The organism is Limnohabitans planktonicus II-D5, from assembly GCF_001270065.2.
GTDB classification, from domain to species: domain Bacteria; phylum Pseudomonadota; class Gammaproteobacteria; order Burkholderiales; family Burkholderiaceae_C; genus Limnohabitans_A; species Limnohabitans_A planktonicus.
In genome coordinates, this window is record NZ_LFYT02000001.1 from 1 (window position 1) to 57,671 (window position 57,671).

General features: G+C 59.0%; 51 protein-coding genes (1 of these 51 running past the window's edge). 31 read left to right on the forward strand and 20 right to left on the reverse strand.

Annotation, left to right across the window (positions count from 1 at the left end; all coding sequences use genetic code 11):
* Window positions 1-5,172: VCBS domain-containing protein (locus H663_RS00720; RefSeq protein WP_133239928.1), on the reverse strand; the 5,172-nt coding region annotated here is incomplete at its 3' end.
* A 690-nt stretch (window positions 5,173-5,862) separates the two neighbouring features.
* On the opposite strand from H663_RS00720, the gene H663_RS01110 reads away from it, so the two are divergent.
* Genes H663_RS01110 through H663_RS41210 form a run of 3 tightly spaced genes read left to right on the forward strand, consistent with a single transcriptional unit; the run spans window position 5,863 to window position 8,361 of the window.
* A complete protein-coding gene (locus H663_RS01110) occupies window positions 5,863-6,138 on the forward strand; it encodes a hypothetical protein (protein ID WP_165803831.1) in 276 nt (91 codons plus the stop codon).
* Window positions 6,122-7,705: a sensor histidine kinase gene (locus tag H663_RS01115; RefSeq protein WP_053169779.1), complete on the forward strand. Its 1,584-nt coding sequence runs from the start codon at window positions 6,122-6,124 to the stop codon at window positions 7,703-7,705. The genes H663_RS01110 and H663_RS01115 overlap by 17 nt, the downstream gene beginning before the upstream one ends.
* Entirely contained in the window at window positions 7,702-8,361 is a 660-nt protein-coding gene (locus H663_RS41210) for a response regulator transcription factor (RefSeq protein WP_053169780.1), read from the forward strand. Before H663_RS01115 ends, H663_RS41210 begins: the two co-directional genes overlap by 4 nt.
* Window positions 8,362-8,424: 63 nt before the next feature.
* Here the strand turns inward: H663_RS41210 and H663_RS02670 are convergent, their stop codons facing one another.
* Window positions 8,425-8,808 carry a cupin domain-containing protein gene (locus H663_RS02670; protein WP_053169782.1) on the reverse strand — a complete coding sequence of 128 codons (384 nt, stop codon included), beginning with the start codon at window positions 8,806-8,808 and terminating at the stop codon, window positions 8,425-8,427.
* Window positions 8,809-8,934: 126 nt separating this feature from the next.
* Between H663_RS02670 and H663_RS02985 the strand changes: the two genes are divergently transcribed.
* Window positions 8,935-9,927 (forward strand): 2-hydroxyacid dehydrogenase, encoded by a 993-nt coding sequence (locus tag H663_RS02985; RefSeq protein ID WP_053169785.1) that lies wholly within the window; start codon window positions 8,935-8,937, stop codon window positions 9,925-9,927.
* A gap of 261 nt (window positions 9,928-10,188) precedes the next feature.
* Here H663_RS02985 and gntR read toward each other — a convergent pair whose 3' ends face one another.
* Window positions 10,189-11,244 carry an HTH-type transcriptional regulator GntR gene (gene gntR / locus H663_RS03015; protein WP_053169787.1) on the reverse strand — a complete coding sequence of 352 codons (1,056 nt, stop codon included), beginning with the start codon at window positions 11,242-11,244 and terminating at the stop codon, window positions 10,189-10,191.
* Between the two features lie 189 nt (window positions 11,245-11,433).
* Between gntR and H663_RS03060 the strand changes: the two genes are divergently transcribed.
* The 10 genes from H663_RS03060 to gndA all read left to right on the forward strand — a co-directional run bounded on the left by H663_RS03060 (window position 11,434) and on the right by gndA (window position 20,392).
* Window positions 11,434-12,393 carry a 2-hydroxyacid dehydrogenase gene (locus tag H663_RS03060; RefSeq protein WP_053169790.1) on the forward strand — a complete coding sequence of 320 codons (960 nt, stop codon included), beginning with the start codon at window positions 11,434-11,436 and terminating at the stop codon, window positions 12,391-12,393.
* 16 nt (window positions 12,394-12,409) lie between these two features.
* On the forward strand, window positions 12,410-12,934 hold the full coding sequence (locus H663_RS03070) for a gluconokinase (RefSeq protein ID WP_053169792.1): 525 nt from the start codon (window positions 12,410-12,412) through the stop codon (window positions 12,932-12,934).
* A gap of 19 nt (window positions 12,935-12,953) precedes the next feature.
* Complete coding sequence (locus H663_RS03075) at window positions 12,954-13,292, forward strand: hypothetical protein (RefSeq protein ID WP_053169794.1); 339 nt, start codon at window positions 12,954-12,956, stop codon at window positions 13,290-13,292.
* Window positions 13,293-13,331: 39 nt separating this feature from the next.
* Entirely contained in the window at window positions 13,332-14,306 is a 975-nt protein-coding gene (locus H663_RS03180; protein WP_053169796.1) for a TRAP transporter substrate-binding protein, read from the forward strand.
* A gap of 53 nt (window positions 14,307-14,359) precedes the next feature.
* On the forward strand, window positions 14,360-14,899 hold the full coding sequence (locus H663_RS04145) for a TRAP transporter small permease (protein ID WP_053169798.1): 540 nt from the start codon (window positions 14,360-14,362) through the stop codon (window positions 14,897-14,899).
* A complete protein-coding gene (locus tag H663_RS05015) occupies window positions 14,896-16,179 on the forward strand; it encodes a TRAP transporter large permease (RefSeq protein WP_053169800.1) in 1,284 nt (427 codons plus the stop codon). Before H663_RS04145 ends, H663_RS05015 begins: the two co-directional genes overlap by 4 nt.
* Window positions 16,161-16,943, forward strand: coding sequence for a glucose 1-dehydrogenase (locus tag H663_RS05025; protein WP_053169802.1), 783 nt, complete (start codon window positions 16,161-16,163; stop codon window positions 16,941-16,943). The genes H663_RS05015 and H663_RS05025 overlap by 19 nt, the downstream gene beginning before the upstream one ends.
* Before the next feature lie 201 nt (window positions 16,944-17,144).
* The gene (locus H663_RS05290; RefSeq protein WP_053169804.1) at window positions 17,145-18,188 is read left to right on the forward strand and encodes an L-idonate 5-dehydrogenase; all 1,044 of its coding nucleotides are present in this window, start codon (window positions 17,145-17,147) and stop codon (window positions 18,186-18,188) included.
* Between the two features lie 35 nt (window positions 18,189-18,223).
* Complete coding sequence (locus H663_RS05460; protein ID WP_053169805.1) at window positions 18,224-18,973, forward strand: SDR family oxidoreductase; 750 nt, start codon at window positions 18,224-18,226, stop codon at window positions 18,971-18,973.
* A gap of 9 nt (window positions 18,974-18,982) precedes the next feature.
* The gene (gndA, locus tag H663_RS05465) at window positions 18,983-20,392 is read left to right on the forward strand and encodes an NADP-dependent phosphogluconate dehydrogenase (protein ID WP_053169807.1); all 1,410 of its coding nucleotides are present in this window, start codon (window positions 18,983-18,985) and stop codon (window positions 20,390-20,392) included.
* A 291-nt stretch (window positions 20,393-20,683) separates the two neighbouring features.
* Here gndA and ltrA read toward each other — a convergent pair whose 3' ends face one another.
* From ltrA to H663_RS07215, 6 genes are all read right to left on the reverse strand, one after another.
* Window positions 20,684-22,012, reverse strand: a complete 1,329-nt coding sequence (gene ltrA / locus H663_RS05470; RefSeq protein WP_205872654.1) for a group II intron reverse transcriptase/maturase — start codon at window positions 22,010-22,012, stop codon at window positions 20,684-20,686.
* A gap of 1,057 nt (window positions 22,013-23,069) precedes the next feature.
* A complete protein-coding gene (locus tag H663_RS06350; protein ID WP_053171445.1) occupies window positions 23,070-24,263 on the reverse strand; it encodes a mandelate racemase/muconate lactonizing enzyme family protein in 1,194 nt (397 codons plus the stop codon).
* Between the two features lie 87 nt (window positions 24,264-24,350).
* Window positions 24,351-25,358 carry a TRAP transporter substrate-binding protein gene (locus tag H663_RS06590; protein WP_053169809.1) on the reverse strand — a complete coding sequence of 336 codons (1,008 nt, stop codon included), beginning with the start codon at window positions 25,356-25,358 and terminating at the stop codon, window positions 24,351-24,353.
* A gap of 38 nt (window positions 25,359-25,396) precedes the next feature.
* Window positions 25,397-26,695 carry a TRAP transporter large permease subunit gene (locus H663_RS07155; protein WP_053169811.1) on the reverse strand — a complete coding sequence of 433 codons (1,299 nt, stop codon included), beginning with the start codon at window positions 26,693-26,695 and terminating at the stop codon, window positions 25,397-25,399.
* Window positions 26,692-27,273 (reverse strand): TRAP transporter small permease, encoded by a 582-nt coding sequence (locus H663_RS07200; RefSeq protein ID WP_053169814.1) that lies wholly within the window; start codon window positions 27,271-27,273, stop codon window positions 26,692-26,694. The genes H663_RS07155 and H663_RS07200 overlap by 4 nt, the downstream gene beginning before the upstream one ends.
* On the reverse strand, window positions 27,257-28,078 hold the full coding sequence (locus H663_RS07215; RefSeq protein WP_053169816.1) for a FadR/GntR family transcriptional regulator: 822 nt from the start codon (window positions 28,076-28,078) through the stop codon (window positions 27,257-27,259). The genes H663_RS07200 and H663_RS07215 overlap by 17 nt, the downstream gene beginning before the upstream one ends.
* Before the next feature lie 195 nt (window positions 28,079-28,273).
* Here H663_RS07215 and H663_RS07790 point away from each other — a divergent pair, with 195 nt between their 5' ends.
* A complete protein-coding gene (locus tag H663_RS07790; RefSeq protein WP_053169818.1) occupies window positions 28,274-30,022 on the forward strand; it encodes an IlvD/Edd family dehydratase in 1,749 nt (582 codons plus the stop codon).
* A gap of 129 nt (window positions 30,023-30,151) precedes the next feature.
* Window positions 30,152-31,156 carry a D-erythronate dehydrogenase gene (denD, locus tag H663_RS08290; protein ID WP_053171449.1) on the forward strand — a complete coding sequence of 335 codons (1,005 nt, stop codon included), beginning with the start codon at window positions 30,152-30,154 and terminating at the stop codon, window positions 31,154-31,156.
* 58 nt (window positions 31,157-31,214) lie between these two features.
* Here denD and H663_RS08750 read toward each other — a convergent pair whose 3' ends face one another.
* Window positions 31,215-31,601, reverse strand: coding sequence for a RidA family protein (locus H663_RS08750; protein ID WP_053169820.1), 387 nt, complete (start codon window positions 31,599-31,601; stop codon window positions 31,215-31,217).
* Between the two features lie 139 nt (window positions 31,602-31,740).
* Between H663_RS08750 and H663_RS09045 the strand changes: the two genes are divergently transcribed.
* The 11 genes from H663_RS09045 (at window position 31,741) to H663_RS13990 (ending at window position 43,351) form a co-directional block, all read left to right on the forward strand.
* Window positions 31,741-33,276 (forward strand): ABC transporter substrate-binding protein, encoded by a 1,536-nt coding sequence (locus H663_RS09045; RefSeq protein ID WP_053169822.1) that lies wholly within the window; start codon window positions 31,741-31,743, stop codon window positions 33,274-33,276.
* A gap of 25 nt (window positions 33,277-33,301) precedes the next feature.
* A complete protein-coding gene (locus H663_RS09745) occupies window positions 33,302-34,261 on the forward strand; it encodes an ABC transporter permease (RefSeq protein WP_053169824.1) in 960 nt (319 codons plus the stop codon).
* Window positions 34,254-35,096 (forward strand): ABC transporter permease, encoded by an 843-nt coding sequence (locus H663_RS10120; RefSeq protein ID WP_053169826.1) that lies wholly within the window; start codon window positions 34,254-34,256, stop codon window positions 35,094-35,096. The genes H663_RS09745 and H663_RS10120 overlap by 8 nt, the downstream gene beginning before the upstream one ends.
* The gene (locus H663_RS10325) at window positions 35,093-36,106 is read left to right on the forward strand and encodes an ABC transporter ATP-binding protein (protein ID WP_053169827.1); all 1,014 of its coding nucleotides are present in this window, start codon (window positions 35,093-35,095) and stop codon (window positions 36,104-36,106) included. The genes H663_RS10120 and H663_RS10325 overlap by 4 nt, the downstream gene beginning before the upstream one ends.
* The gene (locus H663_RS11035; RefSeq protein ID WP_053169828.1) at window positions 36,103-37,056 is read left to right on the forward strand and encodes an ABC transporter ATP-binding protein; all 954 of its coding nucleotides are present in this window, start codon (window positions 36,103-36,105) and stop codon (window positions 37,054-37,056) included. Before H663_RS10325 ends, H663_RS11035 begins: the two co-directional genes overlap by 4 nt.
* A 3-nt stretch (window positions 37,057-37,059) precedes the next feature.
* Window positions 37,060-38,325 (forward strand): type III PLP-dependent enzyme domain-containing protein, encoded by a 1,266-nt coding sequence (locus H663_RS11390; protein WP_053169830.1) that lies wholly within the window; start codon window positions 37,060-37,062, stop codon window positions 38,323-38,325.
* A gap of 12 nt (window positions 38,326-38,337) precedes the next feature.
* The gene (locus H663_RS11730) at window positions 38,338-39,252 is read left to right on the forward strand and encodes a MurR/RpiR family transcriptional regulator (RefSeq protein ID WP_053169832.1); all 915 of its coding nucleotides are present in this window, start codon (window positions 38,338-38,340) and stop codon (window positions 39,250-39,252) included.
* Window positions 39,249-40,688: an N-acyl-D-amino-acid deacylase family protein gene (locus H663_RS12240; RefSeq protein WP_053169834.1), complete on the forward strand. Its 1,440-nt coding sequence runs from the start codon at window positions 39,249-39,251 to the stop codon at window positions 40,686-40,688. Before H663_RS11730 ends, H663_RS12240 begins: the two co-directional genes overlap by 4 nt.
* A 77-nt stretch (window positions 40,689-40,765) precedes the next feature.
* Entirely contained in the window at window positions 40,766-41,737 is a 972-nt protein-coding gene (locus tag H663_RS12260; RefSeq protein WP_053169836.1) for a sugar kinase, read from the forward strand.
* A complete protein-coding gene (locus H663_RS13675) occupies window positions 41,734-42,633 on the forward strand; it encodes a 2-dehydro-3-deoxygalactonokinase (protein WP_053169837.1) in 900 nt (299 codons plus the stop codon). The genes H663_RS12260 and H663_RS13675 overlap by 4 nt, the downstream gene beginning before the upstream one ends.
* Before the next feature lie 52 nt (window positions 42,634-42,685).
* A complete protein-coding gene (locus tag H663_RS13990) occupies window positions 42,686-43,351 on the forward strand; it encodes a 2-dehydro-3-deoxy-6-phosphogalactonate aldolase (RefSeq protein ID WP_053169840.1) in 666 nt (221 codons plus the stop codon).
* A gap of 677 nt (window positions 43,352-44,028) precedes the next feature.
* Here the strand turns inward: H663_RS13990 and H663_RS14015 are convergent.
* From H663_RS14015 to H663_RS15565, 8 genes are all read right to left on the reverse strand, one after another.
* Window positions 44,029-45,069, reverse strand: coding sequence for an extracellular catalytic domain type 1 short-chain-length polyhydroxyalkanoate depolymerase (locus H663_RS14015; RefSeq protein ID WP_053169842.1), 1,041 nt, complete (start codon window positions 45,067-45,069; stop codon window positions 44,029-44,031).
* 102 nt (window positions 45,070-45,171) lie between these two features.
* On the reverse strand, window positions 45,172-47,541 hold the full coding sequence (locus tag H663_RS14175) for a catalase (protein ID WP_240620273.1): 2,370 nt from the start codon (window positions 47,539-47,541) through the stop codon (window positions 45,172-45,174).
* A 363-nt stretch (window positions 47,542-47,904) separates the two neighbouring features.
* A complete protein-coding gene (locus H663_RS14825; protein WP_240620274.1) occupies window positions 47,905-48,882 on the reverse strand; it encodes a hypothetical protein in 978 nt (325 codons plus the stop codon).
* A gap of 188 nt (window positions 48,883-49,070) precedes the next feature.
* Complete coding sequence (locus H663_RS15355) at window positions 49,071-49,448, reverse strand: PRC-barrel domain-containing protein (protein ID WP_053169847.1); 378 nt, start codon at window positions 49,446-49,448, stop codon at window positions 49,071-49,073.
* Window positions 49,449-49,901: 453 nt separating this feature from the next.
* Entirely contained in the window at window positions 49,902-50,747 is an 846-nt protein-coding gene (locus H663_RS15360) for a pirin family protein (protein ID WP_205872655.1), read from the reverse strand.
* Window positions 50,748-50,837: 90 nt separating this feature from the next.
* Window positions 50,838-51,662: a tRNA-uridine aminocarboxypropyltransferase gene (locus H663_RS15365; protein WP_053169851.1), complete on the reverse strand. Its 825-nt coding sequence runs from the start codon at window positions 51,660-51,662 to the stop codon at window positions 50,838-50,840.
* A 15-nt stretch (window positions 51,663-51,677) separates the two neighbouring features.
* The gene (locus H663_RS15560; RefSeq protein WP_053169853.1) at window positions 51,678-52,556 is read right to left on the reverse strand and encodes a PA4780 family RIO1-like protein kinase; all 879 of its coding nucleotides are present in this window, start codon (window positions 52,554-52,556) and stop codon (window positions 51,678-51,680) included.
* Window positions 52,553-52,930: a VOC family protein gene (locus H663_RS15565; RefSeq protein ID WP_053169854.1), complete on the reverse strand. Its 378-nt coding sequence runs from the start codon at window positions 52,928-52,930 to the stop codon at window positions 52,553-52,555. Before H663_RS15565 ends, H663_RS15560 begins: the two co-directional genes overlap by 4 nt.
* A 202-nt stretch (window positions 52,931-53,132) precedes the next feature.
* Here H663_RS15565 and H663_RS15770 point away from each other — a divergent pair, with 202 nt between their 5' ends.
* Genes H663_RS15770 through H663_RS17355 form a run of 4 tightly spaced genes read left to right on the forward strand, consistent with a single transcriptional unit; the run spans window position 53,133 to window position 55,603 of the window.
* Window positions 53,133-53,927 (forward strand): SDR family NAD(P)-dependent oxidoreductase, encoded by a 795-nt coding sequence (locus tag H663_RS15770; protein WP_053169856.1) that lies wholly within the window; start codon window positions 53,133-53,135, stop codon window positions 53,925-53,927.
* A gap of 14 nt (window positions 53,928-53,941) precedes the next feature.
* On the forward strand, window positions 53,942-54,502 hold the full coding sequence (locus tag H663_RS15970; protein WP_053169858.1) for a PaaI family thioesterase: 561 nt from the start codon (window positions 53,942-53,944) through the stop codon (window positions 54,500-54,502).
* Window positions 54,499-54,909 carry a lactoylglutathione lyase gene (gene gloA / locus H663_RS16940; protein WP_053169860.1) on the forward strand — a complete coding sequence of 137 codons (411 nt, stop codon included), beginning with the start codon at window positions 54,499-54,501 and terminating at the stop codon, window positions 54,907-54,909. Before H663_RS15970 ends, gloA begins: the two co-directional genes overlap by 4 nt.
* Before the next feature lie 16 nt (window positions 54,910-54,925).
* Window positions 54,926-55,603: an SDR family oxidoreductase gene (locus H663_RS17355; RefSeq protein ID WP_053169862.1), complete on the forward strand. Its 678-nt coding sequence runs from the start codon at window positions 54,926-54,928 to the stop codon at window positions 55,601-55,603.
* A gap of 520 nt (window positions 55,604-56,123) precedes the next feature.
* On the opposite strand, the gene eda is transcribed toward H663_RS17355, so the two are convergent.
* The gene (eda, locus tag H663_RS18175; protein WP_053169864.1) at window positions 56,124-56,759 is read right to left on the reverse strand and encodes a bifunctional 4-hydroxy-2-oxoglutarate aldolase/2-dehydro-3-deoxy-phosphogluconate aldolase; all 636 of its coding nucleotides are present in this window, start codon (window positions 56,757-56,759) and stop codon (window positions 56,124-56,126) included.
* Window positions 56,750-57,671: the 3' portion of a phosphogluconate dehydratase gene (edd, locus tag H663_RS18845; protein WP_053169866.1), read on the reverse strand. The gene runs 920 nt beyond the window's last position; the window shows 922 of its 1,842 coding nt (coding positions 921-1,842); the start codon falls outside the window, past its right edge — the gene reads right to left on this strand; it ends in the stop codon at window positions 56,750-56,752. Before edd ends, eda begins: the two co-directional genes overlap by 10 nt.

Genomic DNA, 57,671 nt, shown 5'->3' on the forward strand with positions numbered 1-57,671 from the left:
GTCGCTCACCGAGTCGCTTGCATTCAGGCTGTTCAATGCGGTGTTGGCTACGTAAGTCCAGTTGCCTTGTGCGTCGATGCTGAACTTGCCATGCGTTCCGGCGACATCAGTCTGGGCCTTGAAAGTCTCGGCACTGTCTACGTCAGTGACCGTCAACTTGCCGTTTGTGCTCAGGGCTGCGTTGGTTTCGTCCAATGTCACTTCAGCGCTGCTGAGCACAGCCGCGTCGTTGGTGCCAGTGATCGTTACTTTGACGCTGGTCTTTGTGCCGTCAGCAGATTCCACGGGGAACGTGTCGCTCACCGAGTCGCCTGCATTCAGGCTGTTCAATGCGGTGTTGGCTACGTAGGTCCAGTTGCCTTGTGCGTCGATGCTGAACTTGCCATGCGTTCCAACCACATCGGTCTGCGCTTGGAAGGTCTGTGCGCTGTCCACGTCGCTGATCGTCAGCTGTCCGCTGGTGCTCAGGACTGCGTTGGTCTCGTCCAGAGTCACTTCAGCGCTGCTGAGTACAGCCGCGTCGTTGGTGCCAGTGATCGTGACTTTGACGCTGGTCTTTGTGCCGTCAGCAGATTCCACGGGGAACGTGTCGCTCACCGAGTCGCCTGCATTCAGGCTGTTCAATGCGGTGTTGGCTCCGTAGGTCCAGTTGCCTTGTGCGTCGATGCTGAACTTGCCATGCGTTCCAACCACATCGGTCTGCGCTTGGAAGGTCTGTGCGCTGTCCACGTCGCTGATCGTCAGCTGTCCGCTGGTGCTCAGGACTGCGTTGGTCTCGTCCAGAGTCACTTCAGCGCTGCTGAGTACAGCCGCGTCGTTGGTGCCAGTGATCGTGACTTTGACGCTGGTCTTTGTGCCGTCAGCAGATTCCACGGGGAACGTGTCGCTCACCGAGTCGCTTGCATTCAGGCTGTTCAATGCGGTGTTGGCTACGTAAGTCCAGTTGCCTTGTGCGTCGATGCTGAACTTGCCATGCGTTCCGGCGACATCAGTCTGGGCCTTGAAAGTCTCGGCACTGTCCAGGTCAGTGACCGTCAACTTGCCGTTTGTGCTCAGGACTGCGTTGGTCTCGTCCAATGTCACTTCAGCGCTGCTGAGTACAGCCGCGTCGTTGGTGCCAGTGATCGTGACTTTGACGCTGGTCTTTGTGCCATCAGCAGATTCCACGGTAAACGTGTCGCTCACCGAGTCGCTTGCATTCAGGCTGTTCAATGCGGTGTTGGCTACGTAAGTCCAGTTGCCTTGTGCGTCGATGCTGAACTTGCCATGCGTTCCGGCGACATCAGTCTGGGCTTTGAAAGTCTCGGCACTGTCTACGTCAGTGACCGTCAACTTGCCGTTTGTGCTCAGGGCTGCGTTGGTTTCGTCCAATGTCACTTCAGCGCTGCTGAGCACAGCCGCGTCGTTGGTGCCAGTGATCGTTACTTTGACGCTGGTCTTTGTGCCGTCAGCAGATTCCACGGGGAACGTGTCGCTCACCGAGTCGCTTGCATTCAGGCTGTTCAATGCGGTGTTGGCTACGTAAGTCCAGTTGCCTTGTGCGTCGATGCTGAACTTGCCATGCGTTCCGGCGACATCAGTCTGGGCCTTGAAAGTCTCGGCACTGTCTACGTCAGTGACCGTCAACTTGCCGTTTGTGCTCAGGGCTGCGTTGGTTTCGTCCAGTGTCAATTCAGCGCTGCTGAGTACAGCCGCGTCGTTGGTGCCTTTGATCGTGACTTTGACGCTGGTCTGTGTGCCGTCAGCAGATGCCACGGTGAACGTGTCACTCACCGAGTCACCCACGTTCAGGCTGTTCAGGGCCGTGTTGGCTATGTAGCTCCAGTTGCCTTGCGCGTCGATGCTGAACTTGCCATGCGTGCCTGCCACATTGGTCTGCACTTGGAAGGTCTCGCCGCTGTCCACGTCAGTGAGCGTCAACTTGCCGCTGGTGCTGAGGGCTTCGTTGGTTTCGTCCAGGGACTCCACAGCGCTGCTGAGCACTGCGGCGTCGTTCGTGCCGTTGATCGTGACTTTGACGCTGGTCTGTGTGCCGTCTGCCGAGGCCACGGTGAACGTGTCACTCACCGAGTCACCCACGTTCAGGCTGCCGAGGGCCGTGTTGGCGGTGTAACTCCAGTTGCCTTGTGCGTCGATGCTGAACTTGCCGTACGTGCCAGCTGCGTTGGTCTGCACCACGAAGGTCTCGCCGCTGTCCACATCGCTGATGGTCAGCGTGCCGTTTGTGCTCAGGGCTTCGTTGTTTTCTTCAAGCGCCACCAGTGCGCTGCTGAGCACTGCGGCGTCATTCGTGCCGTTGATCGTGACTTTGACGCTGGTCTGTGTGCCGTCTGCCGAGGCCACGGTGAACGTGTCACTCACCGAGTCACCCACGTTCAGGCTGTTCAGGGCCGTGTTGGCTATGTAGCTCCAGTTGCCCTGCGCGTCGATGCTGAACTTGCCATGCGTGCCTGCCACATTGGTCTGCACTTGGAAGGTCTCGCCGCTGTCAATGTCGGTGACCGTCACCTTGCCGCTGGTGCTGAGGGCTTCGTGGGTTTCGTCCAGCGTCACTGCAGCGCTGCTGAGGACTGCGGAATCGTTCGTGCCGTTGATCGTGACTTTGACGCTGGTCTGCGTGCCGTCTGCCGAGGCCACGGTGAACGTGTCGCTCACCGAATCACCCACGTTCAGGCTGTTCAGAGCCGTGTTGGCCGAGTAGCTCCAGTTGCCTTGCGCGTCGATGCTGAACTTACCATGCGTGCCTGCCACATTGGTCTGCACTTGGAAGGTCTGTGCACTGTCTACGTCAGTGACCGTCAACTTGCCGCTGGTGCTGAGCGCTTCGTTGGTTTCGTCCAACGTCACTGTAGCGCTACTGAGCACGGCTGCGTCGTTGACAGCAGTGATGCTCAATTGTTGACTGGCGGAGGTCACCGCCACGCCGTCACTGACGCCATAGCTCAGGACAACAGCGCCGTTGTAGTTGGCGGGAGCCGTCAGGGTGTACGTGCCATCATTGTTGGCAACAACTTGAATCACAAGACCAGCATCGCCTTTGGCCGTCAGGTTGACGATGCTGAGATTTTGGTTTTCTGCGTCTGAATAGCCCTTGAGCAAATCCGAAGCTTTGATGATCGTGGAGCGGTCTTCGACGCCATCCACCAGGACCGCCTTGGCACCTGTCAAAGCGGGAGCAAAGTTGCCTGCGCTGTATTCAAATTTGATTTGGGATGGTGCCGACTCGTTGCCCGCTCTGTCGATTTGGCGCAGTGTCAGAACAAATGCACCCTGCGGCACTGCAACAGGCGTTGAGGGGCCAGAAATCTGGGCACTCCATGTTTTCCCGTTGTCAAGGCTGTACTGCCAAACAGCACCTGCTTCGAGACCCGTGACCGTGATCATCACATTGGGTTTTCCTGCGCCTCCAACGGGGTCCGTATGGGGTGCAATCTGCGCGCCAATGGCACTGACTGTGCTGTCGTAGGTGATGGCCGCAACACCAGAGGCCACGGGTTTTTGAGTCTGAGAATCCGTGACAGTGACCGTGATGGTGGCTGAACCATCTTGCGTGAAGGTCGGTAGTTTGATGTCGACGTAGCCACGGGCTACGTCTTCGGGCGTCACGATGACCGTAGTGGGTGCCCGACCTTCTTGCGTCAGTTGGATCGTATCGCCAACTTTGACCGTGTTGGCCAGTGGCTTCAAATCAATCCGAACAGAGGGATCGGCCACATGGGTGAGCAAGGCCGAGCCATTGAGACTGGTGTCGCTGAAAGGCGCAAGTTTGAAGTCGACAACTTTATTGCCTTGCGAAACAAACTTCAGCAGCGCCGTCAGACTCTTGAGTGCCTCTGCGGACATGGTGCCGCCCAGACTCAAGATGTTCGACAGATCATCTTGGACGAGCTTTTGGAATTCGTAAATGCCTTCCAAAGAGTCAGCGCTGAAGGTGTTGCCTTCAGCGATCAGGCTGACTGCATCGCCCGACAAGCCTGTCACCGAAGAGATGATGGACACATCATTGAGTGCAAAGGGCTTTTGCGCTCCGCTTGCAACGTTGGCGATTTGCTGGGTCAATCCGCCAATGATCTTGCTCATGGCGTCCTGGAGCGACAAACCAGGGTCTGAAGCACGCATGGCAGACGATGCCGTGATCAGCAAATTGGCCACTTGCGCAGCTTTGATTTGCAAAGCCAAAGCCAGGCTTTTTTGCTCAGCAGTGCCCGACATGGCAGCAGCAATTGGATCGAGCGTCAGCAAGTCTTGGCTGTCTGGAATGCCCAGGGCCGTGCGCACGGCCTGCATGGCCTTGGCCGCAGACATGCCGGGATTGGCTTCAATGAAACTCTGGACCAGTGTGGTCAGCGGATTGATGACGGTGGCACCCGATGGGGCACTCAATTCGATATCAAAATCACGATTGGTAGATATGTCCTTACCACCCGATGCCACCACTTTGCTGGCTCGTTTGAGCAATTCGTCGTCAAATGTGTAGCGCCCCAAAGGATCAGTTTCTGTCCATGCGATGACATTGCCATTGGCATCAAGGAGTTTGACCGTTGCTCCAGCAATGTAGCCGTCGGCCACGATGCCGTTGGCATACAAAACAGCTTTGGCCACTATGGCTGCGGGGCCACCACCCGCAAACAAGGAGTTGAACAAAAGGCCGCCACCCATGACCGCGAAAGGCGAAAAACCTGTTTCGCCAATCTTGAGGTCAGTCCATTCAAAGCCTTTGGCAGCACCTTCTGAACCTGCGTTGGCCTGCAGGGTGCTTTGTGAAGCAGAAAGAGACTGCGAGGACTCAAGCTCTTGCTCAAGTGCCAGACGCTGCTCCGGGTCAATGCCCCGGGCTTGTGCGGTGATGGCCAGCTCTTCATTGATCAGGTCTCGCAGCAGCGCAGCAGCTTGCGCCGGGTCGAGTTCTTCTTGGCCTTCTTGTGCAATGGTTTGCGTGGCGTCAAACTGCTCCAGTTCTGCATCGACGTCCACCAATGAAGCATCCGTGGCTTCTGCCTCGCGATTCGCAGTCTGCGCCTTGACATGCTCCGCAAACACATACAAGAGTGCTACTTGCAGGCTGGCGCGTGTGACATCTGACTTGGCGGCACCCAATAGCGCTCTGGCTCTCTGCATCAGAGAGCGCAGTGTTTTGACTTGCAAAACAGATGAGCGTTGAGGTGTGGTCAAGGTGCCTGATTCCGTGGTTGATATGATGACTTTTGATGAAATTGCTGAATTTGGACGAATATTAGCATGACTTTACGAAGTTCAGTAGTTTCCGCAGAATTTATTTTAAATTGATAAAAGTAGTGAAAATATTCCAAAAAGTTAGAACTAAATGAATCAATTTAATTTGACTGACTGAAGAAAACAACCAGACTTCAGCTTGATATCATTGCTAAAATCAAAAAACGACAAAGATTTCTATCAAATCAACAAATAGCTATTTGCACCCAATATACTGACAACATGGCACTACGACCCTTTGATTTTTTGGCAATGACAGCCTTTATGCTGACAAGCGGGGGGGTCATCTCGACTGCATGGGCGGCCAGCTCCGAAGCTCTACCTCCTTTGAAATCTCAGGCTTCGTCGTTGGTGGGTGCGAACAACGAAGACAGCGCTCGATTCAGTCAGCACGTTCAGGCTGCATCGCAGGCGACGCAAGAGCTTCAAAACGGCTTCAACAAATTACAGCGTCTGTGCACCTATGGCACTGCACAGCCCCCTCCTGCGTCCAAACAGGCATCCGAAGAGCTGAGGCAACCATTGGCCAAAGCAAAATCCGAACTGACTGACGTGCAAGCGCTTCTTCTAACGACAGCGAAAAATTTTTCTCAATACTCTCGTATCAGCAAGAACGGTTACTGCCAATACATGCCTCAATTGGGGCCCCTGGCTGCCCTGTGCGAGGGCTACCGCTTTGACAGTCTGAAATTCAATCTGGCTTCACGCGATATGCAACGCTTGACGGCCGATGCCCACCAGCGACTTCACTTGTATGAGCAGTTCGCCAAGCTGGAAGACCAAGGCTGCGCGCGCCAGGGCTTCACTTCGAAGTTGTGGGAGACCGAATCCACCTTCCTGTGGCCCACCGTGATGAAGTCTCCCGCCGTGTTCAAGTCCACGCTGAGCCATGTTCCCGCCCATTGAACATTTGGCTGGGCACAATTTGTGGAACAGCATTCGCCATGCAGCGAACAACTGGATGGCACGTTCCGGTGGTCTTTGGCTGGCCATTTTGAGTTTGATCATGCTGATCACCACGCCTTGGTGGGTCGAAAAAGCCATCACCAACGCGATGCAAAGCAAAACCCATCAAAGTGCTTTGCAATATGCGCAGCAGTTGTCAGCGCGACTTGACGCCGCACAAACCCACTACGACAGAGCCGTGTCGGCAACGGACAGTCCGCGAGACGATTTTGAGCCCATCGCTCGCCAATGGCTCAAGAATTCATCCCATGTTCTGCGTGTGCAACTGCTTGATGCCAATGGGCATGTGCTCAAGTCGTTCACGCGACAAGAGGGGGACGCCCATGATCCAACCACATTCAAACCGCTCAATCGCATCTCACTGGCTCACGCCCTGGAGCTGCAAACCCCCACTTACAGCGCCCTGTACAAGCAGCACGACCAACAGGTGGTTGATTTGTTCATACCGCATGACGGGCCATCGCCAGTGGCTTATGTGTTGACCCTCGATACACAGCCTTGGACACAGGTGACCGGCGAAAACAAGGAAACATTGCTGACCGTCGAAGTGGTGCCCTATCAGACCCAAAACTTCTTGGATGTTTCCCGCTACATCCTGAATTTTCCGGAATGGGAAGGTCTGTGGTCTTTGCAATTTCAATCCGCCGATCCGATGCTGGGCATACTGTCAGCCCTGCGCCCGGCTTTTTTTGTTGTCACGTTGATGGTTATTGTGTTGTTTTTTTTGCACTGGCGGGATTTCCAGCTTCGACAAAAGACAGAAGCCCAATTACAAAAACAATCGCGCTTGTTGGACCAACAAAGTCGCCTGAGCATGCTGGGTGAAATGTCGGCCAGCCTGGCCCACGAAATCAACCAACCCCTCACATCGATTGCCAATTACGCCGTCGCGGGTCAGTTGCAGCTGCAGCGCCATGACGCGCAAAGCCCCGTGCTGCCCTTGCTGCAAAAAATCCAGGAACAAAGCCAGCGCGCAGCGCAAGTCCTGGTGGCCGTGCGTGGCATGACACAACCGGGCCCCATGGATGTCGCTGAAGTAAATTTACAAGCCCTGTTTTTTCGGATGGAGCCACACTTGCTATGGCTGTGCTCACAGCACCAGGTGGCACTGCACATTCAGTGTGATGCGCAATGGCGAACACTGCTTAACCCGATTTTGTTTGAGCAAGTCATCTTGAATCTGGTGAAAAACAGCATTCAGGCACTCGACAGCATCACACACAGCAGCAAGCGCATTCGCATCCAGGTCACAGGTGACCAGGAGATGTTGCACATTCAAGTTGCGGACAATGGCCCGGGCATTCAGCCCGAAAATGTGCCTCGGATTTTTGACTCCTTTTTTACCACCAAAGCCCAGGGGCTGGGCATTGGGCTCAAGCTATGCCGCTCGGTCATCGAACGGCTGAATGGTCGGCTGACCCTGAAAAACAACAGCCCCAGAGGCGTTGGCTTCATGATCAGTTTGCCATTGCTCAGCGACACCACCCAACAGGCGCAACCCACATGAAGGCTCATATTTTTGTCATTGAAGACGATGCCGAATTGGCCCAAAGTCTGAAGGTGCTGCTGACCTCGGCAGGCGCAGAAAGTGTGCGTTGCTTCGAGTCACCCACGCAATTCATCAAAATCTATCCAGACCTCTCCTCTACGTTTCAGGAACAGGGATGCGTGCTGATGGACATACGCATGCCAGACATGACGGGCTCCGAGCTTTTTGCGCTCATGCAAAGTCAAAATTTTCCATGGCCCGTGATCTTCATGACAGGCCATGGAGACTTGTCGATGGCCGTGACTTTGATGAAGGCCGGGGCATTTGACTATGTGACCAAGCCATTTGATCCCATGCGACTGCTTGAAAAAGTGCAAGCTGCCATGCAACTGTCCAATTCGAGGGTTGCTGACCAGGTGTTCAAGCGCGAGCACCTGGCCAGGCTCCTGTCATTGACACATCACGAGAGCCAGGTGTTTGCCCGCATCCTGAACAACCAGACCAATCGCGAAATTGCCGAAGTGATGGAAAACAGCGTGCGCACGATCGAAACCCATCGCGCCAACATTTTGAAAAAAATGGGCAAATCCTCCGCCCTGGAACTGGCCCAAATCCAGGAACGCTTCAAGCTGCTGGGTGGAATGACACCATTCCCCATGACGCAGCCTCATTGAGACCTGACTGACGCATCTGCACCAATAAGCGCTGCAGTGCCGACCTGAAAACGTCTACGTCATTCAGTCGCGAACAAACAAGGTCACCAGTGGGTCGGGGCCGAGCTGACGGCTCCAGTGGCCGTGAATGGCCGGATCAAACGTGGCACCTTCGGGCAAAGTGTCACTCGAATAGAAAAATTCCCCCGGGCCAAAGATGCGTGAACTGCCGTCTTGCAACAAGATTTCCATCTGCCCGCTGAGCACAAACAGCCATTGCGTAGCACCGGTGCAATGAAAGCTGCTTTGAAAACCCACAGGACTTTGACGCAATTGGTAGCCACCGCTGGGCAACAAAGGCGACAACTGGCTTTGGGGCGTGCCTTCGGTCAACTCGACCGTTTCATCGCGAAACCGCGCACGTCCGTCGGTGTCGGTGAACAAAATGACTTTTTTCAGGGTGCTCATGGCAAGGATTTCAAGAAAGCTGCAAAGCCCGATTGTCGCCGAGTCAACAGCCGCGCAAGGCGCTTCTGGCATAGTGGTCTTCGACTCAGATATGGCCATGCACCCTTCCAACCCACACGAGGCAATATGAGCATCCCGTCTTTGAAAATCGTCTTTCACGGCCAGAATGCGGCCAATTTTCGTCACGACTTTGAGACCCTGATTGACCCCGCACACCAGTTGCTGGACCTGAGCGACGCACTCGATCAGGCCGGTGAACGCGAGCATTACGAAAGCGCCGATGTGGTGATCGGCATCCAACTCAACGACAGCATGCCCAGACCGCTGAAGGCCCGCTTGTTTCATGCCCCTGCGGCAGGCACCGATGCTGTCAACATCGCCTTCCTACCCCCCGCATGCACGTTGGCCAATTGCTTTGGCCACGAAAACGCGATCGCCGAATACGTGATCGCCGCACTGCTGATGCGCCATGTGCCCCTGGCACGCGCCGATCAGGATTTGCGTGAGCAACGCTGGACCTATTGGGCCGGTCGCCCATCGGCTTTGCGCACCGAACTGGGCACGCAAACTTTGGGCCTGTTGGGATTTGGCCACATTGCACAGACCTTGGCACAACGCGCCAAAGCCATGGGCATGCAGGTGCTTGTGGCCAACCGCAGCCCCATCAGCCATCCGGTGGTGGACCGCAGCTGGACCCTGGACGCCCTGCAGGACTTCATGGGCAGTTGCGATGCCGTGGTGGTGTGTCTGCCCTTGACCGACAACACGCAAGGTCTGGTCGATGCGCCCGCAATAGCAGCCATGCGGCCGGATGCGATGCTGCTGAATGTGGGCCGGGGTGCGGTGATCGATGAAAAGGCCTTGTACCAAGCCCTCAAAAACCATCAGATTGGCGGCGCGGTGATCGACACCTGGTACCAGTACCCCACCCCCACGCAACCCGAGTGCGCGCCATCGCAGTTTGATTTCGCATCGCTGGACAACGTGCTGATGACGCCCCACATGTCAGGCTGGACCACCGGCACAGTGCGCCGCCGTCAAGAGACATTGGCCGACAACATTCGACGCTTGAGCCAGGGCGAAGCATTGATCAACGTGGTGCGCGGGCCGCTGACCTGACCCCCTGGTAAGAGTGGCGCCCTCGCCGCGATTGAGCGTCCGCAGCCCCCCATCGCTCCGAGGGCGGGGCTCCCACAAGTTATGGATTCGGCCCCATGAAATTTTCAATGATCAAAGAAGTTGTAGGTCGGCGCTCGAAGACCCCGACATGGGCCTGTGGCAAAACCCATCATGTCGGCCCCTGCGATTGGCGACCTGCGAGATGACATTTCTCACATATTTCAAACTTCAACGTGCCGGATCAATAAGCAAAAACCCGTTTCAACTGCTCTGGCGCTGCACGATCTCAAAGCCCAAATCCAACTGCGGCACGGGTGGTGTTTCGCCTCGCATCAGGCTCAGCAGCATCTGCGCTGCAGCCTCGCCAATGCGCGCACGTGGCGTTCGCACAGTGGTCAAGGGGGGCAGCATCTGATCGCTGCCAGTGAGGTCATTGAAGCCCGCAATCGCCACCTGCGCGGGCACCGAAACGCCCAGGCGCAAAGCGGCCATCAGGGCACCTTGCGCCAAGTCATCGTTGCAAAAAAAGACCGCATCCACCGCCGGGCGCTGCTGCATGATTTGCTCGAACAAGATGCCACCCAAGGCCAAGGACGATGGCGCGGGGTTCAAAAACTCGAGCGTGGGCTCGTAAACGCCCGCCTCTTGCAAGGCGCTGCGCCAACCGAACAGGCGCTGCATCACGCGTGGGTCCAATTGCGCCGCGGCAAATGCGATGCGCTTGCGGCCTTGCGCCAGCAGGTGGCGCGTCATGGCTGCGCCTGCATCGGTCTGACGAAAGCCCACGCAATATGGCGCGTCTTCGCGCTGTGCCGCAGGCAGGTCCATCAGGTGCACACAGGGCACCTGGCTGCTGTGCATGAGTTTGCGGGTGGCCGGGTTGTGGTCCAGGCCTGTCACCAAAAGACCTGCCGGGCGATGCAGCAGTTGCTCGCGCAGCAGTTGCTCTTCTTCACTGGAGTCGTAATGGGTCACGCCCATCAGCGTCTGGTAGCCCCCTGCCCGCAGGGTTTTTTGGGCCGAGTCCAGCAAATCCACAAACAAAGCATTGGACAGGAGCGGGATCAGGATGGCCACATGGTTGCTGCGCTGCGAAGCCAGCGCCCGGGCCGCCGGGTCGGGCACGTAACCGAGTTTGTCGGACACCGCCTGCACCCGCTCGATCAGAGCTGGGTCAACCGCCCTTTCACCACGCAAGGCCCGTGAGACGGTGCTGGGACTGACGCCAGCGGCGCGGGCCACATCGCTGAGCGTGATGCGGCCAGTGGATCGGTGGCTTTTCAAGGCTGTTTTGGCGGGAATGGGGGCGTTGGGCAAGGGTTAATCCGGAGAAGAATTCGAGTTGGACATCTATAGGATAGCGCTATCCCAAAGTTTTTCACAAAGATTTTGAAGATGCGTGGAAAACCCTGATCCGCAAGCGAAATAATCATATTTTCGTTCTAAAATTTTTTTACCTCTTCGGACAGCGCTGTCCGATACTGATTTCTGACTGGAATAATTGACGTGTCCAAACCCGATGTTCTGGCTGTAGCCAAACTCCACCCCTTCTATCAACAAGCGCTGGAATCGGTCTACACCGTGCACGACCGCACCCACATCACCGACCCCACCGCCTTCGCAGCCTTGGCCCCGCGCATCGTGGGCGTGGCAGGGACTGGCGAAGCCAGCGTGCCCCGCAGCCTGCTGGCGCAAGTGACGAACGCCAAAGTGGTGTCGGTATTTGGCGTGGGCTACGACGGCGTGGATGTGGCGGCTGCCATCGAACACGGCATCCCCGTCACCCACACCCCCGATGTGTTGACCGACGACGTGGCCGATCTGGCCATGGGCTTGGTGCTGTCGGTAGGCCGCACCATCCCCCAGGCCGATCAGTTTGTGCGGGCAGGCCAGTGGCCCAGCGGCCCCATGGCTTTGGGCCGCAAGGTCTCGGGGGCCCGCTTGGGTATTGTGGGTTTGGGGCGCATTGGCAAGGCCATTGCCCAACGCGCCAAGGGTTTTGGCATGTCGATTGCCTACACCGCCCGCACCGAAAAGGCCGATTCCGGTTTCAAATTTTTCCCCTCTGCTGCCGAGCTGGCCGCGAACGTGGATTTTCTGGTGGTCATCACGCCAGGGGGCGCAGGCACCAAGCACCTGATCAACGCTGAAGTGCTCAAGGCCCTGGGCCCACGCGGCTTTTTGATCAACGTGGCGCGTGGCAGCGTGGTCGATGAAGAGGCGCTGATCGCGGCCCTGCAAAACGGCACCATCGCAGGCGCGGGTCTGGATGTGTTTGCCAACGAGCCCCATGTGCCCGAGGTGCTCTGGACCATGAACAAGGTGGTGATCACACCCCACATGGCCAGCGCCACCACCGAAACGCGCCAAGCCATGGCCGATCTGGCTTTTGCCAACATGCAGGCCGGTATTTCAGGCCAGCCCTTGCGCACGCCCGTGCCCGAGTGCATGAGCATGGTGAAGTGAGCGGCGGCATCCCAACATGAGCAACATGCCATTTCGCCTGATCGTCATGGGGGTGTCCGGTTGCGGCAAGTCGACCATGGCCGCCGCCCTGGGCGAGCGCCTGGGTCTCGACATGGTGGACGGTGATGACCTGCACCTGCCTGAAAGCGTGGCCAAAATGCGTGCGGGCATTGCCCTGCAAGACGACGACCGCTGGCCCTGGCTGGACCGCATAGGCGCTTACCTGTCCCAGCCCGCTGCCCAAGGCCGCGTTGTGGCCTGCTCGGCGCTCAAGCGCGTGTACCGCGACCGCATCCGCGAACAAGCAGGCGATGTGTGTTTTGTATTTCTGGATGGCGAATTCGATTTGATCCAACAACGGATGCAGCAGCGTGTTGGCCATTACATGCAGCCCGGCTTGCTGGACAGCCAGTTCCGGACCCTGGAAAAACCCCAGGCCGATGAGGTCGATGTCATCCGCCTGCCCATCACCGAGTCGGTGCAGGACATGGTCCAGCAAGCGCTTCAGGCTTTGCAGGCTCGCCTGCACCCTGCCCTCTGAGTTGTAAGAAAGCCCCCTCATGTTCATCCGCTGCGCATTTTTCCAAGGCCAAGTCAAACCCGGCATGGAGGACGCCTTCAACCGCTACATCCGCGAAAATCTGGTGCCCCTGTGGACCCGTTTTCCGGGCGCGCAAGAAGTGCGTGTGTTGCGCCAGGTCGAAAGCGACGTGAATGACCCGCACTTTGGCATGGTGCTGTCGGTGCGCTACCCCAGCCGCGAGGCGATCGAGATCGCCCTGGCCTCAGAGGTGCGCATGAAGAGCAAAGAAGTGTCCAAGGACATGATCGCCATGTTCGATGGCACCGTGTTTCACACCGTTTTCAGCGCAGATGAATACGCGCTGCCCACCGATTGAGTTTCGCGACAGTCCTTTACTTCAACCCGGAGACAAACCATGAAACTTTCCCGCATCCTGCTCGCCTGCCTGGTCGCCGCCGTCGGCTCCAGCGCTTACGCTGCCAAGTTCAACCTCAAAATGGGCCACGCGGTCAACGCCACCGACGGCCAGCACGCCGCCGCCCTCAAATTGGCCGAGCTGGTCAAGCAACGCACCAACGGTGATGTCGAGATCACCGTGTTCCCGGCCAACCAGCTGGGCAACGACGCGGCCATGATCAACGGCACACGCGGCGGCACGATCGACATCGTCTCCAGCGGTGCCTCCAACTTCAACGGCATCGTGCCCAACACCGCCGCGATGGAACTGCCCTTTGTGTTCCGCAGCGCGCAACACGCCTACAACGTGCTCGACGGTGCGGTGGGCACGGGCGTGCTCAACGAATTGTCCCCGCACGGCTTGAAGGGCCTGGCCTATTGGGAAAACGGCTGGCGCGCTTTCACCAACAACAAACGTCCCGTGAACAAGCCCGATGACCTCAAGGGCTTGAAGATCCGCTCCACACCCAACCCGTACCACATCCAGGCCTTCCGCCTGCTGGGCATGAACCCTTCGCCCATGCCGATTGCCGAGCTGTACACCGCCCTGGAAACCGGCACCTTTGACGCCCAAGAGCATCCGATCAACGTGACCTGGTCGTCCAAGTTCTACGAAGTGCAAAAGCACCTGACGGTGAGCAACCACGTGTACTCACCCCTGGTCGTGGCCATGAACAAGGCCAAGTTCGACAGCCTGCCCGCCAATTACCAAAAAGTGATGGTGGATTCGGCACGGGAAGCCGCCAGCTTCCAACGCAGCCTGAACGCGTCCAACGCGGGCAAAGTGGTGGCCGACTTGAAGAAGTCGGGCATGCAGGTGATCGAGAACGTCGACATGGCCCCCTTCCAGAAGATCGTGTCGGCCGAGATTGCCAAGACTTTTGGTGAGAAAAACGGCCCAGCTTTGCTCAAGGCCATCGAAGACACCAAGTGATGATTTGACCGATAACACGCCCCCTCTTTGGAGGGGGCTTTTTTGATGGCACCATGAAAAAAATCAACGACCTTTTCTTCAAGCTGGCAGAGCTCACGCTGGTCATCATGTTGTCGGCCATGGTCATCATGGTGTTTGGCAACGTGGTGCTGCGCTACGGCTTCAACGACGGCATCATCAGCTCGGAAGAGTTGTCACGGTTTTTGTTCATCTGGATCACTTTTTTGGGCGCCATTGTCACCATGCGCGAAAACGGCCACTTGGGTCTGGACTCCATCGTGCGCAAGCTCAGCCTTCGCGGCAAAAAAATCGCCTTCGCTGTTTCCAATGTGCTGATGCTGGGCTGCTGCGCCCTCATGTTTTACGGCACCTTGAAGCAACACGGCATCAACGCCAGCACGCGCTCGGCCGTGACCGAAATCCCCATGAGCTGGGTGTACGGCGTGGGCTACATCACCAGCGTGGCCATGGGGCTGATGATTCTGGGCAAGCTGGTGCAGCTGGCCAAAGGCAACTTTGAGGAAACCGATTTGATCCAGGTGCAAGACTCCGAAGAGGTCGCGATCGCCCACACCCAAGGGGCCACCAAATGACCGTCATTGTGTTCATTGTGTCGCTGCTGGCTGCCATGGCGCTGGGCATGCCACTGGCGTTTTCGCTGCTGGTCTCGGGTGTGGCCTTGATGCTGCACCTGGACAACTTCGACACCCAGATCGTGTCGCAGAACCTGATCAACGGCGCTGACAACTTTCCGCTGATGGCCGTGCCCTTTTTCATGTTGGCCGGTGAGCTGATGAACGCGGGCGGCATGAGCCGACGCATCGTTAACTCGGCCATGGTGTGGGTCGGGCACTTTCGTGGCGGCCTGGGTTATGTGGCGGTGTTCGCGGCCATCGTCATGGCCAGCTTGTCGGGCTCGGCCGTGGCCGACACGGCAGCGCTGGCCGCCGTCTTGCTGCCCATGATGCGCAAAGCCGGTTACCGCATGGACCGCTCGGCGGGCCTGATTGCCGCGGGCGGCATCATCGCGCCAGTGATCCCCCCGTCGATTGGCTTCATTTTGTTTGGCGTGATCGGCGGCGTGTCGATTTCCAAGCTTTTCATGGCGGGCATTTTTCCGGGACTCATGATGGGTTTTGCCCTGATCGTGACCTGGTGGATCGTGGCCCGCAAGGACAAGGTGGAGGTGGCCGAAAAAGTGCCGTTCAAAGAACGCATCTCGGTGACCATCAACGCGTTTTGGTCTTACCTGCTGGCCATCACCATCATCGGCGGCATGAAGATGGGCGTCTTCACCCCCACCGAGGCGGCGGTGGTGGCGGTGGTGTATTCCTTGTTCGTGGGTCTGTTTATCTACCGCGAAATTAAGTTCAAGGATCTGTACGGCATCATTTTGGCGGCCGCCAAAACTTCTTCGGTCGTCATGTTTTTGGTAGCGGCCGCGCTGGTGTCGGCCTGGCTGATCACGGTGGCCAATATTCCGGCGCAGATTGTCGAAATTTTGCGGCCGTTTATTGACAACAAAACTCTGCTGATGGTCATGCTGATGCTGCTGGTGATGATTGTGGGCACGGCGCTGGACTTTGCGCCCACGGTGCTGATCCTCACGCCCGTGCTCATGCCTTTGGTGCGCGAAGCAGGCATTGATCCGGTCTACTTTGGCGTGCTGTTCATCATGAACAACGCCATCGGTCTGCTCACACCGCCGGTCGGTACGGTGCTGAACGTGGTCTGCGGCGTAGGCCGCATTCCGATGCATGACGTCATCCGTGGTGTCATGCCTTTCTTGATATCCCAGGTGGTGGTGATGGGTTCGCTCATTGCCTTTCCAAGCTTGGTGATGGTTCCTCTTAAATGGTTATTGATGCGATGAATGTTCTGGACTCTTTTCAACTCTCGGGCCGCCGCGCCCTGATCACAGGCTCTTCTGCAGGCATCGGCTTGGCACTGGCCGAAGCCCTGGCGCAAGCTGGCGCGCATGTCATCCTGAATGGCCGCACGGCCAGCAAGGTAGAGGCCGCTGCGCACACCTTGAAGGCACAAAATTTATCGGTCAGCACCTCGGTGTTTGACGTGACCGATGCCGACAGCGTACGTGCTGCTGTCGAGCAGATCGAGGCTGAAGGCCCGATTGACATCCTTATCAACAACGCAGGCATGCAGATTCGCGGTCCGTTGCACGAGTATGCCGACAGCGATTGGCACACCATCATGAAGACCAACCTGGACAGCGTGTACTTCGTGGGCCAGGCGGTGGCCAAAAAGATGATCCCGCGTGGGCGCGGCAAGATCATCAACATCTGCTCGGTGCAAAGTGAGCTGGGCCGCCCCGGCATTGCACCCTACACCGCCACCAAGGGCGCGGTGAAGATGCTGACCAAAGGCATGGCCATCGACTGGGGCCAGTTCGGCATCAACGTCAACGGCATTGGCCCCGGCTACTTCAAGACCGAGCTGAACCAAAAGCTGGTGGATGACCCGGCCTTCAGCAGCTGGCTGGTCGGACGCACACCCAGCCGCCGCTGGGGCGATGTGCAGGACCTGGGCGGCGCGGCCGTCTTTTTGGCCAGTGACGCTTCACGCTTTGTGAACGGCCATATTTTGTATGTGGACGGCGGCGTGACCGCCACCCTCTAACGATTGATCCGGCTCTGTGAAGTATTCAATGCTCAAAGATGTTGCAGGTCGGCGGTCCAAGACCCCGACATGGGCCTGCGGCGAAACCCATCATGTCGGACTCTGCGAGTGCCGACCTACGAGATGACTTGTTTCACACATTTCAAACTTCAGCGTGCCGGACCATACGATTCAACCTATTTTTTCAAAAGAGACCTCACCATGAAATCTGTTGTCTGCCATTCGGCCAAAGACCTGCGCATTGAAAACACCGAACTGCCCGCTTTGGGCGAACACCAACTGCGCGTGAATGTGGCCTATGGCGGCATTTGCGGCTCTGATTTGCATTACTACCAGCACGGCGGCTTTGGCACCGTGCGCATCAAGCAGCCCATTGCGCTGGGACACGAAGTATCTGGCGTGGTGGATGGATTGGGCAGCCAAGCCAGCGGCATCGCCAAAGGCCAGCGCATCGCCATCTCGCCTTCTCGCCCTTGCGGCCACTGCCGCTTTTGCCAGGCAGGCCAGCACAACCATTGCCTGAACATGCGTTTTTACGGCAGCGCCATGCCCTTCCCCCACATCCAGGGCGCATTCAGCGAGCAAATCATCATCGAGGGCTACCAGGCCCACCCGATTGCCGACCACCTGAGTCTGTCTGAAGCCGCTTTGGCCGAGCCTTTGTCAGTGGGCCTGCACGCCATCCAACGCGCAGGCAGTGTGCTGGGCAAACAGGTGCTGGTGACCGGTTGCGGCCCGATTGGCTCGCTGCTGATTGGCGCTTTGCGCCGGGCCGGTGCGGCCCGCATCGTGGCCGCCGACATCGCCGATTTGCCCCTGAAGTGCGCCAAGGAAATGGGCGCAGACGAGACCATCAACCTCAAGTCCGATGCAGCCGCCTTGGACAAATACAAAGTGGACAAGGGCCAGTTTGACGTGGTGTTCGAGGCCTCGGGCAGCGAAGCCGCTTTGCGCGTGGGACTGGACACCATCGTGCCGCGTGGCGTGCTGATCACCGTGGGCATGGGCGGCGACATCAGCCTGCCGATGACGCAGGTCGTGGCCAAAGAAGTGGACTTGCGCGGCACCTTCCGCTTCCACGCCGAATTTGCCACCGCCGTGCGCTTTTTGAACGAAGGCCTGGTCAATGGCAAACCAGTGATCACCGGCATCTTGCCCGTGGAGCGCGCCATCGAAGCCTTTGACCTGGCGGCCGACAAGAGCCAGTCTCTGAAGGTGCAAATCGCTTTCGCAGACGCTGCCTGAACATCCCACATCCTGAAACTCTGAAAGACATTCTGATGAAAAAAGTTGCCCTCGTCACCGGTGCCAGCTCCGGTATTGGCCAAGCCTGCGCCCTTGGCCTGCTCCAAGAAGGTTGGCAAGTGGTCTTGGTCGGTCGCCGCACCGAAGCCCTGCAGGACACCATCGCCAAGGCAGGCTCGAATGCCGCCAATGGCGTGGCGATGTCTGCCGACGTGTCCAGCGAAGAACAGGTCAAAGCCTTGTTCGACAAGGTCCGTGCACAGTTCGGTCGCCTCGATTTGTTGTTCAACAACGCGGGCATCTCGCTGCCCACCACCTTGCCCGGCGACATCACGGGTGATGACTGGCGCCGCATGGTGGACGTGAACCTGAACGGCGCGTTCTATTGCCTGTCACACGCCTTCAAGCTGATGCAAGAGCAAAGCCCGCAAGGCGGCCGCATCATCAACAACGGTTCGATCTCGGCCCATGTGCCACGTTATGGCTCGATTGCCTACACCGCCACCAAGCACGCCATCTCGGGCCTGACCCGCGCCGCATCGCTGGACGGCCGCGCCTTCAGCATCGCTGTGGGCCAGATCGACATCGGCAACGTGGCCTCGGACATGACCGAGCGCATGGCCAAGGGCGTGCCCCAGGCCGATGGCACCATCAAGGCCGAACCCCGCATGGACATGTCGGCCGTGGTCGACACATTCCTCACCATGTCGCGCCTGCCTTTGTCAGCCAATATTTTGTTCACCACCGTGATGGCCACCAACATGCCTTTTGTGGGTCGGGGATAAATCGAACCTATGCAGAAGATGGACATTGGCCTGGTGGGCCTGGGCGTCATGGGCGAAAACCTGGCGCTGAATTTGGCACGAAACGGTTTTGGCGTTTGTGGTTTTGATCTGGACTCGGCCAAGCGCAATAGCTTTGGCCAGCGCACACAGGGGCTCAAGGCGCAGGCGGCAGCTTCTTTGGTGGACCTCGTGGCCAGCTTGCAAACGCCGCGTTGTGTTTGGCTGATGGTGCCCGCTGGGGCTGCGGTCGATGCCGTGCTGGAGCAGCTCAGCCCATTGCTGAGCGCTGGCGATGTGGTGATGGACGGCGGCAACACGCTCTACACCGACACCCAACGCCGCATGCAGGCGCTGGAAGGCACGGGCATTCACTATGTGGGTGCGGGCGTGAGCGGCGGCGAAGAAGGCGCTTTGCACGGCCCGGCTTTGATGCCCGGTGGCGCAACTGAAGCTTGGCCGCGCCTGAAACCCATGCTGCAAGCCATTGCCGCCAAAACCGATGGCGGTGAAGCCTGCTGCGAATGGATAGGCCCAGGCGGCTCGGGCCACTTCGTGAAGATGGTGCACAACGGCATTGAATACGCCGACATGCAAACCATCTGCGAAGCCTATTGGTTGATGCACCACTTGCTGGGCATGAGCCCAGCCGAGATGAGCGTGGTGTTCCACGAATGGAACCAGGGCGAGCTGGCCAGCTACCTGATCGGCATCACTGCAGACATCCTGGCGCACACCGACCCCGAAACGGGCAGCGCCTTGGTGGACCTGATTTTGGACACAGCCGAACAAAAAGGCACGGGCAAATGGGCCAGCCAAATTGCCCTCGATTTGGGGGTCACAGCGCCCACCATTGCCAATGCGGTGTTTGCACGCACGGTGAGCGGCTTGCATGCCGAACGTGCCAAAGCTTCCAAGGTATTGCCAGGGCCCGCAGCCCGCGCCGCAGGCCCACGCGATGCGGTGCTGGGCCAGATCAAACACGCGTTGCTGGCCTCCAAAATTTGCGCCTACGCCCAAGGCTTCAGCCTGCTGAAGGCCGCTGACCGCGAACACCAATGGCAACTGCCCATGGGCACCGTGGCCTCGGTCTGGCGTGCGGGCTGCATCATCCGAGCCCATCTGCTGGAGGACATTCGTGCCAGCTACGAACGCTCACCAGACCTCGACAACCTGTTGATGGACAGCCACTTTGCCGGTGTCATGGGCCGCTGCCACCAGGACCTGCGCGAAGTGGTGGCCATGGGCGCCCTCCACGGCGTGGCCGTGCCCTCGTTCATGAGTTCACTGAGCTACTACGACGCCTACCGCTCGGCCCGTTTGCCCGCCAATTTGCTGCAGGCGCAGCGCGATTATTTTGGGGCGCACACCTACCAGCGTGTGGATCGGCCGGGTAAATTTCATACGCGTTGGAACGGCTGATCCCCATCGCCCCGGAGGCGGGGCATCTGCTATGGATACCTGCGTCGGACTCTTCGAGTGCCGACCTACGGGGAAATGCCTCTTGTAGGTCGGTGGTCGAAGACCCCGACGGATGTGCGCACAAGGGCAAGGCCTGAATGAGGCATGTGGTTGAGCTGCCAGCGTCGGACTCTTCGAGTGCCGACCTACGAGGGATTGCCTCTTGATAGGGGTAGAGAAGGCCAAGGCCTCCCCTCCCTCCGAACCGTGCGTGCGGTTTTCCCGCACACGGCTCTCCAGTCAGTGGTTTCCTCATCGGGATTGGCTCGCTTGCAATCGGGCCTGCGTCATGGTGAACAGCCCCAACTCAGCGAAGTACACATTTGGCCAGCGTTTGTGATCGGCATGGCACCTTCCCATCCCCGGACGCTTTTCCTGCTTGCGCAGCATTGCACGCAGTCTCCTGCGTATGAATCCGTCTATTTTTCGGAACGTGCTTTTGCACGCATGCTTGAAGTAGCCAAACCACCCCTTGAGCATAGGGCCAAGATCTTCAATGACAACGCGCAGACTCTCGCCTCTCGTGCGCTTGGTCTTTTCTCGCACCTTGTCTTTCAAGCTCTTGAGACTCTTGTCCCGCACCCAGCGTCTGCCCGCCTCAAATCGGTAGCCCAGGAACTCAAAGCCCTGTCCCCTTTGCGTGCAGTCCCCTACATGGGTCTTGTCCGGGTGCAAGCTCAGCCCGTTTTGCCCTACCCACTGCTTGACCTGCTCCAGTGCCTCGTGCGCTTGTTGCGCCGTCGTGCACAGAATCACGAAGTCGTCCGCGTAGCGCACCATTCGGTAGCCCTGCGCCTTCATCTTCACGTCCAGCGGATGCAGGTACAAATTGGCCAGCAACGGGCTGATGACCGCCCCTTGCGGGGTGCCCGCCGTCGGCGTCCATCTGCGCATCTCTTGCACGATGTCTTGCTGTAGCCAGCCTTTAAACAAAGCCAGCAGCCTTCCATCGCTGATGTGCGCTCCGATCCTGTCCATCAGTGCCTCATGCGGGATGCTGTCAAAGTACCCCTGCAGGTCTGCATCCACCACATGGGTGTAGCCTTCCTTCAAAAGTGCATCGACTTGCCGCAGCGCGTCTTTGCAGCCCCTGCCGGGTCGAAACCCGTAGCTCGTGCCCTCAAACTCGTTCTCAAAGATCGGCTCAATCACCCGCTTGACCGCCGTCTGGACTATCCTGTCCTTGACCGTCGGGATGCCCAGGGGCCGCGTTTTACCGCCAGCTTTGGGTATTTCTACCCGCCGCACCGCCTGGGGCCTGTACTCTCCTTGCTCCAGTTGTCTGGACAGCTCGCTCAGGTACCGCTGTTCATGCGCCGCAAATCCTTCAATGCTTTGCCGGTCTATGCCCCATGCCCCTTTGTTCGCTTTGACTTGTTGCCAAGCCGCTTGCAAGGTGCTTAGGCGCCAGACCTTGTCGATCAAACTGAACCACTTGTTTCCTTTGACGCCGTTGCCCAGCGCCGCCAACATACGATCCGTCCAGACTTCACGGTCCACCCACGCCCATTGGGCCGGGCCTGACTCGGCTTGTTTAACCCCAAGGGGCACTGCCGCCGTTTCACTTTCGCTCTCGTTCATCTCTGTCTTTCTCGTATCCACTTTCCTGCCACCCTTGGCTCATGCGGCTTTCCTACTCCGCACTTCTCAGGCTGCCGTCTGCTCGGTTTAGGCTCAAGGGGCGTACCCCGGTTATCGCAAACTCTCGCTTGCACACACCGTTTCCAGTGTGGTTTGGCCCTGTCTGCTCTGGCAGCCCATCGCTACTACGATGGCTCTGACTGCTGCAGCCCGTCACCTCAGGCCACAGCTCTCCCCGCTTATCTCACGCACACTTCCTGACGTTGCGCCTCCAACCACATGGGTGGCCCGCATGTCGTTTTATCCACCAAAACAACGCATGCGATGTGTTTCAGGCTTCGCCAAGAGACCTAGCCAGCTCGCCGCCACACCCTGCCGAATCGAGTTCGCTTTACTGCGCACCGCCAGTTCGCCTCCGGTTGCTCTCCACCCCGCCTCGCAGCGACGCAGTTACCTTCGGCTACGGGGCCTTGGCTTACCCCGACATGGACTCTCACCATGCTGTGTACGCGCCTTCACGGGCGCACTAGGTCGGTGGTCGAAGACCCCGACGGATGTGCGCACACCGGCAAGGCCTGAATGAGGCATGTGGTTGAGCTGCCAGCGTCGGACTCTTCGAGTGCCGACGTACGAGGGATGGCCTGTTGCAGGTCGGTGGTCGAAGACCCAGACGGATGTGCGCACAAGGGCAAGGCCTGAATGAGGCATGCGGTTAAGCACGCCAGCGTCGGACTCTTCGAGTGCCGACCTACGGGGAAATGCCTCTTGTAGGTCGGTGGTCGAAGACCCCGACGGATGTGCGCACAAGGGCAAGGCCTGAATGAGGCATGTGGTTGAGCATGCCAGCGTCGGACTCTTCGAGTGCCGACCTACAAGGGATGGCCTGTTGTAGGTCGGTGGTCGAAGACCCCGACGGATGTGCGCACACCAGCAAGGCCTGAATGAGTCATGTTGGTGAGCATGCCAGCGTCGGACTCTTCGAGTACCGACCTACAACACCTCTGATCATTCAATGGTTCACAGGGCCGCTCAACAAGGGCGGGGCTCCCACATTCGGCTAGCGACTCATCCGCACCACCGCATCGGCACGTTGGTGCAAATCAGGCAGCAACTCCAGCCCCAAGCCCGGCTTGTCGTTCAGGCTGATCATGCCGTTCTTCACCTGCGGCAATTCGGTCACCAACTCTTTGTACCAACCGCTGTAAAAAGCCCGCACGCTCTCTTGAATCAAGGCGTTGGGCGCGTGCAGCGACAAGTGGGTGGAGGCGGCCCACACCACCGGCCCGGTGCAGTCGTGCGGGGCCACGGGCAGCTGCCAGGCGTCGGCCATGGCGGCGATTTTGCGGGCCTCGGTCAGGCCCCCGCACCAACTCAAGTCCAGCATGGCCACGCCTGCCACGCCGGTTTGCAAATAGTCTTTGAAGCCCCACTTGTAGCTGAGCGTTTCGCTCGCGCAAATCAGCGCCTTGCAGTCCACCGCGTACTGCTTGAGCAAATCGAGGCTGTCCATGCGGATCGCGTCTTCGTGCCAGAAGGTGTCGAACTCTTGCAGGGCACGTGAAATCTTTTGTGCCATGGGCAAGCGCCACAGGCTGTGGAACTCCACCATGATGTCCATCTTGTCGCCCACCGCATTCCTGATTTTGCGAAACGGCTCGAGCGCGGTGTTCAGGTCTTGCGGGCTGATGTACTGGCCGTGCGATTTTTCTGCGGCCACATCAAAGGGCCAAATCTTCATGCCGGTAATGCCTTCACTCAGCAGCGACTCGGCCACCTCATCGGCGCGGTGCAAAAAACCCTGCAGGTCTTCGTAAGGCCCAGCGTTGTTGCCCAAACCCCAGTTGCTGCTGGTCTGGTTCACGTTGCTGCGGATGTACTGGTATCCGGCACAGGTGTTGTAAACGCGGATCTCGTCGCGGCTCTTGCCGCCCAAAGCGGTGTAGACCGGCATGCCTGCAGCTTTGCCAAAAATGTCCCACAGCGCGATGTCGACTGCCGAGTTGCCACGCGTTTCCACACCGGACCCACGCCAGCCCAAGTAGCCGGTGATGTCGCGCTGGCGCGACTCGATGGCCAGCGGGTCTTGCCCCACCAGTTTGGGCGCGACCCACTCGTGCAAATAAGCCTCGACCGCTTGCGCCCCCATGAAGGTTTCGCCCAGGCCCACCAGGCCTTCGTCGGTGTGCAGGCGCACCCAGATGATGTTGGGAAATTCACCCAAGCGGATGGTTTCAAGTTGCGTGATTTTCATGGCAGCGCCCATTTCGGTCGTTAAAAAAGCCCCACAGCGGTTGGCTGTGGAGCTTGTGGGTTCAGCATAAAGGCTGAGCGCGAGGGATCAACCGCCGCGAGACTTCTTCAACTCGTCTTGCACCACCTTGATGGCATCCGCTCCGATCGAGTCCTTGTGCTTGTCATACACAGAAGCGACTTTCGCACGGATACGGTTTTGCTCGGCAGCGCTCACCTCGTTGACCTGCATGCCCTTGGTCTTCAGGCTGGCCAGCGATTTCTCGTTCAAAGCGCGGTTGGCGGCGCGTTGCACTTTCTGGCCTTCCATGGCCGCTTCACGCAGCACGGCTTGTTCTTGCGGGTTGAGCTGGTCCCACAGCTTCTTGCTGTAGAGCACCAGGAAAGGCGTGTAGGCGTGACGTGTCACGCTCAGGAACTTTTGCACTTCATTGAACTTGGAGGTTTCAATGGTCACAAAGGGGTTTTCCTGACCGTCGATGGTCTTGGTTTCCAGGGCAGTGAACACCTCACCGAAGGCCATGGGCACGGCGTTGGTGCCCAAAGTCTTAAAGGTGTCCAGGAAGATGTTGTTCTGCATCACGCGAACTTTCACACCGTCAAAGTCTTCCAGCTTGGTGACCGGACGCTTGCTGTTGGTGAGGTTGCGGAAACCGTTTTCCCAATAGGCCAAGTTCACTAGGCCAGCGGCTTCGAGCTTGGCATTGAAGTACTTGCCAGCAGCGCCATCCAGCACGGCATCGGCTTCTTTTTCGTTGGCAAACAGGAAAGGCAGGTCAAAAACACCCAGTTCTTTGATGATGCCCACCAGCGGCGAGCTGGAGGTGCAGACCATTTCTTGGGTGCCTGCACGCAAAGCTTGGGTGGCTGGCAAGTCGCCACCGGCTGCACCGCCCCAGAAGGCGGTGATTTTCATCTTGCCGCCGGTTTTGGCGGCCAGCACTTCTTGCATTTTCTTGACGCCCACGCCCACCGGGTGGTCTTCGTTCACGCCGTTGGTGAACTTGATGTTGCGGTCGGCAAACTGCGCCATGGCGCTCGAAGCCACCAGGAATGTGCCCGCGATCAGGGCTACCAGATTTCTGCGTTTCAACATGACTGTCTCCTTTATAAAAAACACACTGGGTAAAAAAATCATCTCAACATCCACTTCATCGGCTCGATGACGATGGACGGGAAAGCAACCAACAAGGCCAGCACACCGAGCTGCGCCCACAAGAAAGGCAGAACGCCTTTGAATGCCGTGTCCATGTTGATCTTGGCCACGCCACACACCACGTTGAGCACCGTGCCCACAGGGGGGGTGATCAAACCAATCGCATTGTTCATGATGAACAGCACACCAAAGTAGACCGGGTCAATGCCCGCCTTGATGACCAAGGGCATCAGCACCGGCGTCAAGATTAAGACGGTAGGCGTGAAGTCGAGCGCCGTGCCCACCACCACAACCAAGAGCATCAGAACGACCATCAGCAAGGTCTTGTTGCCCATGAGCGGCTCCATCATGCGGGCCACTTCGGCCGGGATGTTGGCCACGGTGATGAGCCAGGCGCTGACCATGGCGGCAGCCACCAAGAACATGATCACCGCCGTGGTCTTGCCAGCCGTCAAAATCAGGCCATAGAGCTTGGACCACGGCAACTCGCGGTACACAAAGGCACCCACCACAAAGCTGTAAACGGCGGCCACCACCGCTGCCTCGGTCGGGGTGAACACGCCGAACTTCATGCCGCCGATGATGAACACCGGCAAGCCCAGCGCCAAAATGCCTTCTCGCGTGGCTTTCAGTTTGTCAGACAGATTCATGCGCGGTCCCGGCTGCACGTTTTCGCGCTTGGCCACCCACCACCACGTCAAGCCAATCGCCACGCCCATCAACAAACCTGGCACGATGCCCGCCAAAAACAGCTTGGTGATGGACACGTTGGCCGCCACGCCAAAGATGATGAAACCAATGGAAGGCGGAATCACCGGCGCGATGATGCCGCCCGAGGCGATCAATCCCGCCGAGCGACCCACGTTGTAACCGGCCCGCTTCATCATCGGAATCAGCAAGGCCGCCAGCGCCGCCGTGTCGGCCACCGCAGAGCCCGACAGCGAGGCCATGATCACCGCCGCCATCACAGCCACATAACCCAGACCACCCCTGAAATGACCGACCCAGGCCATGGCCAGGTTCACGATGCGACGGCTCAAACCGCCCGCGTTCATGAACTCACCCGCCAACAAGAAAAACGGCACCGCCAGCAAAGGGAAGTTGTCTGCGCCATCGACAAAGCGCTGCGCCAGGATCTGGCTGTCAAAGGCATTGATCATGCCGTTGCTGGCCATGTAGGCCATCAGGCTCAGGCCACAGACCAGCAAGGCATAGGCAATGGGCATGCCCAAGGCCATGGCCCCCAGCAAGCTGAATACAAAAACGGCGATGGTCATGCGCGGCCTCGCACTTCTGAATTCATGGACACGTGGGATGCAGCTTTGGGCTTCAGCTCATCCAACACCACGGTGTCTTCTGACTCGACCACCATCACCAAGTCTTCCTCTTTCAGGCGACCGGTCAGCAGCAAGCGCAATTGGTTGAGGTTCATCGCTGCCATGACGCTGGCGGTCACGTAGCCGATGCCGTAAATCCAGATCATGGAAATGCCCACCACCACCGAAATGTTGGTGACTTGCAGATCGTGCATTTTCCAAGTGCCCCAAAAGAACAGCACATTGCAGCCGAGCATCATCACTTCGCTCAAGAAAAAGCACAGCTTTTTGCCCCCGAGCGACAAGCGGCGCACCAAGGTGTCCACACCCAAGTGGCCCTTTTCGCGCATGGCCACCATGGCCCCAAGGTAGGTCAGCCAAATGAAGCAGTAGCGCGACATCTCGTCCGAGATGGAAATGCCTGAGTTGAAGCCGTAGCGCAGCACCACATTGCCAAACACCATGATGACCATGGCCACCAGACAAGCCACCACCAGAAACTCCAGCAGTTTGAAAAAGAGATCAATGATTTTTTGCAAGTGCAGCCCCTGATTTTGGAATGTTCATTTTGGAGATGGCTTTGGAAATCGTTTTGGGTTTGGTTTGGGTTTTGATCGGTGTGGCCATGCCCGAGACCATCGGCAGTTTTTTGCGAGATGACAGCACCAGCTCAATGTCGTCCTTGGCCCCTTCGATCAGGACCATGATGGCGCGTTCGGCTTTGGCCGGTTCGCGGGCGATCACAGCATTGAGCACGGCACGGTGCAGGGGCAGTGAGTTTTTGGGGCCGTCCTTGATGCGGGCGGAAATTTCAAAACTGGTGCGCAGCAAAGCATTGAGGGCCTTGCTCATTTGCACCAGCATTCGGTTGTGAGAAGCTTGCAACAGCCCTTGGTGAAAACGCATGTCGTGCGTGACGTAATCGCCGCCCTCTTCCACCGCTTTTTTCATGCCCGCATAAGCGGCTTCGATCTGAGCAATGTCTTGTGTTGTGGCCCGTTCGGCCGCCAAACGCACGGCGGCAGGCTCCACCACGCGACGCAGCTCTTGCAAGTCTTTCAAAAATTCGGGCGTCAGGCCGCACTGAGCTTGCCAGGCCACCACATCGGGGTCAAACCAGTTCCAGTCGGCATCGGGCAGCACACGCGTGCCCACCTTGGGGCCCGTGAACAGCAAACCTTTGGCCACCAAGGACTTGATGACCTCGCGCACCACCGTGCGACTCACACCGAATTCTTCGCACAGAAGCGGCTCAGGTGGCAAGCTGGCCCCCACCGCGTAGCGGCCCGACAAGATGGCGTGGCCCAGCAAGTCGAGGGTGTGTCTGTGAAAGTTTTTACTCATGGTGATGGCGATTGCATGTTTATCATATGATGATTGTCAAGGCCCTTGCGACTCTGGAAAACCCTAGGACAGTCATCTTGGTGTCAATCGATTTTCTGCATGTCGCTGGCTTTACAAGATCCGCTTGTTTTTTAATCGTCATACGATAGTATTTTGAAATTCTTGGCTATTTGACCTTTCACTGGAAGCACACCCATGAGCGACAAAAACGGCAGCCCACCCCGCAAAAAACCCGAAGACCTGCGCAGCCAGCAATGGTTTGGCCGCCAAGACCGCGATGGCTTTGCCTACCGCAGCTGGGTCAAAGGCAAGGGCGTGCCGCATGACCAGTTTGATGGTCGCCCGGTCATTGGCATCTGCAACACCTTCAGCGAACTTACGCCCTGCAACTCGCACTTTCGCACGCTGGCCGAGCAGGTCAAGATCGGGGTTTATGAAGCGGGTGGCTTTCCGCTTGAATTCCCCGTGATGTCGCTGGGCGAAACCCTGCTGCGCCCCACCGCCATGCTGTACCGCAACCTGGCCAGCATGGACGTTGAAGAGAGCATTCGCGGCAACCCGATTGACGGCGTGGTGTTGCTCATGGGTTGCGACAAAACCACGCCCAGCTTGCTCATGGGCGCGTCCAGCGTGGGCCTGCCCACCATTGGCGTCTCGGGCGGTCCCATGCTGAACGGCAAATGGCGCGGCCAAGAGCTGGGCTCGGGCACCGGGGTGTGGAGCATGAGCGAGCAGGTGCGTGCGGGCACGCTCAAGCTGACCGACTTTTTTGAAGCAGAAAGCTGCATGCACCGCAGCCACGGCCACTGCATGACCATGGGCACCGCCAGCACCATGGCCAGCATGGTAGAGGCCCTGGGCATTGGCCTGCCCGGCAACGCCACTTACCCCGCTGTGGATGGCCGCCGCAATGTGCTGGCCCGCGAAGCCGGGCGGCGCATCGTCGAGATGGTGCACACCGACCAGACCATCAGCAAGGTACTGACCCGCGAAGCTTTTGAAAACGCCATCCGCACGCTGGCGGCCATTGGCGGCTCGACCAACGCGGTGATCCACCTGATCGCGATAGCTGGGCGTTTGGGTTTGAAGCTCACCGTGGACGACTTCGAGCGCCTGGGCAGCGAGTTGCCTTGCCTGCTCAATTTGCAACCCTCGGGCGATCACCTGATGGAAGACTTTTGCTATGCAGGGGGCTTGCCGGTGGTGATGAAAGAAATCGAGCACCTGCTGCACTTGAGTCTGGTGACGGTGAGCGGTAAAACGGTGAGCGAAAACATCGCCAGCGCCGTGAACTACGACCCGCGCGTCATCAAAACATTTGAAGCCCCGTTCAAAGAAAAGGCGGGCATCGCCATCCTGCGCGGCAACTTGGCCCCACGCGGTGCGGTCATCAAGCCCAGCGCTGCCACACCTTCGCTGATGGTGCACACCGGCCGCGCCGTGGTGTTTGAAGACAGCCACGATTTCCACAAACGCATCGATGACGAAGGTCTGGATGTGGACGAGAACTGCATTTTGGTTTTGAAGAACTGTGGCCCCAAGGGCTACCCCGGCATGGCCGAGGTGGGCAACATGCCGCTGCCACCCAAGGTGCTGCGCAAAGGCATCACCGACATGGTGCGCATCAGCGACGCCCGCATGAGCGGCACGGCCTACGGCACCGTGGTGTTGCACACCACGCCTGAAGCCGCCGCGGGCGGCCCGCTGGCCGTGGTGCAAAACGGCGACATGATTGAGCTGAACGTGCCCGAGCGCAAACTGCAACTGCTCATCAGCGACGAAGAACTGGCACGCCGCTTGTCGCTGTGGGAAAAGCCCGCGCCCGCCATGAATTCGGGCTACTGGAAGCTTTACATCGACCATGTGCTGCAAGCCGACGAAGGCGCAGACATGGACTTTTTGGTCGGCCAGCGCGGCGCGGCTGTGCCCAAAGACAACCATTGATAGACCGCCCTTCTTTTGGTGGAGCCCACCCTGTGGGCGATTCCGCGTGGACCACGAAGACCTGCATCGCCCACGGGGTGGGCTCCTACAAAAAATGCATCTCGCTCTGAATAAACCAAGGACATGAACATGCGTATTTTGATCACCGGCGGTGCCGGATTTTTGGGCGCCCGACTGGCCCGCGAAATTTTGAAGCGCGGACAGCTCAATGGCCAGACCGTGACGGAATTGGTCATTGCCGACCTGTTCCCCGCCCCCGCCGATATGCTGGCCGACCCTCGGGTCAAGGGCCATGCGGGCCCCATGCTGGAACAAGGCGACTTGTTCAAGAGCGGTTTTGACGGCGTGTTCCATTTGGCCTCGGCCGTGTCGGGCGAGTGCGAGTTGGACTTTGATTTGGGTCTGCGCTCCAACGTGGACAGCTCGCGCTTGTTGCTCGACAGCATCCGCTCGTCCGGCAAAGCCTCACGCTTGGTCTTTGCCAGCTCGGTGGCCGTGTTCGGGCCTGATGCGGCCAACCCCATGCCTGCGCTGGTGGCCGACACCACCTTGCCCACGCCACAAACCTCGTATGGCACACACAAGCTGATGATCGAGTACATGGTGGCCGACTACACCCGCAAAGGCTACATCGACGGCCGCGCCGCCCGCCTGATGACGGTGGCCGTGCGCCCCGGCAAGCCCAATGGCGCGGCGTCCTCCTTCTTCAGCGGCATCATCCGCGAGCCTTTGGCGGGCACCGCCACCACCTGCCCGGTGGACGCGCATGTTTCACACCCCATCTCTTCGCCGGGTAACACCATGCATGGCCTGATCACCGTGTTCGAGGCCAGCCGCGAAGCCTTTGGCGGCCGCATGGCCCTGAACCTGCCGGGCTTGAATGTGAAGGTCAGCGACATGCTGGCCGCGCTGGAAAAAGTCGCTGGTCCCGCTGTGCGTGCCCGCGTGACTTTTGAAAAAGACGAGCGCATCGCCGCCATCGTGGACAACTGGGCCAAAGCTTGCACCTTTGAGCGTGCGCATGCCTTGGGTTTGCGGGCTGATGCCAGCTACGAGGCCATCATTGAGCAGTACATCGAGGACTGCAAAACACGGCCGGGCTACCCGGCCGAGGCGTTGAGTGGCTTGAAGTGATTGAACAATCCACGGCCGCAACCAAACGTTGAATGCCACCCCTTGTCAACTGGTGGCTTCAGCGAGGTTTGTAGGCCGTGACATCGATTTCAACCTTGGCATCAATCATCAGCCTGGACTCCACTGTGGATCTCGCTGGACGGTGCTCACCAAAGCACTCCATGTAGATGCGATTGAAGCTCCCGAAGTCCCGCGCATCGTTCAGCCAGACGTTCACTTTGCACACATCATCCAAGGTACAACCTGCCAGAGACAGCGCTTGTTGTATGCGGACAAAGACTTGGCGTGTTTGAGCCTCAATCCCACCGAACACCACTTCGCCTTGGTCATTGGTCGGCACTTGACCCGAAACAAAAACAAAATCGCCAGCGCGTGTGGCGGGTGAAAGCGGACGGGCCAAACGGTCTGAGGCAATGGGTGATGTGCCAAGCATTTCAACATTCATGTGTTGTCTCCTACAGGGTTGATAAGTCTCAATTGATCAATTATGTACAGGAAAACCCTGTATTCGCACGATTCTGGCTTGTTTTAAGATGAATCGTGTAAAAAATTTACATGATTCCTTTCATTTTCAGGAGACCCACATGCTGCGTTTGCCACGTCGACACCTGCTGACTTTGCTCTTGGCGGCATTGCCAATGGTTTCTTTAGCAGCGCCGCCCAAGGGTGGTGCTGCCAATTTGGCCATGATTGGTGAGCCCCAAAGTCTGGACCCGATGGCCTCCACAGCGGATCTGGTGGGAACCATCATGCAGCATGTGTATGAAACCCTTTACACATTTGACGCGAAATGGAATGCCATACCCATGCTTGCCGATGGCATGCCCAAAATGTCGGCCGATGGTCTGACCTACAACATCAACATCCGCAAGGGCGTGAAATTGCACAGCGGCCGTGACTTGGATGCACAGGATGTGGTGGCCTCACTCAAGCGCTGGATGGACATGGCACCGCGCGGAAAATCGATCGCCAAGGACACGGCAAGTCTTGAAGCCAAAGGCAGCCACACACTTGAATGGAAGTTCAAAGTACCCAACGCCTCACTGCTGTCGCAACTGGCGCTGCCCTCGGGCATGGCCGCCATCATGGCCAAGGAAAGCATCGCCACCCCGCTCACCACATTTGTGGGAACCGGCCCCTACAAATTCAAGGAGCGCCGCCCCGACCAGTTCGTGATCCTGTCGCGCTTTGACACCTACAGCCCACGCAACGAGGCGGCCAGCGGCTACGGTGGCAAACGCGAAGCCCTACTGGACGAGTTGCGCTTCACGCCCGTGCCCAACGCCAACACACGCGTGGAGGGGGCCTTGGCCAATCAGTTCCAATTTGCCGACCAATTGCCTGCAGAGGCATTGTCGCGGGTGGAAAAAGGCGGCGCTGGCGTGGTGCCCATCCTCACACCTTCTTTCGGCTTTCCATATTTGGTTCTCAACACCAAAGAAGGCGTGATGGCCAACCAAGGCATGCGCCAGGCGATTCAAATCGCCATTGGGCAAGGCGAGATGTTGACCGCCGCTTACGGTGACAAGCGTTTCTTCACCGTGGAAGGCAACCACTTCCCGCAAGGCACGCCGTTTTACTCCACAGCCGGCACTGACCAGTACAACAAGCAAGACGCCAAGCGCGCCAAAGAAATGGCAGAAAAAGCTGGTTACAAGGGAGAGACCATCCGGCTGCTGACCAGCCGCAATTTTGAGTTCCACCACACCATGGTGCAGGTGATGGCCGAGCAGCTACGCGCCGCCGGATTCAAGCCAGAAATGCAGGTGGTCGACTGGGCCACACTGGTGCAGCGCCGGGGTGACTCCAAAGTGTGGGACATTTACATGACGCACTCGGGTCAGTTCCCCGAACCCATGCTCTCCCCACCACAACTGGGCGACGGCGCACCAGGCTGGTGGGACACACCCGCCAAGGCCAAGGCACTGGGCGACTTCAACCGACAAGCCGATCCGACCAAACGCGCGCAGCTCTGGGGCACCGTGCAACAGACCGTCTACAACGAAGTGCCTTACATCAACGTCGGCAAATTCAGCAGCTTGTCTGCGCGCTCGTCCAAGCTGGAAGGCTACACACCGGCCACATGGCCGTTCTTTTGGAACACGGGCTTGTCCAAGTGACTACCAAGGCTGATTGATGTCCCGCATGTCCTGGGCCAGCCTTGGACGCACCCTGCTTGGCCGTCTCGGTGGCATGCTGGTGGTGCTGTCCTTGGTCTCCGTGCTGGTTTTCCTGCTCACACGCTTGGCCTCTGGCGATCCGATGGCGCTCCTGCTGGGTGATCAGGCTTCGCTGCAGGACATTGCCGAGGCACGCCAGCGCTTCGGGCTGGACCAATCTCTGTTCACACAATATTTGCTTTGGCTTGGAGAGGTGCTCAAGGGCAATCTGGGGCAATCCATCTTTTTGCAAATGCCCGTCTCGCAGGTACTGCTTGACCGGGCAGAACCGACGGCCTGGCTGGCTATTTTTTCTGTGGCTTTGGCCATGCTGATCGGCGTTCCCTGCGGCATCGCTTCTGCGGTCTGGCGTGGCCGCTGGGTAGACCAGTGTGTCAGTACCTTGGCCATGCTGGGGGCCAGCATGCCCAGCTTTTGGATGGGTCTGATGGTGATACAGCTACTGGCTGTGGGCGCAGGTTGGTTTCCAGTATCCGGTTACGGCGACCCCAATGCCGATTGGTTGACTCGCCTGCACCATTTGATGCTGCCCGCGCTGGTGCTTGGCACGCTCAACTCGGCCTTGATCATCCGCTTCACGCGAGCCTCAATGCTAGACATTTTGAGCGAAGACTACATCCGTACCGCCCGCTCCAAAGGGTTGACAGAAAGCACCGTCGTGCTCAAGCACGCGCTGCGCAATGCTTTGGTGCCTATCCTAACGGTGCTGGGCCTCACGCTGGCCTTGATGGTGGGTGGTGCGGTGGTGACCGAGACCGTTTTCAACCTCCCTGGCCTGGGCAACTTGGTGGTGCGCGCCGTTTTGCGCCGCGACTATCCAGTCATCCAAGGCGCCTTGCTGGTGATTGCCGGCGTCTACGTGGTCATCAATTTCACCATCGACGTGCTCTACGTCTTTGTCGACCCCCGGGTGCGCCATGGCTGAATGGCGCGTGGCCCTGCGAACCCTTTTTGCCCGCCGGGTGGTGCTGATTGCGCTGGTGCTGCTGGCGCTGATGCTGCTGATGGCCGCCATCAGCCAATGGGTGCTGCCGCATGACCCCATGACCATGAAAATCAGCCAGCGCCTGCGCGCGCCGAACTGGAGCCACTGGAGTGGCACGGACGAGCTAGGCCGGGACATCACCAGCCGCATTTTTTATGGCGCACGCTACTCGCTGGCCATTGGTGCCGGGACCGCCTTGCTAGCGGTCATGTTGGGTACTGTGCTGGGTTTGCTGGCCGGTTTTTTCAAGGCCTTGGATGCGCCGCTGATGCGGGGTGTGGACGCCATGATGGCCTTTCCCGACATCCTGCTGGGCATCGCCCTGGTGTCGATTTTGGGAGCAAGTCCGAGCAACGTGGTGCTGGCCCTGACCATCGTTTACACGCCGCGAGTGGCCCGCGTGGTGCGTGCATCCACGCTGGTGATCCGCGAACTTCCCTATGTCGAGGCTGCCCGCGCCGTGGGGGTTAGCACACCTCGGCTCCTGGGCGTGCACATTCTGCCCAACCTGATGTCGCCGGTCTTGGTGCAGCTGAGTTTCATCTTTGCCTACGCCTTGCTTGCCGAGGCCGGTTTGTCGTTTTTGGGTGTCGGCGTGGGCGCTGAAATCCCCACTTGGGGCACCATGGTGGCCGCCAGCACGCAGCATGCCGACCGCGCCGTTTGGACTCTGTTTTTCCCCGGCATGGCCATCATGCTGACAGCTCTTTCACTGCAAATACTGGGGGATGGCGTGCGCGACCTGCTCGACCCACGGCTCAAAGGTTCCACATGACTGCCCTGCTGCCCCGACTCAGTGTGCGCAATCTGCACACTCAACTGCTGCACAGCGAGGGCTCGCTGCCGCTGGTGCGGGGTGTCAGCTTTGAACTGTTCGACGGGCAAACCTTGGCCTTGGTGGGAGAGTCCGGCAGCGGCAAGTCACTCACGGCCCTGAGCCTGATGCGATTGTTGTCGCGCAATGCCCGCTGGACCTGTTCAGGGCAGGCCTTGCTGACCGATGCCCAAGGCCAGGTGCACGATCTCTTACAGGTCAGCGACAAGCACATGCGCCACCTGCGAGGCAACCAAATCGCCATGATCTTTCAAGAGCCCATGACCTGTCTGAACCCGGTGTTGTCGGTGGGCGAGCAGATCGCCGAATCGGTGCGCTTGCACAAGGGCGTAAACGCTGCAGCTGCGCGCGCTCAAGCCCTGCGCGCACTCGAGCAGGTCGAAATACCAGCTGCACGCCAGCGTCTTGCGGAGTACCCCCACCAACTCTCGGGCGGCATGCGCCAGCGCATCATGATCGCCATCGCCATGGTCTGCGAGCCGCGCGTGCTGATCGCTGACGAACCCACCACCGCGCTGGACGTGACTATCCAGGCGCAGATCCTAGCGCTGATGTCCCGATTGCAAAAAGAAACAGGCATGAGCATGCTGTTCATCACCCACAATTTGGGCGTGGTGGCGCACCATGCTGAGCGCGTGGCGGTCATGTACGCAGGCCAGGTGGTCGAACATGCGCAGGTGCATGAACTCTTTGCCAAGCCTGCACACCCTTACACACAAGGCCTGCTGGCCTGCCTGCCGGGCCGCGCGCGCCAACTGGCCCGCCAGACAGGTCAACCGGTGGCGTTGCAAGACATTCCTGGACAAGCACCGGCCATGGACCATCTGGGGTCCGGCTGCAGCTTTGTGGGGCGCTGCAGCGTCAGCCTGCCCGCCTGCCAACATCAAGCGCCGCCCTGGGTCGGCAATCCCAGCAGCGCTCGCCTGTGCCACCTCGAAGGCCAGCCATGACACGTCCCTTGGTGCGCATTCAGGACCTCACGGTCGAGTTTGGCAGCGGCGTGCAGCGCGTGCGCGTCGTGCGCGGTGTCAGTTTTGACATCGCCCCGGGTGAAGTACTGGGCCTCGTGGGCGAATCCGGTTCGGGAAAGAGCACTTTGGGGCGTGCCCTGATCCGGCTGATCCAGGCCAGCGCGGGCTCTTCGGTGCAACTGGACGGCCGTGAACTCATGGGACTGAGCCAGGGCCAAATGCGCCCCTTACGCCGCCAAGTGCAGATGGTGTTTCAAGACCCCAGCCTCAACCCACGCCAGCGCGCCGGGGACATGCTCGCTGAAGTGCTGTCCACGCACGGCCTGCACACGGGGCCTGCCCGTGGCCCTCGTATCGCCGACTTGATGCAACGGGTTGGCCTCAAACCCGAACACGCGAGCCGCTATCCGCATGAATTTTCGGGCGGTCAGAAACAGCGCCTGGGCATTGCCCGCGCACTGGCCGCCGAACCTCGCTTCATCGTGGCAGACGAGCCGCTGTCGGCTCTGGACATGTCAATCCAGGCACAAATTGTCAACTTGCTGATCCGCTTGCGCCAGCAACTGGGGCTGACTCTGCTGTTCATCTCGCACGACCTCGACGTGGTTCAGTACCTGTGCGACCGGGTTGTGGTCTTGTACCTGGGCCGGGTAATGGAGATAGCCCCCACGGCCGCCCTGTTTGACTCGCCCGCACACCCGTACACCCAGGCTTTGCTGGCAGCCGCACCGATTCCAGACCCGTCTCAGGCAGCGCCTTGCGTACATTTGCAGGGCGATCCGCCCAGCCCCTTGAACCCGCCCTCCGGCTGTGTGTTTCGCTCCCGTTGCCCACATGCTGTGGCCGCCTGTGCCGACAGCGTCCCCCCACTCACTCCGACCACATCTGGCCGCCTCGTGGCCTGCTGGCGACATGATGAATTGAATTGAACCATGCAGCTGAATCCGACATTTAAGGGTTACCCTGGACACCTTGCCCCCATCGATATCCAGGTCGTTGGCCAACAGGGTTGGCAGGTCCTCAACGGAGATTTATCGTTTCCGCTGGCGGTGCTGAAAGACTCTGCACTGCAACACAACCTGCAGTGGATGAAAGATTTCTGCCAGACCCGTGGGCTGGACATTGCGCCGCATGGCAAGACCACCATGTCGCCCGAACTGTATGCCCGCCAGCTGGATGCGGGTGCATGGGGCATCAGTTTTGCCAATGTCTTTCAGGCAGGTCTGGGGGCGCGCCACGGCGTTCGTCGCATCATCATCGCCAACCAAGTTCTGCAAGGGGTCGATCTGGACTGCTTGTCAGCCTTGTTGCGTGCGCATGAAGGATTGCAAGTCTTTTTTCTGATTGACTCGCTGGCTCAATTGCGTTTGATCGAAGAATGGCGTGTTGAGCGACAGTCCAGTTCGGTGTTCACTGTCTTGTTGGAGCTGGGCATCGCGGGCAAACGAACGGGTTGCCGCGACCATCAGGAAGCACTCACACTGGCACAGAGCATACGCCGCAGCCCAGCAGTGCAACTGGCAGGCATCGAATGTTACGAAGGCGCTTTGGCCACTTGCAACCACGAACACGACAAAGACAGCGTGGCGGCCTTGATGGCTCGCGTACAACAAATAGCCATGGCATGCGAAGCCGATGCTTGCTTTGAAACAGACGAAGTGATCATCTCGGCAGGGGGATCGGCCATATTCGATTTGGTCGCGCAACATTTGACACCCCATTTGAATCGGCCTTCGCGGGGCATTCTTCGTTCAGGTTGTTACCTCACGCATGACCATGTGCAATACAGGCATCATTTGAAGTGCGTCGGCGAGCGTCTGAATTTGCAGGAGACCTTGCGCCCAGCCTTAGAGGTGATCAGTGTTGTCCAGTCTTGCCCAGAGCCAGGCTTGGCCATTTTGTCAATGGGTAAGCGCGATGTCTCGTACGACCTGGACTTGCCGGTGCCTGAATGGCGTGCACAACTGGGGGATATCCAAACCCGCAAGGTGCCTGCCCATTGGGTCGTCAGCGCCCTCAATGACCAGCATGCCTATTTGCAATTTGACGCGCACACCCCCCAAGATCAGCACCCGATGGTGGGCCAACTGGTCGGCTGCGGCGTCTCACACCCTTGCACGACATTTGACAAATGGCGCTGGATGCCCGTGGTTGACGATGCTTATCTCGTCGTCGATGCGGTATCGGTGAATTTTTGATGTCTGCTGGACATGAGTGAACGTTACCCCCATTTGCTTCAGCGCTTGCAGCAGGCCGCATCCGGTTTGCCTCGTGCTCAACGGCAAGTGGTTGCGGTCGTGCTCCAGGATCCAGAACGCGCCCTGTCCATGAGCGTCGATGCCTTGGCTGCGCAAGCTCAGGTATCCATGCCCACCATCATGCGCACCGCCCGTCAACTGGGGTTTGAGGGCGTTCGAGAATTCAAGCTGGCCCTTGCACAGGATTTAGCCCGACATGCACCAGTGCACAGATCGGTCACGATGCGCGACAGCACCTCAGACATCGTTCAAAAAATCCTCAGCAGCGCCGCTGCGTCCATCAGTGCTTTGCAGCAAGAACTGGACCCGGCTGTCCTTGAAAAAGCGGCCCAATTGCTGGCCAGGGCTGACCGCATTGACTGCTATTCGGTGGGGGCTACATCCGCATTCATGGCCAATGACCTGCAAGGTCGATTGTTCAGACTCGGACGCCATGCGCATGCGGTGCACGATGCCCACCTACAACTGATCTCTGCGGCCACTTTAGGCCCTTCTGGCGTAGCGGTGGCGATCTCGCACGTCGGACGTATGCCTTTCATGCTAGAAGCAGTCAGCTTTGCCAAATCCCAAGGTGCCCAAGTGATCGCCATCACGCAACCTGGCACAGCATTGGCCCAGATGGCCGACGTGGTCATTGAAGTCAGCGTTCCTCCAGATGCTGTGATGCGTGTGGGTACTGAGGCATACATTGCTCATTTGTTGGTCATTGAATTGCTGATGGTGCTGGTGCTCAAAGCCTTGGGGCCCGATGCTGCCCTTCATCTGGCGAAATTCAAATCGGTCTTGCAGGCCCACGGGCAGGATGTGGACAGACACCCGACTGTGGACTGGGCTTGGTCCAATGTCGAGAAAGATACGCAAGCATGAAAACGCTTTTGTTGCGCAATACGCAATTGGTGGATGGTACAGGTGCCCCCGCTCGACCGGCTGACCTTTGTGTACAGGGTGACCGCATTGTGGCCATCGGTGAAAACTTGGCGTTGGATACCGATGAAATTTTGGATGTGAAGGGTTTGACGGTCACACCTGGTTTCATCGATGTGCACACCCACGACGATGCCATGGTCCTGCGCGATCCAGGCATGTTGGCCAAAGTGTCACAAGGCGTCACCACCGTCATCACGGGTAACTGCGGTTTATCGCTGGTACCTTTGGTCAGTGATTCGCCGGGTTCACCCCTTGATTTGCTGCACACCAGCGAATTTCGTTTCGCGCAACTGAACGACTACGCGCATGCACTTGCAAACAACCCACCAGCGGTCAATGTGGGGGCCTTGATTGGTCACACCACTTTACGCGCTACGGTCATGGCCGACCTCCATCTTGCGGCCACTGCCGATGAAACCAAAGCCATGCAAACATTGCTGGATCAAGCCTTGAACCAAGGTGCACTGGGTTTATCTTCTGGCCTTTTTTACCAGCAAGCTTATGCCGCCGACCTGCAAGAAATGCAGTCCCTGACGCGTGTTCTTGGCCGCCATGGTGCTGTTTACGTGACCCACATCCGTGACGAAATGGACGACATACTGGCAGCCATGCAAGAAGCGGCAGACACTGCCTTGGCAGGCCAGGCCACTTGGATCATGTCGCATCACAAATGTGCAGGGCCTCGCAACTGGGGCCGCACCATCGAAACCCTGGCCATGCTTGAAAGGCTCAGCCATCGCCAAAGCGTAGGCACCGATGTATACCCTTACAGCGCGGGCTCTACTTTGCTGCGCGAAGATCTGGTGGATGGTGTCATCGATATTCTGATCACGCGCAGCGACACGCATCCTGAAATGGTCGGCCGTCACCTGGCGGATATTGCGCAGGAATGGGGAACTGACCAAAAGCAGGCCTGTCGTCGACTGATGCCAGGTGGGGCCTGCTATTTTCAGATGCATGAAGATGATGTGCGCCGGGTTCTGGCTCACCCCATGAGCATGATCGGCTCCGATGGATTACCCCATGATGAACGCCCCCACCCCCGATTGTGGGGGGCCTTCGCACGCGTGCTGGCGCATTATTGTCGCGATGAAAAACTGTTCAGCTTGCCCGAGGCCATTCACAAAATGACCGGCTTGTCAGCCCAGCGTTTTGGGTTGATCGACCGGGGCGTGTTGCGTGAAGGCGGATTTGCCGATCTGGTGGTGCTGGATCCAGGCCGTGTAAAGGACAAAGCCACTTATGAAAACCCGCAACAAATGTGCGAAGGCATTGAGCGGGTGATGGTCAATGGTCAGTGGTCTTTTGCCAATCAACAAGTTCAAGGAACAAGAGCTGGAAAATTTTTGCGCCGTTTGAATCAGCCGCCCATCTGAACGCAGAGCTCGCCGTTTGAAGCTGCTTTATTCTTCACAAGCTGAAACACCAGGGCATTTTTCAAAAAGCTTTTGACATGAACCACCCCAACAAAACCCTGGACATCGTGGCGCTTGGCGAAGCCATGGTCGAGTTCAACCAGCGACCTCATGAACAGACCGACAACGCCCCGCTCTACCAAGTAGGCTTTGGCGGCGACACCAGCAACGCCGCCATTGCCGCAGCCCGCGCTGGGGCTCGTGTGGCCTACCTGACGCGTCTGGGTGCCGACCGCTGGGGTGATCGCCTGATGGACCTGTGGCAGCGCGAAAATGTGGACACCACCACCGTGTTGCGCGACACCCAAGCGCCCACCGGCATGTACTTTGTGAGCCACGACGCGCAAGGTCACCACTTCAGTTATGCGCGTGCGGGCTCGGCCGCCAGCCGCATGCAGCCACAAGATCTCACGCTCTGGCAAGACGCCATCGCCCACAGCCATTGGCTGCACCTGTCGGGCATCTCTTTAGCCATTTCCGCCACGGCCTGCGACACGGCTTTTGCAGCCATGGCGCTTGCCCGCAGCAGCGGCACACGGGTGGCGCTCGACTCCAACCTGCGTTTGTCGCTGTGGCCCCTGGCCCGGGCGCAGGCCTGCATCAACCACGCCGTCAGTTTGTGCGATCTGTTTTTGCCCAGTCTGGAAGACATGACCGCGCTCACCGGCCTCACCCAAGCGGCCGACATCGTCGCCTGGAGCCACGCACAGGGTGCCGCGCAAGTGGTGCTCAAACTGGGGGCCGATGGGGCGCTGGCCAGCGACGGCAAAAACCAGCAACGCCTGCCAGGCCATGCAGTCACGGCAGTCGACGCCACAGGCGCGGGCGACTGTTTTGCGGGCAACCTGTTGGCGCGTTTGTCGGCGGGCGACGACCTGTGGGCCGCCACCAATTACGCCAACGCCGCAGCCTCGCTCTCGGTGCAGGGCTTCGGCGCGGTCGGCCCCTTGCCCACACGCGAGGCCGTGCTGAAAGTGTTGAACGCCCCCTCGAAAGGCCCTACAGCATGAGCAGCACAAGACCTTTGATCGCCATCGACTGGGGGACCTCTTCGCTGCGCGGCGCGCGACTCGGTGCAAGCGGCCAGGTGCTCGAATCCCGCGAATTTCCACGCGGCATCCTCACCGTGCCGCCCGGCCAGTTTGAATCGGTGTTCCAAGAATTATTTGGCGACTGGATGCAAGCTCCGGGAGCGCTCTGCCTGATCTCGGGCATGGCGGGCAGCCGCCAAGGCTGGCAAGAAACACCCTACTGCCCCTGCCCCGCAGGCTTTGCTGAATTGGGCCAGCACCTGCTGTGGCTGCAGCCCGGACGCATCGCCCTGGTGCCGGGCCTGAGCTGCCTGGGTGCAGATGCCCTGAACACACCCGATGTGATGCGCGGCGAAGAGGTGCAAATTTTTGGAGCCCTGCAGATGTCGGACCGCGACAGCGCCACGCTGGTGCTGCCGGGCACACACAGCAAATGGGTGCAGGTGCAAGGCGGGCGCGTCACGCAGTTCCAGACCTTCATGACCGGCGAGGTGTTTGCGCTGATGAGCCAGCACTCAATTTTGGGCAAGACGATGGACTTGCAGGGCGCTTTTGACGAAGCGATATTTTTGCAAGGCGTGGACCAAAGCCAACAAAGCGGCAGTGTGTTGCACCACCTGTTTGCGGTGCGCACGCTGGGATTGTTTGAACGCCTGAGCGCGGCCCAATTGCCCAGTTACTTGTCGGGCCTGCTCATTGGCGAAGAGCTGCGCCACCAGACGGCTTCAGCCCACCCCGAGCCCGTGATTTTAATGGGCAGCGAAGCCCTGACCCTGCGCTACACCCTGGCCCTGCAGCACCTGCGCATACCCTGCCAAAGCCGAGGGGCCGAGGCCACTTGGGCGGGCTTGTTTGCGCTGGCATCAGCATGCTGACAGGCCAGCGGCTCATCGCGGCGAGGACGCCGCACCTGCAAGGAATTCCACCATGACACTGACCACAAAGCCCGCCCATGCCCTGGCGCAAGCCATGGCCCAACTGCCCTTGATCGCCATCCTGCGAGGCCTCACGCCCGCTGAAGCCCCCATCATCGGAGAGGCGCTGGTCAGCAGCGGCTTTGCCATCATCGAAGTGCCGCTCAATTCCCCTGAGCCTTTGCAGAGCATCGCCGCTCTGACTCAGCAGTTTCCGCAAACCCTGATCGGCGCTGGCACGGTGCTGAACGCGCAGCAGGTCAAAGACGTGCACGCCGCTGGCGGCCGCCTGGTCGTGGCCCCCAACTTCAACACCGCCGTGGTGGCGCAAGCCCTGGCATTGAACATGGTGGTGCTGCCCGGCGTGGCCACGCCCACCGAAGCCTTTGCCGCACTCGATGCGGGTGCGAATGGCCTCAAGCTCTTCCCTGCCGAGATGATTTCACCCGCCACCGTCAAAGCGCTGCGGGCCGTGCTGCCCAAAGATGCCGCCTTGATGCCCGTGGGCGGCATCACGCCGCACAATATGGCGGCTTATTTGGCGGCTGGTGCGTCCGGCTTCGGTTTGGGGTCGGCCTTGTTTGCGCCGGGGCGCAGCGCCCATGAGGTGCGAGTTCAAGCTGAAGCGTTTGTCAGGGCCTTCAAGCATCGGGGCGCATCTCTTGATCCGACACGCTGAAGTTTGAAATGTAAGAAATGTCAGCTCGCAGGTCGGCACTCGCAGAGTCCGACATGATGGGTTTGGGCACAGGCCCCTGTCGGAGTCTTCGACCGCCGACCTACAACATCAATGTGTGAGAGATGCCATCTTGTAGGTCGGTACTCGCAGAGTCCGACATTTTTGGCTTCTGCACAGGCACCTGTCGGGGTCTTCGACCGCCGACCTACAACATCAATGTGTAAGAGATGCCATCTTATAGGTCGTTACTCGCAGAGTCCGACATTTTTGGCTTCTGCACAGGCCCCTGTCGGGGTCTTCGACCGCCGACCTACATCATCAATGTGTGAGACATGCCACCTTGTAGGTCGGTACTCGCAGAGTCCGACATTTTTGGCTTCTGCACAGGCCCCTGTCGGGGTCTTCGACCGCCGACCTGCAACATCAATGTGTGAGACATGCCATCTGGTAGGTCGGCACTCGCAGAGTCCGACATTTTTGGCTTCTGCACAGGCCCCTGTCGGGGTCTTTGACCGCCGACCTACAACATCAATGTGTGAGAGATGCCATCTGGTAGGTCGGTACTCGCAGAGTCCGACATGAGGAGTTTGGGCACAGGCCCCTGTCGGGGTCTTCGACCGCCGACCTACAGTTGCTTTGAGACTTGATGACTTCCCAAGGCAAGCGCAATCAAACCATCAATGGCTTTGGCTGGATTCGTTCTCAGTGGCGATCTGTTCAAACTGCTGTTTTGCAAATGCCCACACCATGCGCGATGCATCGGGCCCTTTGGGATCTGAATAAGCTTGTGATGCCGCCCCACCGCTCCAGGCATGCCCCAGGCCACTGATCTCCTTGTAGGTCACCTGCAAGCGTTCACCCACAAACCAGTCCATCGTGCTGAATGCATAACGCTTTCCATGGCGAACCGCACGCGCCGCTTCGGGTTGCGCGTGGCAATGTGCAGCCCACCGAAGCGCGGCCCTAAGTCCATTAGCGCTCGCGACCACAGGGTCTGCGTTGCCTTGAATCACCAGCAATGCGGGCAAGACGGCTGCATCTTTGTCGGCCTGATGCAATGGCACACGAAAGCGTCCGTGCATGGCAGCCACTGCTGTGGCGGAAGAATTGGCAGACGTGGGCTCTACCCCTGAGTGCATCACCACAGCGGCAAAGCGGCGTGGGAAGTGCAGCGCTGTGAGCGCGGCCATGCTGGCACCCGCTGACAGCCCTGCAATGGCCACCCGCGCGCGATCGATCGCATGCAAACTGCTGACATGGTCCAAAGCGGTCACGATACTGGCCGCTTCAAGCTTGGCGCGACCGCTGCGCTTTTGAAACCAGTTCCAACACCCCATGGGATTGGCTTGCCGGTCTTGCCGAGGGTAAAGCACCATGAATCCAAAGTGTTTGGCCAGCTGATTCATCTGGGTGCTGGCAGAAAATTCCAACGCATCCTGACCACAGCCGTGCAGCATCACCAACAGTGGGCTTGGCTTCGATGAGGACAAGTTGGGCGGTTTGTAAAAACCATATCTTCTCAGCCCCGAGGGGCTCAGTGACATGCCCTCACTCCAGCCTTGAACGGGCGCAGCCACCCGGGGCTTGCGTGGGGCAACCGAAGAGCGCGATGCAAGCCGCAACACACCTTGGCCCGCACTGGCCGCACGACGCATCACCCAACGCGCTTGTTTATTGGCCATGCGCGACAACAGACCCCAAGCTGAGCGGCGTGCCATGCGCTCAGTTCTGCGGTGATGATGAAGGGATGCGCGCACTCACACTGTGGTTGCGCCTCTTTGTGACTTGTGAAACTTGGCCAGCTGACTTGACACCGCTCATCATGAACGCGCGCCTTGATTTTGCAACAAGGCGGCTTCGCGTTGCGGGTGCCGTTGAAGTGCGAGAGCCTGGATGAATGCATCCTGCACTTCGTCCGTGTAGGTTTCCTCGATGATCAAGCCTTGATCCAGCTTACCCGCCGCCACTTGCGATGGCACGCCAGCTGCCGCAAGAAGTGCTTGCGAGGCCCCCAGGGACAACAGGGTTTTTCCATGCCTGTATGTGTCTTTGATGAAGTCCAGGGTGTGGGGGTCGCTGGCCAAATTTTGGACAGCTTGCTCACCCTCTGGCAGCACCAGCGCATCAAACAAAAAGCCAGGTTCATTTTCAAGCGATGCATCCGCCACGACCGGCACTTGATCGCTTGTTTGAACTTCACCGATGTGGGGTGCCACGAAACAGGGCGTTGCGCCCAGAGCGGTCAGTTCGGCATGCACAGCTGCTGCGCTTTGACCCAGCATGCCGTGCGCAGCCAGTATGGCGATCTTCAGGCCCGCAATCGAACCTTCACCGGGACGGGCCGTCAATGACAGCAAAGGCGAAACCGACACCTCGGGCTTGGACGGCTTGGCCAATGCCAAGGGCATGGCAGGCGGCATGCTGGTCATGCCCAAGCCATCCGCCACTTGCTGGGCCAGTGCTTGCGACACGTTGCGCAAGGACGACACCATGCGTTGGCGAATCGCGGGCACCGTCAGCTTGCTCAATTCAAATCGAAACGCAGCGGCAATATGGGCCTGCTCCACAGGCGTTTGGCTGTTGAAAAACAACTTCGCCTGGGTGTAGTGGTCCGCAAATTTTTCCGGCTTGCCCCGCACCTTGGCTTGCAATTGCTTGGCCTGCATGCGCTCAGGCACCGTGACAAACCCTTGCTCAGCCCCGGCCTGGAAAGGACAGCCGCCCCCCAGTGAGTTGGGCTCATACGACACCCGACCGCGTGGAATGGCCTGTCGATGCATGCCGTCACGCTGGTTGTTGTGAACCGGGTTGACAGGACTGTTGATGGGGAGTTCGTGAAAGTTGGGGCCGCCCAGCCGTGAAATTTGCGTGTCCATGTAGGAATGAATGCGACCGGCCAGCAAGGGGTCGTTCGAAAAATCAATGCCGGGGATGACATGGGCTGCGCAAAAAGCCACCTGTTCGGTTTCTGCAAAAAAATTGTCCGGGTTACGGTTCAAGACCATGCGCCCCACCAGCTTGACGGGCACCAATTCTTCAGGAATCAGCTTGGTGGCATCCAGAACATCGAAACTGAATTTGGCTGCTTGCTCTTCCGTGAAGATCTGCAATCCCAGTTCCCACTCGGGGAATGCACCCGACTCGATGCGCTCCCACAAGTCACGGCGGTGGTAGTCGGGGTCTGCCCCAGAAATTTTCACCGCCTCATCCCACACCATGGAGTGGGTGCCAAACTTGGGCTTCCAGTGGAACTTGACGAACACAGATTCGTTTTGTGCATTGACTAAACGGAAGGTGTGCACGCCAAATCCTTCCATGGTCGCATAGCTGCGCGGGATGGCGCGGTCACTCATGGCCCACATCAACATGTGGGTGGACTCCGGCATCAAGGAAACGAAGTCCCAGAAGGTGTCGTGCGCGCTTGCAGCTTGCGGCATCTGATGATGCGGCTCAGGTTTGACCGCATGGATGAGGTCGGGGAACTTGATGGCATCCTGTATGAAGAAAACCGGCATGTTGTTGCCCACCAAATCCCAATTGCCCTCATCGGTATAAAACTTGACAGCGAAACCGCGCACATCACGCGCCGTGTCCTTGGAGCCACGCTCGCCTGCCACCGTAGAAAACCGGACAAACACAGGCGTCTTCTTGCCCTCTTCTTGAAACGGTGCAGCTTGGGTCACCTGCGTCAAGGGTTCATAGCATTCAAAATAGCCATGTGCCCCAGAGCCCCTTGCATGCACGATGCGCTCGGGAATGCGCTCATGGTCAAAATGCGTGATCTTCTCGCGCAAGATGAAATCTTCCAGCAAGACCGGTCCCCGCAAACCATCCTTGAGGGAGTTTTGGTTGTCGCTGATGGGCACGCCTTGATTGGTTGTCAGCATTTGTCCGCTTGAATCCACGCGAACGCGGTCCAGTGAACCGATACCGGCATTCAGGCCCTCTGCGGCCATGCTGCCCGTCTTGGGCGTGCCTTGGGACTCCGTCAGTGTGCTGCCAGTGGGCAGTCGCGACTCGGGCTGTATGGTCTGCCCGACTTTGGGATGCATGGCGCTGTCAATGCCGTGCTCAAAGCCTAGATGGGCGTTGAATGGCATAGCCGCTGCAAGCTCCTGCGTTTGCATGGTTTTTTCAGACGCACTGTTGAAATCGCTGGATTGCAGGGCAACTTTGCCTTTGCTTTTCATTTTGCTTTTTGCCATAGGAATGAACCACCTTTTCTGAAGTTTTTGAAGCACTGTGAGTTGGAGAATCCGACTGCAAACAATTGATCCGGCACGTTGAAGTTTGAAAGGCGTGAGAAATGTCATCTCGTAGGTCGCCACTCGCAGAGTCCGACATGATGGGTTTCGGCTCAGGCCCATGTCGGGGTCTTCGACCGCCGACCTACAACATCTTTGAGCATTGAAAACTTCACAGGGCCGAATCGTTATCGGAAAAACAAGGCAATCAAAATGATGATGGGAATCGGGATACCGAGAAAATACAAAAGCAAAGAACGCATGGTGTGAATCCTGTCTATGTCAATGAGGTTTCAGAATCAGGGGGTGTTACAGGTCGCGTTGTCGGCCGCCAAAAATGGCAGCCCAACTGGCCATGAAAGCCCCTATAAGCATGGAGACAACCATCCACAATGCCGCATAGGTAGAGGCCTTGCGGGCCTGCTCTGCGGCCTGGATGGCGCTTGTTTGTGCCGCAATGAATCGCGCTTGCATGCGGCCATACACATCAGTCACCCGCTGCTGCGCTTGTTGTGGCGTCAAACCCGTGCGTTGCGCAACGATCTGCGAGACATGGCTCAAATCATCTGGCGGCAATGGGCCTGTGCGCAAACTGTTGAGCATGATGTGCATGACCTCGGACTGTTGCTCAGACGCTGAGATCTCCGGACTCAATCGCTCGCTGCTTGTTCGGGGTCCACTGACTGAACTGGCGGAAGAAGGCACGCGGAACAAGGAATCCAGAAAGTAAACGTTTTGAAGGTTGTCAGCCTCTGATGGCGTCAGCCCGACATGGGCCGCCGTGGCCCCAGCAATCGAGGCGCCACCGATCACCGTGGCAGCAGCTTGTGTGCCTGCGCCTGTGATGGAAGAAACGAAGGAAGCCAGCACGGTTGCAGTAACCAAGGTCGAGACGGCCCAGGACAAAAATCCATGCGCAGTGTCCCGAAAATAGGTCTCTGACTTGTCGACATGGTCCCAGCGCGTTCTCAAGCGACCCGCAATGTAGCCGCCCAAGCCAGAAGAGATCAACTGAGTGAGTGTCAGCCACACAATCGCAGTGATGCCCAAACCGATGGCACTGATTCCTTTTGCGGACCAGGGCGAGACGACCGATAAGCCCAAGCCTGTGCCCAGAATCAAGAGCACGATCGACATGACCGTCGCAGTGGCTGCACCGGCCCAAATAGCCGCCCAAGAAACGGCGCTGAGCTGCAGACCAGCCAACTTGGCCACATCCGCACTCGCTCGCAAATTTTGATATTCCGGGGTCGCGGGGCTTCTCGGCAAGGGCATTGAAGTATTCATGGGTGTCCTTGAAAAAGAATGAACAGATAGACCAGGATGAGGGGATGAATCGGGCTACGAAAACCCACAAACTCATCTGGTGGAGCCTGCCCACAAAGTCAGACAGGTGTCTGACAGGGGCAAAAATCACTGAAAAGCCTGAAATTGGGGCAAGCTGTTTGGCATCACATTGCCCCCGTGTTCAGTGTTCAGATTTCCCAGTAAGGGCGTTTTTCGTAGTACTTGTAAATGTCGCGATTCCACTCTTCAGTGGCCATCGTTGGCCAATTGGAAGAATCAAAACCAGGTGCCTTGCCCAAAATGTCTTTGCTGACATCCAGCACGTACTCATCGTTGACGTGGCTGTAAGTCAAGGCCGAAAAAGGCACTGCGAAAAGCTTTTCGCCCAAGCCCAGAAAGCCGCCAAATGACAGGACTGCGTAGGCAATTTTTCCGCTGACGGGGTCCAGCATGAGTTCTTTGATGTCCCCCAGGTTTTCCTGCATTGAATTCACAACATCTTTGCCGATGACATTCGATGCCTTGATGGGTGTATTTTGGAAAGAGGATGGTGGTATTTGAGTCATAGTGAATTTCCTTGTGGAAGGTGGAGAAAATGGACACCTCTGAATTCACCGCTTCACGGATCTATGTGTGAAGCTATTTTCGGGGTATCCACGATTCACTGTATGCACTCATCCAAGCAGGGTCGGTGCGCTTTCACACCAAATGTCTGCATCAGGTTTTGTGGGTTGGCATGGCCTCGCAGGCGATGCAGCGCTGTTGACTACCGCCTATAGATTCGGCCCGAAGAAGTCTGAGCCGTGTGTTGCCTGTTGGGAGGATTTTGTGGGAGCTTGCCAGCCAAGCGAAAACCATGTGGTCCACCAGCGTCTGATCGCCAGCAGGGCTAGCTCCCACAAGACGCAAGATTGAGGTCACCCTGCAGACTTCACAGGGCCGGATCAATCATGGCCAACGAGTCCAGACCCTGCAAGGGGCCTTGTTTTTGAGTCGCGCAAGCGCGTTGAAAACTGACGTCAGGCCTTCTCGCCCAGCCGCCCATCCCGAAAATCTGCCAAGGCCTGGTAGATCTCTTCCTTGGTGTTCATGACAAAGGGGCCGTATTGCACGATGGGCTCTTTCAGGGGTTTGCCCGCCACCAAGATGAGTTTGGCATCGGCACTGGCTTCGATCACCACGCCATCGGCCTGCGGGGTGTTCGCCAAAATGGCCATGCGCTGCACCGGCACGGCCTGCCCTGCGATGCGCACATCGCCCCGATACACGTACACAAAGGCGTTGTGTCCTGCGGGCAAGGTTTGTTCAAAACGTGAGCCCTCTGGCATGTGCACGTCCAGGTAAATCGGCTGGGTGATGCTGCGGCTCACCGCGCCTTGCACGCCGTGGCTTGTCCCCGCGATCACCGTCACGGCCACGCCATGCGGCGTTTGAAATTGCGGCAGCTGGTCGTTTTGAAAATCACGGTACCAAGGCACGTTCATCTTCTCGCTGCTGTGCAGGTTCAGCCAGAGCTGAAAGCCCTCCATCACGCCATCGGCTTGCTGCGGAATTTCGGAGTGGATCACGCCTTGGCCTGCGGTCATCCATTGCACGCCGCCGTTTTGCAACAGGCCTTCGTTGCCCGCGCTGTCGCGGTGCAGCATGCGCCCGGCGATCATGTAGGTCACGGTTTCAAAGCCCCGATGCGGGTGGTCCGGGAACCCGGCGATGTAGTCGTCCGGCTTGTCGCTGCCAAAGGCGTCGAGCATCAAAAACGGATCAAGCCGGTGCTGCAGGTCTTGCGTGAGGATGCGGCTGAGCTTGACGCCCGCGCCGTCTGACGTGGCCTGGCCGGTGACCAGGCGCTCGACAGTGCGGGACATGTTGACACAGGGGTGGCCGTTCAAGGGGGTGTTTGATGTGCTCATGATGGGAGTTTAGCGACTGCATGCTTTGCAACGCCTGCCGAGCTGTCACCTACAGGGAGATGATCCGCCCGCTGCCCTGTCAGATGCCACAGGGAAGCTGGGCTCTTGTGAACTGGCACAGCGCTTTAACTGTGCATGCGCGGCCCCTTGCAGGTCCGGCGGCAGCTGGTGCTTGGCCTGCAAATAGTGGTGGGTGTAGACGTCCAGATAAGCCTGCAGGGTGTCGGCTGCACGCACCTCGCCCGCCAATTCCAAACACAGCGAAGCCACCTCGCTGGTGCAAAAGTGGTCATCGCGTTTGGAGCGGCGCAGTTGGTAACGAGAGATCTGTTCGGGCTTCAGACTGAGCACCGGCAAGTGGTTCAGGTAAGGGCTTTTTCGGAACATCTTTCGGGCTTCGGGCCAGGTGGCGTCGAGCAAGATGAACAGCGGGCGCTGCCCGGCGGGCAAGTTATCTAAGAGGGTGGGCACGTCACCCACCACCCGCTCAGGTGCCACAAATTCGCCCGGAAACACCACAAAGGCCTGCCACTGCGGATCGGCCAGCAGCGCCAGCAAAGCCGGGTCCACCTCGGTGCGGGCCCAGCCAAAGGCAAAGGTGTCCGTCACCACATCGGCGATCAGCCAGCCGGTGTTGCTGGGTTTGAGGGGTTCGATGTCGGCCATGAGTAAGCACATGCCCGATTGCGTGGGCAACTCCGGGCGCAGACCGCAGATGCAGTGGCTGGGCACCAGGCGGCAGCCGGGGCAGCGCTCACCTTTGATGCCGCCACGTGCCATGAAGGGTTTGGCACTGCGGGCCAGGCGCTCGGTGCGCAGGCGCGACACCGCGTGAGGGGCTTTGTCCTGCTCAGGTCTTGTTGAACTCATGCGCTGACGAAAGCCTCAAACCGCCGTGGCCATGCGCAAACGTCGCGCAGCCTCTTCGTCGCGCGCATCGTCGATCTCGCGCAGCACGGCCTGCATGTCCACATCGGCCGTCGAGCGCTCGAAGCGGCCCGTGAGCGGTGTTTCATTGCTCAGCAAACCGGCTTGGTAAAGGCTCCAGATTTCGGGGCCGTATTCGGTCTGACGCAACTCTGGCGCGAACTGCCCGAAAAAATCCCTCAGGTTGCCCACATCGCGCAGCAGCATACGTTGTGCGTGGTTGTTGCCCGCAGCGTCTACGGCCTGGGGCAAGTCGATGATGACCGGCTCGTCCACTCCGGGCAGATCGCCCTCGCCGGGGATGTGCGCCAACAAAATATTGAACTCCGACAAATCGCCGTGCACCACACCCGCGCACAGCATGCGCACCACCTCGCCAATCAGGGTGGCGTGGTGCTGCAGCGCTTGCGCGGGGGTGAAGGCCACATCGTTCAGGCGCGGGGCGGCATCACCCTGCGCATCGGTGACCAGCTCCATGAGCAGCACGCCGTCAAAAAAGTTAAAGGGCCGAGGCACGCGCACGCCCGCTGCGGCCAGGCGGTACAGCGCATCCACCTCGGCGCTTTGCCAAGCGGCTTCTTGCTCCTGGCGGCCAAACTTGCTGCCCTTGGCCATGGCCCGGGCTGAGCGCGAGTTTTTGACCTTTCGGTTTTCGGTGTAGTCCACCGCTTGCCGAAAACTGCGGTGGGTGGCCTCTTTGTAAATCTTGGCGCAGCGGGTTTCGTCGCCGCAGCGCACCACAAACACCATGGCCTCTTTGCCACTCATGAGCTGACGCACTACGGTGTCGATCAGGCCCTCTTCGACGAGGGTCTGCAGTCTTGGGGGTGCCTTCATCCAGGACGATGCAAGGCGCAGATTTTGTTGCCGTCGGGATCGCGCAAGTAAGCCAGGTACAGCTTGCCTGAAGGCGTTTCACGGAAACCAGGGGGGTCTTCGCAAGTGGTGCCGCCGTTGGCCAAGCCTGCGGCATGGAAGGCATCACCCTGCTCTGCCGACTGCACCGTGAAACCAATGGTGCTGCCATTGCCATGGCATGCGGGGTCGCCATTGATGGGTGTGGTGATGGCGAAGGTGCCGGTGGGGCTGCGGTAGAAATAACGGTTTTTGTTGGCCACCCCAGGGCCATAGCCCAAGGTGCCCAACATGGCGTCATAAAACTTTTTGGAAACTTCCAGGTCATTCACACCCAGCATCACATGACTGAACATCGCACTCTCCATTAAAAAAACCCGTTGCCGGGCGAATCGAATTGCGGTCATGTTACTTGATGAGGTCAACACTGAAATCCGCCACAAACCCCAAGTCCTGGCTGCCCCGCCTGCAAACCCCATGCGATCAGGGTAACAGGTGACAGCAAAGCATTTGGCCTTGTGGCAGCATCGCGTGCATGCGTTTCAAGGAGACCCCTGCATGCCCATTCCCAATGCCCTCTCGTTTGGCCTGCAAGGCCGTGTGGTCATCGTCACCGGCGCGGCCAACGGCATTGGCGAGGCCTGTGCCCGCCGCTTTGCTGGCGAAGGTGACCATGTGGTGCTGGCCGATGTGAACAGCGAGCGCGGCGCTGCCGTGGCCGCCGAGCTGCGCAGCGATGGCCACAGCGCTGGCTTCATGGTCTGCGACGTTTCGCGCAAGGCCGATGTCGACGCCTTGGTGGACCATGTGCTGCAGGCCTTTGGCCGCGTGGATGTGCTGGTCAACAACGCGGGCATTTTCAAGGCGGCTGATTTTCTGGACGTGACCGAAGAAGACTTCGATGCCGTCATCAAGGTGAACATCAAGGGCTCGTTTTTGATGGGCCAGGCCGCTGCCCGCGCCATGAAGAGCACCGGAGGCGGCTCCATCATCAACATGAGCTCGGTCAACGCGGTGCTGGCCATCCCCAACATCGCCAGCTACAACGTGAGCAAGGGCGGCATCAACCAGCTGACGCGGGCCATGGCTTTGGCGCTGGCCGACTTCGGTATCCGAGTGAACGCAGTCGCCCCCGGCACCATTGCCACCGAGCTGGCACGCCAGGCGGTGCTGACCAGCGAGGCCGCCGAAAAGAAAATCATGATGCGCACGCCCATGAAACGCCTGGGCGAACCCGACGAAGTCGCCAAGGTGGTGGCCTTTTTGGCCAGCGATGCGGCAAGCTACATCACCGGTGAAATCGTCACCGTGGACGGCGGTCGCATGGCGCTCAACTACACCGTGCCTGTTTGAAGAAAACCCCATTGATGAACACATCCTCCTCCCTACTCGACAGCTGGTTGGCGCAAGAGCAAGTGGTGCGCCAGCGCCTGGATGCAGGCGCTGGCCCCGGCGTGGCGCGGCCGGACCAAGTCGCAGGCAAAACCGGCCTGGAAGTCATGCAAGGCCTGCTCAGCGGTGAACTGCCCTACGCCAGCATCGCCAAAACACTGGACTTCGTGCTGATCGAAGTCAGCGCAGGCCAAGCCATTTTTCAAGGTACCCCGGGCTTGAACCACATGAACCCGCTGGGCACCGTGCACGGCGGCTGGTTTGCCACCTTGCTCGACTCGGCCTTGGGCTGCGCAGTGCACACCATGATGCCGCCCGGGCGCGGCTACACCACGGCCGACCTGAGCGTCAAGCTCGTCAAAGCCCTCACACCCAAAGTGCAGCGCGTGCGGGCCATTGGCCAGGTGGTGCACTGTGGCCGCCAACTGGCCACCGCCGAAGCCCGGCTGGTCGGCCCTGATGGCACACTCTATGCCCATGCCAGCACCGCTTGCCTGGTTTTTGAAATGCCTTCCCCAACTGGAAACAAACCATGAGACTCCTTCACACCATGCTGCGCGTGGGCGACCTGCAACGCTCCATCGACTTCTACACCAACGTGATGGGCATGAAGCTGCTGCGCACCTCGGAAAACCCCGAGTACAAATACTCGCTGGCCTTTGTGGGCTATGGCAACAACCCCGACCACGCCGAGTTGGAGCTGACCTACAACTGGGGCGTTGAAAGCTACGAGATGGGCACGGCCTATGGCCACATTGCCCTTGGCGTGCCCGATGCCTATGCCGCTTGCGAAAAAATCAAGGCCGCTGGCGGCAGAGTCACACGCGAGGCCGGCCCCGTCAAAGGCGGCACCACGGTGATCGCTTTTGTGACCGACCCGGATGGCTACAAGGTCGAGCTGATCCAGCGGGCCGAATACGCAGCGGGCCAAGGCTTGAGCTGAAAAACGGACTCAGCTCATGATCGACCTGAGCGGCCAACGCATTCTGGTGACCCAGGCCAAAGACTTCATGGGCCCAGCCCTGTGCCATGAGCTGAAGGCCTGCGGTGCCGAAGTGATCGCTGACGAGCGCCTGCTCACCCACCCGCTGGACGCACAGACGGTGATCGAGGCGGCCGGGCCGCTGGATGCGCTGGTGATCAACTTGGCGCTGCCTGCGCCGTCCACGCCGATCACGCAGATTGACGAGGCCGAATGGCGGCAGGTGTTTGAGGTGATGGTCGACCCGCTGCCCCGCTTGGTGCGGGCGGTGGTTCCCGGCATGAAGGCCCGTGGCGGCGGCAAGATCGTGGTGATGGGCAGCGCCTCTGCCTTGCGCGGCATGAAGCGTGCCGCCACCTACAGCGCGGCGCGGGGTGCGCAGCTGGCCTATGTGCAGGCTGCGGGCGTGGAGCTGGCCCCGGACAACATCCAGCTCAATGCGGTGGCGCAAAACTTTGTTGACAACCCCACCTACTTCCCGCCCGAGGTGCAGGCCAACCCGCGTTTTCAGGAGCGCCTCAAACGCGAAGTGCCGCTGGGCCGCTTGGTCAAAGCCGAAGAAGACGCCCGCTTTGTAGCCTACCTGTGCAGCAATGCGGCCAGCTGCTTTGTCGGGCAGGTGTTCCCGATGTCGGGCGGCTGGGCGGTGCGCTAAAAGCCCCACCTCGTCATTGAGAGCGCAGCGCGGCCCTTCAGCAACAGCCGAATGCACTGAAAGGACCATGTCGTCATTGCGAGCGCAGCGTGGCAATCCAGCAACAGCTGCCTGGACTGCCACGTCGCTTCGCTCCTCGCAGTGACGTGCGGGTGAGGGCCAAGTTGGCGGCCTCAGCCCCGACAAGAACCTGTGCCAAGCCAGCCATGTCGGACCTGACGGTGCCGACCTGCAAAATCAGGCCCCCGTAGGTCGGCACTCGCAGAGTCCGACATGTGCAGCACCCAGCGCACACCCAGTGTCAAGGCCCAAGACCACCGACCCACAAATTACCCATGCCCCATAGGTCGGCACTCGCAGAGTCCGACATGTGCAGCCACCAGCGCACGCCAAGTGTCGAGGTCCAAGACCACAGCCTCACAAATTACCAAAGCCCCCGTAGGTCGGCACTCGCAGAGTCCGACATGGGCAGCCCCCAGCGCACGCCAAGTATCGAAGCCCAAGACCACCGACCTGCAGATCAGCGCGGCAACCGACTCGCCTCACGCGCCAAGGCTTCAATGCGTGACCAGTCGCCTTGGGCCAAGGCATCTGCAGGCACCAACCACGATCCACCCACGCAAGCCACATTAGGCAAGCTCAGCAGCTCATGGGCGTTTTGCTGCGTCACGCCGCCCGTTGGGCAGAACTTCACATCAAAAAACGGACCGCTCCAGGCCTTGAGCATGGCCGGGCCGCCCGCTTGCATGGCCGGGAAGAATTTGAGTTCGGTGTAGCCGTCCTCCTGCGCCATCATGATTTCGCTGCCGGTGGCCACCCCGGGCAGCAATGACAAACCGTTGTCGCGGCAAGCCTGCCCCACCGCACGGGTGTAACCGGGGCTGACCGCGAAACGGGCACCGGCTTTGGCTGCTGCTGCGGCGTCAGCTGGGCTGCGCACCGTGCCCGCCCCCACCACTGCGCCGGGTACTTCCTGCGCAATCGCTTGCATGCAAGCCAGCGCATGCGGGGTGCGCAAGGTGACTTCGAGCATGCGGATGCCACCCGCCACCAGGGCGCGGGCCATGGGCACGGCATGGGCCACATCGTTCAACACGATCACGGGGATCACGGGGGCGTCCTGCATGACTTGCAGGGCAGAGAAATTCACAGCCATGTGCAGGCTCCTTCTTCGGCTTTGAGCGCATTACGGCGCAGGTTGGCAAACAGTTCACGGCCCATGCCCACGCCGTTGGCGGCGCGCAGCTCGGCGGGCATTTGGGCCAATGGGCGGGCAGCCCATTCGGCCTCGCTCACCAGCACTTGCAAGGTGCCTGCCACGCCATCGAGGCGGATCAGATCGCCGTCTTGCACTTTGGCCAGCGGTCCACCGGCTGCGGCTTCGGGTGAGACGTGGATGGCGGCAGGCACTTTGCCCGAGGCACCGCTCATGCGGCCATCGGTGACCAGCGCCACCTTGAAGCCCTTGCCTTGCAGCACCGCCAGCGGCGGCGTGAGTTTGTGCAGTTCGGGCATGCCGTTGGCTTGCGGGCCTTGCCAGCGCACCACACAGACAATGTCGCGGTCCAGCTCGCCTGCCTTGAACGCGGCTTGCAGTTCGTCTTGTGAATTGAACACGCGGGCCGGGGCTTCGATGACATGAAAGGCTTCCGGCACGGCCGAGATCTTGATCACGCTGCGGCCCAGATTGCCTTGCAAGAGCTTCAAGCCACCTGTGGCGCTGAACGGGCTGGTCGCGGGTCGCACCACGGTGTCGTCTTGGCTGGCATCTGAATCGTGCCATACCAGCTGGCCATTTTGCGCAGAAGGGATGCGGGTGAATTCACGCAGGCCGCCAGGGCGCACCGTGAGCACATCGGCGTGCATCAGGCCAGCATCGAGCAGTTCGCGGATCACATAACCGGGACCACCTGCGGCCTGGAACTGATTCACATCGGCACTGCCATTCGGATACACACGCGTCAGCAGTGGCACCACGTCCGACAGGGCAGAAAAATCGTCCCAGTCGATCACGATGCCCGCCGCACGCGCCACCGCCACCCAGTGGATCAAATGGTTGGTCGAGCCG

Bases quoted from the DNA above. Each gene is read 5' to 3' on its own strand.
- H663_RS01110 (WP_165803831.1), top strand. From the start codon at position 5,863: ATGCCTCAATTGGGGCCCCTGGCTGCCCTGTGCGAGGGCTACCGCTTT.
- H663_RS01115 (WP_053169779.1), top strand. From the start codon at position 6,122: ATGTTCCCGCCCATTGAACATTTGGCTGGGCACAATTTGTGGAACAGC.
- H663_RS41210 (WP_053169780.1), top strand. From the start codon at position 7,702: ATGAAGGCTCATATTTTTGTCATTGAAGACGATGCCGAATTGGCCCAA.
- H663_RS02670 (WP_053169782.1), bottom strand. From the start codon at position 8,808: ATGAGCACCCTGAAAAAAGTCATTTTGTTCACCGACACCGACGGACGT.
- H663_RS02985 (WP_053169785.1), top strand. From the start codon at position 8,935: ATGAGCATCCCGTCTTTGAAAATCGTCTTTCACGGCCAGAATGCGGCC.
- H663_RS03070 (WP_053169792.1), top strand. From the start codon at position 12,410: ATGAGCAACATGCCATTTCGCCTGATCGTCATGGGGGTGTCCGGTTGC.
- H663_RS03075 (WP_053169794.1), top strand. From the start codon at position 12,954: ATGTTCATCCGCTGCGCATTTTTCCAAGGCCAAGTCAAACCCGGCATG.
- H663_RS03180 (WP_053169796.1), top strand. From the start codon at position 13,332: ATGAAACTTTCCCGCATCCTGCTCGCCTGCCTGGTCGCCGCCGTCGGC.
- H663_RS04145 (WP_053169798.1), top strand. From the start codon at position 14,360: ATGAAAAAAATCAACGACCTTTTCTTCAAGCTGGCAGAGCTCACGCTG.
- H663_RS05015 (WP_053169800.1), top strand. From the start codon at position 14,896: ATGACCGTCATTGTGTTCATTGTGTCGCTGCTGGCTGCCATGGCGCTG.
- H663_RS05025 (WP_053169802.1), top strand. From the start codon at position 16,161: ATGGTTATTGATGCGATGAATGTTCTGGACTCTTTTCAACTCTCGGGC.
- H663_RS05290 (WP_053169804.1), top strand. From the start codon at position 17,145: ATGAAATCTGTTGTCTGCCATTCGGCCAAAGACCTGCGCATTGAAAAC.
- H663_RS05460 (WP_053169805.1), top strand. From the start codon at position 18,224: ATGAAAAAAGTTGCCCTCGTCACCGGTGCCAGCTCCGGTATTGGCCAA.
- gndA (WP_053169807.1), top strand. From the start codon at position 18,983: ATGCAGAAGATGGACATTGGCCTGGTGGGCCTGGGCGTCATGGGCGAA.
- ltrA (WP_205872654.1), bottom strand. From the start codon at position 22,012: ATGAACGAGAGCGAAAGTGAAACGGCGGCAGTGCCCCTTGGGGTTAAA.
- H663_RS06350 (WP_053171445.1), bottom strand. From the start codon at position 24,263: ATGAAAATCACGCAACTTGAAACCATCCGCTTGGGTGAATTTCCCAAC.
- H663_RS06590 (WP_053169809.1), bottom strand. From the start codon at position 25,358: ATGTTGAAACGCAGAAATCTGGTAGCCCTGATCGCGGGCACATTCCTG.
- H663_RS07155 (WP_053169811.1), bottom strand. From the start codon at position 26,695: ATGACCATCGCCGTTTTTGTATTCAGCTTGCTGGGGGCCATGGCCTTG.
- H663_RS07215 (WP_053169816.1), bottom strand. From the start codon at position 28,078: ATGAGTAAAAACTTTCACAGACACACCCTCGACTTGCTGGGCCACGCC.
- H663_RS07790 (WP_053169818.1), top strand. From the start codon at position 28,274: ATGAGCGACAAAAACGGCAGCCCACCCCGCAAAAAACCCGAAGACCTG.
- denD (WP_053171449.1), top strand. From the start codon at position 30,152: ATGCGTATTTTGATCACCGGCGGTGCCGGATTTTTGGGCGCCCGACTG.
- H663_RS08750 (WP_053169820.1), bottom strand. From the start codon at position 31,601: ATGAATGTTGAAATGCTTGGCACATCACCCATTGCCTCAGACCGTTTG.
- H663_RS09045 (WP_053169822.1), top strand. From the start codon at position 31,741: ATGCTGCGTTTGCCACGTCGACACCTGCTGACTTTGCTCTTGGCGGCA.
- H663_RS09745 (WP_053169824.1), top strand. From the start codon at position 33,302: ATGTCCTGGGCCAGCCTTGGACGCACCCTGCTTGGCCGTCTCGGTGGC.
- H663_RS10120 (WP_053169826.1), top strand. From the start codon at position 34,254: ATGGCTGAATGGCGCGTGGCCCTGCGAACCCTTTTTGCCCGCCGGGTG.
- H663_RS10325 (WP_053169827.1), top strand. From the start codon at position 35,093: ATGACTGCCCTGCTGCCCCGACTCAGTGTGCGCAATCTGCACACTCAA.
- H663_RS11035 (WP_053169828.1), top strand. From the start codon at position 36,103: ATGACACGTCCCTTGGTGCGCATTCAGGACCTCACGGTCGAGTTTGGC.
- H663_RS11390 (WP_053169830.1), top strand. From the start codon at position 37,060: ATGCAGCTGAATCCGACATTTAAGGGTTACCCTGGACACCTTGCCCCC.
- H663_RS11730 (WP_053169832.1), top strand. From the start codon at position 38,338: ATGAGTGAACGTTACCCCCATTTGCTTCAGCGCTTGCAGCAGGCCGCA.
- H663_RS12240 (WP_053169834.1), top strand. From the start codon at position 39,249: ATGAAAACGCTTTTGTTGCGCAATACGCAATTGGTGGATGGTACAGGT.
- H663_RS12260 (WP_053169836.1), top strand. From the start codon at position 40,766: ATGAACCACCCCAACAAAACCCTGGACATCGTGGCGCTTGGCGAAGCC.
- H663_RS13675 (WP_053169837.1), top strand. From the start codon at position 41,734: ATGAGCAGCACAAGACCTTTGATCGCCATCGACTGGGGGACCTCTTCG.
- H663_RS13990 (WP_053169840.1), top strand. From the start codon at position 42,686: ATGACACTGACCACAAAGCCCGCCCATGCCCTGGCGCAAGCCATGGCC.
- H663_RS14015 (WP_053169842.1), bottom strand. From the start codon at position 45,069: ATGGCACGCCGCTCAGCTTGGGGTCTGTTGTCGCGCATGGCCAATAAA.
- H663_RS14175 (WP_240620273.1), bottom strand. From the start codon at position 47,541: ATGAAAAGCAAAGGCAAAGTTGCCCTGCAATCCAGCGATTTCAACAGT.
- H663_RS14825 (WP_240620274.1), bottom strand. From the start codon at position 48,882: ATGAATACTTCAATGCCCTTGCCGAGAAGCCCCGCGACCCCGGAATAT.
- H663_RS15355 (WP_053169847.1), bottom strand. From the start codon at position 49,448: ATGACTCAAATACCACCATCCTCTTTCCAAAATACACCCATCAAGGCA.
- H663_RS15360 (WP_205872655.1), bottom strand. From the start codon at position 50,747: ATGTCCCGCACTGTCGAGCGCCTGGTCACCGGCCAGGCCACGTCAGAC.
- H663_RS15365 (WP_053169851.1), bottom strand. From the start codon at position 51,662: ATGAGTTCAACAAGACCTGAGCAGGACAAAGCCCCTCACGCGGTGTCG.
- H663_RS15560 (WP_053169853.1), bottom strand. From the start codon at position 52,556: ATGAAGGCACCCCCAAGACTGCAGACCCTCGTCGAAGAGGGCCTGATC.
- H663_RS15565 (WP_053169854.1), bottom strand. From the start codon at position 52,930: ATGTTCAGTCATGTGATGCTGGGTGTGAATGACCTGGAAGTTTCCAAA.
- H663_RS15770 (WP_053169856.1), top strand. From the start codon at position 53,133: ATGCCCATTCCCAATGCCCTCTCGTTTGGCCTGCAAGGCCGTGTGGTC.
- H663_RS15970 (WP_053169858.1), top strand. From the start codon at position 53,942: ATGAACACATCCTCCTCCCTACTCGACAGCTGGTTGGCGCAAGAGCAA.
- gloA (WP_053169860.1), top strand. From the start codon at position 54,499: ATGAGACTCCTTCACACCATGCTGCGCGTGGGCGACCTGCAACGCTCC.
- H663_RS17355 (WP_053169862.1), top strand. From the start codon at position 54,926: ATGATCGACCTGAGCGGCCAACGCATTCTGGTGACCCAGGCCAAAGAC.
- eda (WP_053169864.1), bottom strand. From the start codon at position 56,759: ATGGCTGTGAATTTCTCTGCCCTGCAAGTCATGCAGGACGCCCCCGTG.